Annotated in this window: 46 protein-coding genes (2 of these 46 cut by a window edge); 18 read left to right on the plus strand and 28 right to left on the minus strand. The window is 72.2% G+C overall.

From position 1 onward, the window contains the following. The 4 genes from AC5L38_RS11335 to AC5L38_RS11350 all read left to right on the plus strand — a co-directional run. Positions 1 to 58 carry the 3' portion of an acyl-CoA carboxylase subunit epsilon gene (locus AC5L38_RS11335; protein WP_495242702.1) on the plus strand. It extends 149 nt beyond the left edge of the window, so the window shows 58 of its 207 coding nt (coding positions 150-207); its start codon lies off the left edge, out of view; it ends in the stop codon at positions 56 to 58. A gap of 101 nt (positions 59 to 159) precedes the next feature. Then, positions 160 to 1,101, plus strand: coding sequence for an NYN domain-containing protein (locus AC5L38_RS11340; protein WP_495242703.1), 942 nt, complete (start codon positions 160 to 162; stop codon positions 1,099 to 1,101). Between the two features lie 179 nt (positions 1,102 to 1,280). After that, a complete protein-coding gene (locus AC5L38_RS11345) occupies positions 1,281 to 2,690 on the plus strand; it encodes an AlkA N-terminal domain-containing protein (protein ID WP_495242704.1) in 1,410 nt (469 codons plus the stop codon). Continuing rightward, complete coding sequence (locus AC5L38_RS11350) at positions 2,687 to 3,217, plus strand: methylated-DNA--[protein]-cysteine S-methyltransferase (protein ID WP_495242705.1); 531 nt, start codon at positions 2,687 to 2,689, stop codon at positions 3,215 to 3,217. Before AC5L38_RS11345 ends, AC5L38_RS11350 begins: the two co-directional genes overlap by 4 nt. 203 nt (positions 3,218 to 3,420) lie before the next feature. On the opposite strand, the gene AC5L38_RS11355 is transcribed toward AC5L38_RS11350, so the two are convergent. The 12 genes from AC5L38_RS11355 to AC5L38_RS11410 all read right to left on the minus strand — a co-directional run bounded on the left by AC5L38_RS11355 (position 3,421) and on the right by AC5L38_RS11410 (position 14,676). Next, the gene (locus AC5L38_RS11355) at positions 3,421 to 4,362 is read right to left on the minus strand and encodes a hypothetical protein (protein WP_495242706.1); all 942 of its coding nucleotides are present in this window, start codon (positions 4,360 to 4,362) and stop codon (positions 3,421 to 3,423) included. Then, on the minus strand, positions 4,359 to 4,994 hold the full coding sequence (locus AC5L38_RS11360; RefSeq protein ID WP_495242707.1) for a hypothetical protein: 636 nt from the start codon (positions 4,992 to 4,994) through the stop codon (positions 4,359 to 4,361). The genes AC5L38_RS11355 and AC5L38_RS11360 overlap by 4 nt, the downstream gene beginning before the upstream one ends. 179 nt (positions 4,995 to 5,173) lie before the next feature. Further along, positions 5,174 to 8,071: a hypothetical protein gene (locus AC5L38_RS11365; protein WP_495242708.1), complete on the minus strand. Its 2,898-nt coding sequence runs from the start codon at positions 8,069 to 8,071 to the stop codon at positions 5,174 to 5,176. 52 nt (positions 8,072 to 8,123) lie between these two features. After that, positions 8,124 to 8,531, minus strand: coding sequence for a pilus assembly protein TadG-related protein (locus tag AC5L38_RS11370; RefSeq protein ID WP_495242709.1), 408 nt, complete (start codon positions 8,529 to 8,531; stop codon positions 8,124 to 8,126). Between the two features lie 287 nt (positions 8,532 to 8,818). Continuing rightward, positions 8,819 to 9,229 carry a TadE/TadG family type IV pilus assembly protein gene (locus tag AC5L38_RS11375; RefSeq protein ID WP_495242710.1) on the minus strand — a complete coding sequence of 137 codons (411 nt, stop codon included), beginning with the start codon at positions 9,227 to 9,229 and terminating at the stop codon, positions 8,819 to 8,821. After that, entirely contained in the window at positions 9,226 to 9,795 is a 570-nt protein-coding gene (locus AC5L38_RS11380; RefSeq protein WP_495242711.1) for a TadE/TadG family type IV pilus assembly protein, read from the minus strand. Before AC5L38_RS11380 ends, AC5L38_RS11375 begins: the two co-directional genes overlap by 4 nt. Then, positions 9,782 to 10,018: a Flp family type IVb pilin gene (locus AC5L38_RS11385; protein ID WP_495242712.1), complete on the minus strand. Its 237-nt coding sequence runs from the start codon at positions 10,016 to 10,018 to the stop codon at positions 9,782 to 9,784. Before AC5L38_RS11385 ends, AC5L38_RS11380 begins: the two co-directional genes overlap by 14 nt. A 2-nt stretch (positions 10,019 to 10,020) precedes the next feature. Then, entirely contained in the window at positions 10,021 to 10,956 is a 936-nt protein-coding gene (locus AC5L38_RS11390; protein WP_495242713.1) for a type II secretion system F family protein, read from the minus strand. After that, positions 10,949 to 11,836: a type II secretion system F family protein gene (locus tag AC5L38_RS11395; RefSeq protein WP_495242714.1), complete on the minus strand. Its 888-nt coding sequence runs from the start codon at positions 11,834 to 11,836 to the stop codon at positions 10,949 to 10,951. The genes AC5L38_RS11390 and AC5L38_RS11395 overlap by 8 nt, the downstream gene beginning before the upstream one ends. Further along, complete coding sequence (locus tag AC5L38_RS11400) at positions 11,833 to 13,134, minus strand: TadA family conjugal transfer-associated ATPase (RefSeq protein WP_495242715.1); 1,302 nt, start codon at positions 13,132 to 13,134, stop codon at positions 11,833 to 11,835. Before AC5L38_RS11400 ends, AC5L38_RS11395 begins: the two co-directional genes overlap by 4 nt. Beyond that, positions 13,131 to 13,973 (minus strand): CpaE/TadZ family protein, encoded by an 843-nt coding sequence (locus tag AC5L38_RS11405; RefSeq protein WP_495242716.1) that lies wholly within the window; start codon positions 13,971 to 13,973, stop codon positions 13,131 to 13,133. The genes AC5L38_RS11400 and AC5L38_RS11405 overlap by 4 nt, the downstream gene beginning before the upstream one ends. A gap of 1 nt (position 13,974) precedes the next feature. Then, positions 13,975 to 14,676, minus strand: coding sequence for a CpaB family protein (locus tag AC5L38_RS11410; protein WP_495242717.1), 702 nt, complete (start codon positions 14,674 to 14,676; stop codon positions 13,975 to 13,977). 840 nt (positions 14,677 to 15,516) lie between these two features. Between AC5L38_RS11410 and AC5L38_RS11415 the strand changes: the two genes are divergently transcribed. Beyond that, positions 15,517 to 20,109, plus strand: coding sequence for a type VII secretion EssC family protein (locus AC5L38_RS11415; protein WP_495242718.1), 4,593 nt, complete (start codon positions 15,517 to 15,519; stop codon positions 20,107 to 20,109). 134 nt (positions 20,110 to 20,243) lie between these two features. On the opposite strand, the gene AC5L38_RS11420 is transcribed toward AC5L38_RS11415, so the two are convergent. Then, positions 20,244 to 20,516, minus strand: coding sequence for a WXG100 family type VII secretion target (locus AC5L38_RS11420; RefSeq protein WP_329090315.1), 273 nt, complete (start codon positions 20,514 to 20,516; stop codon positions 20,244 to 20,246). Between the two features lie 313 nt (positions 20,517 to 20,829). On the opposite strand from AC5L38_RS11420, the gene AC5L38_RS11425 reads away from it, so the two are divergent. Both AC5L38_RS11425 and AC5L38_RS11430 read left to right on the plus strand, forming a co-directional pair. Continuing rightward, a complete protein-coding gene (locus AC5L38_RS11425; protein ID WP_495242796.1) occupies positions 20,830 to 22,599 on the plus strand; it encodes an acetyl/propionyl/methylcrotonyl-CoA carboxylase subunit alpha in 1,770 nt (589 codons plus the stop codon). Positions 22,600 to 22,853: 254 nt separating this feature from the next. Continuing rightward, entirely contained in the window at positions 22,854 to 24,191 is a 1,338-nt protein-coding gene (locus AC5L38_RS11430) for a hypothetical protein (RefSeq protein ID WP_495242719.1), read from the plus strand. Positions 24,192 to 24,425: 234 nt separating this feature from the next. Here AC5L38_RS11430 and AC5L38_RS11435 read toward each other — a convergent pair whose 3' ends face one another. The 3 genes from AC5L38_RS11435 to AC5L38_RS11445 all read right to left on the minus strand — a co-directional run bounded on the left by AC5L38_RS11435 (position 24,426) and on the right by AC5L38_RS11445 (position 29,921). Then, on the minus strand, positions 24,426 to 25,415 hold the full coding sequence (locus AC5L38_RS11435; RefSeq protein ID WP_495242720.1) for a LacI family DNA-binding transcriptional regulator: 990 nt from the start codon (positions 25,413 to 25,415) through the stop codon (positions 24,426 to 24,428). 11 nt (positions 25,416 to 25,426) lie between these two features. Next, complete coding sequence (locus tag AC5L38_RS11440) at positions 25,427 to 28,240, minus strand: glycoside hydrolase family 3 C-terminal domain-containing protein (RefSeq protein WP_495242721.1); 2,814 nt, start codon at positions 28,238 to 28,240, stop codon at positions 25,427 to 25,429. A gap of 475 nt (positions 28,241 to 28,715) precedes the next feature. After that, on the minus strand, positions 28,716 to 29,921 hold the full coding sequence (locus AC5L38_RS11445; RefSeq protein ID WP_495242722.1) for an ROK family transcriptional regulator: 1,206 nt from the start codon (positions 29,919 to 29,921) through the stop codon (positions 28,716 to 28,718). 212 nt (positions 29,922 to 30,133) lie between these two features. Between AC5L38_RS11445 and AC5L38_RS11450 the strand changes: the two genes are divergently transcribed. Genes AC5L38_RS11450 through AC5L38_RS11460 form a run of 3 tightly spaced genes read left to right on the plus strand, consistent with a single transcriptional unit; the run spans position 30,134 to position 33,751 of the window. Continuing rightward, positions 30,134 to 31,828: an extracellular solute-binding protein gene (locus AC5L38_RS11450; RefSeq protein ID WP_495242723.1), complete on the plus strand. Its 1,695-nt coding sequence runs from the start codon at positions 30,134 to 30,136 to the stop codon at positions 31,826 to 31,828. 43 nt (positions 31,829 to 31,871) lie between these two features. Further along, a complete protein-coding gene (locus AC5L38_RS11455; RefSeq protein WP_495242797.1) occupies positions 31,872 to 32,855 on the plus strand; it encodes an ABC transporter permease in 984 nt (327 codons plus the stop codon). Beyond that, positions 32,852 to 33,751 carry a carbohydrate ABC transporter permease gene (locus AC5L38_RS11460; protein ID WP_495242724.1) on the plus strand — a complete coding sequence of 300 codons (900 nt, stop codon included), beginning with the start codon at positions 32,852 to 32,854 and terminating at the stop codon, positions 33,749 to 33,751. Before AC5L38_RS11455 ends, AC5L38_RS11460 begins: the two co-directional genes overlap by 4 nt. On the opposite strand, the gene AC5L38_RS11465 is transcribed toward AC5L38_RS11460, so the two are convergent. Together AC5L38_RS11465 and AC5L38_RS11470 are read right to left on the minus strand one after the other, a co-directional pair. Then, on the minus strand, positions 33,741 to 34,076 hold the full coding sequence (locus AC5L38_RS11465; protein ID WP_495242725.1) for a MerR family transcriptional regulator: 336 nt from the start codon (positions 34,074 to 34,076) through the stop codon (positions 33,741 to 33,743). The genes AC5L38_RS11460 and AC5L38_RS11465 overlap by 11 nt on opposite strands. A 147-nt stretch (positions 34,077 to 34,223) precedes the next feature. After that, a complete protein-coding gene (locus AC5L38_RS11470) occupies positions 34,224 to 34,679 on the minus strand; it encodes an Hsp20/alpha crystallin family protein (RefSeq protein WP_495242726.1) in 456 nt (151 codons plus the stop codon). A 210-nt stretch (positions 34,680 to 34,889) separates the two neighbouring features. Here AC5L38_RS11470 and AC5L38_RS11475 point away from each other — a divergent pair, with 210 nt between their 5' ends. Both AC5L38_RS11475 and AC5L38_RS11480 read left to right on the plus strand, forming a co-directional pair. Next, the gene (locus AC5L38_RS11475; RefSeq protein ID WP_495242727.1) at positions 34,890 to 35,474 is read left to right on the plus strand and encodes a CGNR zinc finger domain-containing protein; all 585 of its coding nucleotides are present in this window, start codon (positions 34,890 to 34,892) and stop codon (positions 35,472 to 35,474) included. A 113-nt stretch (positions 35,475 to 35,587) separates the two neighbouring features. After that, entirely contained in the window at positions 35,588 to 36,106 is a 519-nt protein-coding gene (locus AC5L38_RS11480) for a protein-tyrosine phosphatase family protein (RefSeq protein WP_495242798.1), read from the plus strand. An 87-nt stretch (positions 36,107 to 36,193) separates the two neighbouring features. Here AC5L38_RS11480 and AC5L38_RS11485 read toward each other — a convergent pair whose 3' ends face one another. Beyond that, a complete protein-coding gene (locus AC5L38_RS11485; protein WP_495242728.1) occupies positions 36,194 to 37,060 on the minus strand; it encodes an aldo/keto reductase in 867 nt (288 codons plus the stop codon). 434 nt (positions 37,061 to 37,494) lie between these two features. Beyond that, on the minus strand, positions 37,495 to 38,001 hold the full coding sequence (locus AC5L38_RS11490; protein WP_495242729.1) for a hypothetical protein: 507 nt from the start codon (positions 37,999 to 38,001) through the stop codon (positions 37,495 to 37,497). A 10-nt stretch (positions 38,002 to 38,011) separates the two neighbouring features. On the opposite strand from AC5L38_RS11490, the gene AC5L38_RS11495 reads away from it, so the two are divergent. Continuing rightward, a complete protein-coding gene (locus tag AC5L38_RS11495; protein WP_495242730.1) occupies positions 38,012 to 38,260 on the plus strand; it encodes a hypothetical protein in 249 nt (82 codons plus the stop codon). A 257-nt stretch (positions 38,261 to 38,517) separates the two neighbouring features. On the opposite strand, the gene AC5L38_RS11500 is transcribed toward AC5L38_RS11495, so the two are convergent. From AC5L38_RS11500 to AC5L38_RS11530, 7 genes are all read right to left on the minus strand, one after another. Next, entirely contained in the window at positions 38,518 to 41,487 is a 2,970-nt protein-coding gene (locus AC5L38_RS11500; RefSeq protein WP_495242731.1) for a glycoside hydrolase family 3 protein, read from the minus strand. A gap of 177 nt (positions 41,488 to 41,664) precedes the next feature. Next, on the minus strand, positions 41,665 to 42,480 hold the full coding sequence (locus tag AC5L38_RS11505; protein ID WP_495242732.1) for a carbohydrate ABC transporter permease: 816 nt from the start codon (positions 42,478 to 42,480) through the stop codon (positions 41,665 to 41,667). Next, complete coding sequence (locus AC5L38_RS11510; RefSeq protein ID WP_495242733.1) at positions 42,477 to 43,361, minus strand: carbohydrate ABC transporter permease; 885 nt, start codon at positions 43,359 to 43,361, stop codon at positions 42,477 to 42,479. Before AC5L38_RS11510 ends, AC5L38_RS11505 begins: the two co-directional genes overlap by 4 nt. Before the next feature lie 80 nt (positions 43,362 to 43,441). Beyond that, complete coding sequence (locus tag AC5L38_RS11515; protein WP_495242734.1) at positions 43,442 to 44,746, minus strand: ABC transporter substrate-binding protein; 1,305 nt, start codon at positions 44,744 to 44,746, stop codon at positions 43,442 to 43,444. Positions 44,747 to 44,807: 61 nt separating this feature from the next. Beyond that, complete coding sequence (locus tag AC5L38_RS11520) at positions 44,808 to 47,126, minus strand: TIM-barrel domain-containing protein (protein ID WP_495242735.1); 2,319 nt, start codon at positions 47,124 to 47,126, stop codon at positions 44,808 to 44,810. 150 nt (positions 47,127 to 47,276) lie between these two features. Continuing rightward, positions 47,277 to 48,134 (minus strand): permease-like cell division protein FtsX, encoded by an 858-nt coding sequence (locus tag AC5L38_RS11525; RefSeq protein ID WP_495242736.1) that lies wholly within the window; start codon positions 48,132 to 48,134, stop codon positions 47,277 to 47,279. Continuing rightward, complete coding sequence (locus AC5L38_RS11530) at positions 48,127 to 48,852, minus strand: RNA polymerase sigma factor (protein WP_495242737.1); 726 nt, start codon at positions 48,850 to 48,852, stop codon at positions 48,127 to 48,129. The genes AC5L38_RS11525 and AC5L38_RS11530 overlap by 8 nt, the downstream gene beginning before the upstream one ends. A 248-nt stretch (positions 48,853 to 49,100) precedes the next feature. Here AC5L38_RS11530 and AC5L38_RS11535 point away from each other — a divergent pair, with 248 nt between their 5' ends. The 3 genes from AC5L38_RS11535 (at position 49,101) to AC5L38_RS11545 (ending at position 53,384) form a co-directional block, all read left to right on the plus strand. Beyond that, the gene (locus tag AC5L38_RS11535; RefSeq protein ID WP_495242738.1) at positions 49,101 to 51,089 is read left to right on the plus strand and encodes a beta-galactosidase; all 1,989 of its coding nucleotides are present in this window, start codon (positions 49,101 to 49,103) and stop codon (positions 51,087 to 51,089) included. 499 nt (positions 51,090 to 51,588) lie between these two features. Next, positions 51,589 to 51,987, plus strand: a complete 399-nt coding sequence (locus AC5L38_RS11540; protein ID WP_495242739.1) for a VOC family protein — start codon at positions 51,589 to 51,591, stop codon at positions 51,985 to 51,987. Between the two features lie 197 nt (positions 51,988 to 52,184). Continuing rightward, positions 52,185 to 53,384: a pentapeptide repeat-containing protein gene (locus tag AC5L38_RS11545; RefSeq protein ID WP_495242740.1), complete on the plus strand. Its 1,200-nt coding sequence runs from the start codon at positions 52,185 to 52,187 to the stop codon at positions 53,382 to 53,384. Positions 53,385 to 53,427: 43 nt separating this feature from the next. On the opposite strand, the gene AC5L38_RS11550 is transcribed toward AC5L38_RS11545, so the two are convergent. Continuing rightward, positions 53,428 to 55,716 carry an AAA family ATPase gene (locus AC5L38_RS11550; protein WP_495242741.1) on the minus strand — a complete coding sequence of 763 codons (2,289 nt, stop codon included), beginning with the start codon at positions 55,714 to 55,716 and terminating at the stop codon, positions 53,428 to 53,430. A 164-nt stretch (positions 55,717 to 55,880) separates the two neighbouring features. Between AC5L38_RS11550 and AC5L38_RS11555 the strand changes: the two genes are divergently transcribed. Then, a complete protein-coding gene (locus AC5L38_RS11555; protein ID WP_495242742.1) occupies positions 55,881 to 56,672 on the plus strand; it encodes an alpha/beta fold hydrolase in 792 nt (263 codons plus the stop codon). A gap of 81 nt (positions 56,673 to 56,753) precedes the next feature. After that, positions 56,754 to 57,671: the 5' portion of a M20 metallopeptidase family protein gene (locus tag AC5L38_RS11560; RefSeq protein WP_495242743.1), read on the plus strand. Its footprint extends 366 nt past the window's final position; 918 of the gene's 1,284 nt are visible here — the first part of the coding sequence; it begins with the start codon at positions 56,754 to 56,756; its stop codon lies beyond the right edge, outside the window.

The following is a 57,671-nucleotide window of genomic DNA, read 5'->3' on the forward strand; positions in this document are numbered from 1 at the left end:
GCGAAAAGCACTTCCTACCGGACAAGGCGCATGGCGATCCAGCGCACTGCCGAGATAGATCCCGGGAACGGGGTGTCAACTTGCACGAGAGTTGGGACCATCTAAGAAATGGGCGCATATAGTCAGCCGATCAGCTAGTTCCGAGGCCTGGAGGACGACATGACCATCCTGGACCTCACGTCTCGTCCCATCGCCGCGAAGTACGCCGTCCTGGTCGACGTCGGCTATCTGTACGCGGCTGCCGGGGAGGTGCTCCTGAGTGCCAAGGAGCGCAAGGAGTACCGGGTGGCGGCCGACGAGCTGATCCAGGCGTTGCAGAAGCACGCGGAGGAGCGCATCCACGGCGAGCTGCTCCGGATCTACTGGTACGACGCCGCCCGCGACCGGGTGCCGACCGTGGACCAGCGGGTCATCGCCCAGCTGCCCTGGGTCAAGGTGCGCCTGGGCAACCTGAACGCGCGGGGCCAGCAGAAGGGCGTGGACGCGCAGATAAGGAGTGACCTGGAGGCGCTGGCCAGGCACCACGCGGTGAGCGACACGATACTGCTGGCCGGGGACGAGGACATGGTCCCCGCCGTGGAGGCCGCCCAGGCCTACGGGGTGCGGATCCACCTGTGGGGCGTGGAACCCCCCTACGGCACCAACCAGGCCGAGCGCCTGGTCTGGGAGTCCGACACCGTCGAGATCATCAGCGCCGACTTCCTGCGGTCCTTCTTCAGCCGCGCCCCCGCCCCGGTGCCGGTGCCGGTCCCCCCGATCGCCCCCTCCCCCGCCCAGGTCTTCGCCGGGCGCACCGCCGCCAAGCCCAAGGTTCCGGCGGGCCAGGTCACCAAGCTGGGCCCGAGCCGCCCGCGCGTCGAGGAGGTCGGCGAGCACGTGGCCCAGAAGTGGATCCTCACCCGCGGCCGCGACAACATCCGCGACCTGCTGCCGGGGCCGATCCTGCCCACGGTGATCGACACCGAGCTGCTCATCGAGGCGGAGAAGGAGCTGGGCCACTCCCTGCGCCCCTACCCCGAGGCACGCGTCTGGCTCCGCGACGGGTTCTGGGCCCGCGTCTACCGGGAGTTCGAGATCGGGGTCGGCGTCTCCTCCAAGTGAGGCCCGCCGCCGGAGGTGACGCCCTCCCCGCACGGGAAACCCCCGGGTGACGGCCTCACGACCTCACCCGCCTCACCCGCTCGCCCGCCGCCCCTCCCGTGACAGCCGTCCGACGGCCGTCACGGCCATGTCCGATTCCCGCCAGCCGTACCCCCCGCGCCGCGAGTAGCGTCGTCGGCGTGTCCGTCAAAGAGCTCGACTTCGACTCCTGCTACCGCGCGGTGGCCGCGAGGGACGCCCGGTTCGACGGGCGGTTCTACACGGCGGTCACCTCCACCCGCATCTACTGCCGGCCGATCTGCCCGGCACGCACCCCCGCCACCCGCAACGTGCGGTTCTACCGGCACGCGGCCTCCGCCGAGGCGGCCGGGTTCCGGCCGTGCAAGCGCTGCCGGCCGGAGCTGAGCCCCGGCGACCCCGGCTGGGACCACCGGGGCGACCTGGTCGGCCGGGCGCTCCGGCTGATCGACGAGGGCGTGGCGGACGACGGCGGGATGACCCGGCTGGCCGGGCGGCTGCACATCACCGGACGGCACCTGCACCGGCTGTTCACCGCGGAGATCGGCGTGGGCCCGCTGGCCGTGGCCAGGACCAAGCGCCTGCTGCTGGCCAAGCAGCTGCTCACCGAGACCGGGCTGCCGATCGTCGACGTGGCGTTCGCGTCGGGCTTCGGCAGCGTCCGGCAGTTCAACGCGACCATGAAGGACACCTACGGCTTCACCCCCGGCGAGCTGCGGGCGACGACGGGGGGCAGGCCCGGGATGTGCGGCGACGCCCTGACCCTGCGGCTGCACCGCAGGGAGCCGTACGACGCCGCGACCCTGATGCGGTTCCTGGCGGCGCGGGCGATCCCCGGGCTGGAGCGCGCGGACGACACCTCCTACAGCCGGGCCGTCCCCGGCGGCACGATCACCCTCACCCCCGGGCCGGACCACGTGCGGCTGGAGGTGAGCGTCGACGACACCCGCCACCTGGCCAGGATCGTCGCCCGCTGCCGCCGCCTCCTCGACCTCGACGCGGACCCCCAGGCCATCTCCGCGGCCCTCGGCGAGACCTCGCTGGGACCGCTCGTCGCCGCCCGCCCCGGACTGCGCGTGCCCGGCGCCTGGGACGGTTTCGAGGTGGCCGTACGCGCCGTGATCGGCCAGCAGATCTCCGTCGCGGGCGCCCGCACCGTCCTCGGCCGCGTCACGGCCAGGGCCGGGCGCCCCACCGGCGGGCAGGGGCTGACCCACCTGTTCCCGTCCGCGGAGGAGCTCGCCGAGGCCGATCTCGGCGGGCTGGGCCTGACCGGGCGGCGGGTGGCGACGCTGAGGGCGCTCGCCACGAGGGTGGCGGGCGGCGAGATCGACCTGGACGGCGCGCAGGAGCCCGCGGAGGCGGTGTCCCGGCTGCTGGAGGTTCCCGGCATCGGGCCGTGGACCTCCGGCTACATCGCGCTGCGGGCGCTGCGCGACCCGGACGCCTGGCCCGGCGGAGACCTCGGCCTGCGGCGGGCCATGGCCTGCCTGGGCATCCCCGAAGACCACATCGAGCGGTGGCGCCCCTGGCGGGCGTACGCCGCGCTGCACCTTTGGAGCTCGGAATGATAGAGGCACAGGTTATCGACACCCCGGTCGGCCCGCTGGCCCTGCTCGCCCGCGAGGGCGTGCTGCTGGCGGCGGGCTTCACCGGCACGGGCCCGGAGGAGATGTTCGCCCGGCTCTCCCCCGGGCTGCGCGCCGAGGGGCTCACCCTCACCGGCGACCTGGGCCGGCCCGCGCGGGCGGCACGCGACTACCTGGACGGCGACCTGACCGCCCTCGACGCGGTGCCGGTGGAACAGCCGGGCACGCCCACGCGGCAGCGGCTGCTCACCGCCCTGCGCCAGGTGCCCGCGGGCGTCACGATCAGCTACGCCGAGCTCGCCGAGCGGGCGGGGCTGCCCAGGACCGCGGCCAGGGCCGCCGGCTCGGCGTGCGCGCGGAACCTGATCGCGCCGTTCGTCCCCTGCCACCGTGTCCTGCCGTCCACCGGCGGGTTCGGCGGCTACTACTACGGCACCCCGGTCAAGCGGTGGCTCCTCACCCACGAGGGGGCCCCGGCCGCCGAACGGCTCAGGGTCCGGGAGTCCTGAGCCGGGAATCCCCGGCCAGAGTCCTGAACCGGAAGTCCTGAGCCGGGAGTCGCGGACCAGGAGCCCCGAGCCGGGAGGAGGGCCGCTGACCGCTCCTCCCGCTCCGGGAGACCGCCCCGGTCGCGGGCGCGGACGGCCGGCCCCGGGAGGCCGCCGACCGGTCCTCCCTGCCGTGCCCGGCCCGCCCGGACCCGAGGGGACCGCTAGCCGGTCTTCCTGACCGTGCTCTGCACCTCGCCCACCGGGACGTCACGGGTGCCCCCCACCTCGACCGGGTCGTAGGCGAAGGGCACCTCACCCCCGACACCCGCGGCCTCGATGTCCCAGACCGCGGTGACCTCCAGCACGTAGACGCCACGCGGCTGGTCGATCGAGGCCCGCAGGTAGGTCACCCCACAGGTGGGTTCGCCGGCGCCCTCCTTGTACGGTGTGCCGCCCGTTTCACACCCGCTGTCCTCGACCCTCGCCCGTTCCGCGGTGGTGCCCGGCTCGATCTCGATCTTCCCGCGGGTGGCGGTCACGGTGGCGCTCATGATCCCGGGCAGCGTCGCGGTCACGGACCGGGTGGTCTCGCCGACGTCGCCCAGCCAGACCCAGGTCGGCAGGTTGACGTAGCTCTTGGCGTCCGGGTTGAGCTCGACCTTCGGCTCGGGCACGGTCAGCGCGGCGCGGGCGATGTCGGCCAGCTGGGCCATGGTGATCCCGGCGGGCGGGGTCGTGCCGGGCGGCACGAACACGTAGGTGTCCAGCGCCATCTGGCAGCTCACCCCGTTGGGGTCGGACGCGTCGTGGGCGACCGTCCACCAGCGCCCCTCCTCGCCGAGCTTCTCCACGAACGGTTCGAGGGATTCGTGCCGGGTCTGTGGCGCCCCCGGGTCCACCCGGGTCGACCGCTGCTGGAAGTCCAGCATGTCCGAGGCGTTCTGAGCGGGTTCGTACCAGCAGGGACGCTTGAGCCGGTAGCCGTCGCTCCTCCCCCCGCGGCCGTTCCCGCTGATGATGATCTGGGAGTTCTTCAGGCTGATCCGTGCCGTGTTCCCGTCCTGGCCGCCTCGGACCTGAACATCGGGGACACCGCCGCCACCGCCGAGGTCGGGGTCCGGGGCGAGCAGGAGCAGCCCCGCGACCACCATATTCATGATCATCGAAGACATCCCTTCGAGGCTTCACTGAAAGGTTTGGCGTACCGGAGCAGCTTGATCCGCCAGATCCCGTCGTCACCCCGCCGGAGGCCGGCGACCTGGAGGAAGGGACGCCTGGCCCAGTCGGGCTGCCTGCGGACCGCCTTCCCGGTCTCCGCGTCCAGCAGTCGCATCCCGGTCTCGTCCACGCACACGTTCAACTCGGCTCCCCGGCCGGTCACCGAGACGACGTTCAGCGCGTACAGCCGGGAGGTCCCGCGCACCGAGCGGCGCTGGTCCAGGAACGCCTTCACCCACGCGTACGCGTCCATGCTCGCCCCCTCCTGGACCGCCTCGAGGTACGCGGTGTCCCGGCCCCCGGTGACGACCGCCCGGAAGGACCCGGCACGGTAGTCGCGGAAAGCGTCGATCATCGCGGTGGCGTCCCGGTCGGGCATGGCCGGCCACTCCACCACGACCTGGACGTCGGGAGAGACCTCGACCGTCTCCACCCTCGGCTCCGTCCGGGCGGGGTCCGGCGAGGAGCTCTCGGCGGAAAGGTCGGCGGGAAGGTCGGCGGGGGTGAACCGCTCGGCCTCCGACGGGGTACAGGCCGTCGCCGCCAGGAGCACGACCAGCACGATCGCGACACGCACACCGATCACGTTAGGAGCGCCCGACCGCCGAAACCACCGACATGCGCGATTCGGCATGGTTCTCTCCCCCGTCCCGGTACGGCGCCCCCTGTCCCCCGCCTCCGTTCGACGGTCGTCCGGCACGGCACCCGCCCGCCACCGCGTGACGTGCGGCGCGTGGGCCCGGTCAGCCGGGGCCGTCATGCCGTCGGGGCGGAGCGCATCCGCCACGAGGGCAGCAGCTCGTCGATGAGGGCCTCGGTCTCGGGTGCCATCCCGCCGCCGTAGGGGTGGGAGGCGGCCCGCCGGTGCAGGGCGTCGACCACGGCGCGCAGGCGGACCGGGTCGGCGGTGAGGTGGGTGGCCCGCAGCAGGTCGCGCCAGAGTCCCTCGTCGTCCGCGGCCAGCAGCAGCCCGGCGCGCACCGCCGCCACGGCCTGGTCGGTCTCGCCGCGCGCCAGCCGCACCTCGCAGAGCCGGTGCGCGGCGTCCGCGACGCTCGCGGTCACGTTGTACTCCAGGTCGTCGGCGGCGAGCCAGGCGTAGCGGCCACGCGGGCGGCCGTTCAGCAGCGGGCCCCGTACCAGGCTCAGCGCCCTGTCGAGAAGTTCGGGACGCGCGCCCGAGTTGGCGTGCGACCGGCGGACGAGGTCGCGGAAGAGCATCCAGTCGGTGCGCACCTCGGGGCCGAACCGGAGCCGCCCGGACTCGTCGGCGTAGAGGTTGGGCCGCCCCTGGCTGTCGGTGCCCAGCCAGGCGACGACCCTGGCGATCGTGGCGTCCCTGACCACCGGCTGCACGCCCCTCGGCCAGAGGATGCCGCCGAGCACCACGGGGTGGACGCCGCCGGGGTGTGTCGCCAGGTAGACGGCCATCTCCACGGCGATCACGGCGCGTCCCTCCTCCATGGGAGGGGGGCCGACGACCTCCGCGGGGCCGAGGACGCGCACCTCGACCGACGGCGTGCGCGTGACCGGCTCCGGCTCGTCGGGAAGCGCCTCGCCCTCCAGCCGCTCGGTCGCCAGGAACAGGTCGACCAGCGCCCGGTACTGGCGGCGGGGCAGCAACTGCGCGGCCACGTCGAAGCCGAGCGCGTCGACCTCGGCGCGGCCCTCCTCGGTGATCGTCCAGTTCCAGGTGGCGTGCGGTACGTCGCCCGCGACGACGTACCCGGCGGCCGTCCTGACGCCCTTCCTGGCGAGCAGCGCCAGGCGGCGGCCCTCCTCGGGGGTGGGGGCGATCGCGGACAGCAGGTAGTGCGGGGCGCAGACCGGGTCCTCGGCGCGCCCGTGGATCCGGCCGGTGAGCACCTCGCCGCCGTGAGCGCGCCCCTGGGCCGCGGCCTCCAGCTCGGGCAGGATCTCCGCCAGGCCGCCCACGTACCTGATCCGGTCGGGGGCGATCACGGTCAGCTCCTCGCCGAAGCCGACCAGGGTGACGCGCATCCGGTCCGACCAGCGGTTGGTGGCCAGCTCCACGGCGAGCGCGGCCAGGGCCGCGGTGGTCTGCGGGCCGCGGATGCTGATCGGCCCGTGCGCGGCCTCCAGGTCGACGAGCACCCGGCCCTCGCCGTTGGAGCCGAGCGAGACCAGCCCGGGGTACGGGGCGGGGGCGTCGGCGAGCGCCCGCTCGTCGAGCATCCGGCCCTCGTGCGCGGGAAGCCGCCAGACCTGGCCGCCGTCGTGGGCGGTCCAGGGCGCGGGCGCGTCGGGGTCGGGCGGGTGGATCCACAGGTCGAGGGTCTGCGGCGACAGGTGGGCGGCGTAGACCGTGGGCGGGACGCGGTTCTGGGCGGCGAGGGACTTGCCGAGGAGCCGGAGACCGACGTCGAGCATCCGGCTGCCGGGGGCGTCGGCGCCAAGCCTGAGCGCGAGCTCGGCCTGGGCCGCGTCGTCCCTGGGCCGGGTGATCCGGTGCCCGAACGCCCGGTGCCAGAGCTGCTGCCTGCGCCTGCGTCCCAGCGCCACCAGCAGTCCGGCCGCCGCGAGCGAGGCACCCGCCAGGTAGTCGAGCGTCCCCAGCCCGGCCTCCTGCCCGCTGTCGGGGGGTTCGGCCACCGCCGCCGGGTCGCGCCGCTCCACCTGGCCTGGGTCCTGGCGCCCGCTGTCGGGCACGGTGCGCGAGGGGCGTTCGGTCGCCTCGTGACGCGCCTGCCCGGGGCCGGTCTCCCGCGTCCCGTCGGCACCGGCCCTCTCCCCGGTCTTCTCCCCGGTTCTTTCGCGGGAGTCGTCGCGGGAGTCGGAGACCTCGGGCGCGGGCTCCGCGGGGAGGTCGGCCTGGCCGGGGGTGAAGGTCTGGGTGCGGCCGTCGAGCTCCACCGGCTTGTCCCGGTGCTCCTTGAGGGTGTCGTCGCGCGGCTGGGAGGCCGGGACGAGGTGGATGTTGCGCGCGTCGTCCGGCATGTCCAGGACCCAGCCGGGCCTGATCAGGTCGGCCATGTGGAGGCGGCTGCCGTCGGGCTGCTCCTTGTGCTGGTTGAGGCGGTAGATCTCCGGATACCGGCGCCCGTCGCCCAGGCACTTCTCGGCGATCTCCCACAGGCTCTCGTGGTGGCGCCCGTGCGGCGGCTGCACCACGTAGACCTTCTTGGCCTTCCGCACCGGCTCCAGCTCGGCCCGCTCGCCGGCGACCGGGCCCGACGTCGAGGAGAGCCCGGTGGAGACGACGCTGGGACCGGCGGGCGGCAGGCTGGTCAGCTTCGCGATCGGCAGCGCCACCGCCGAGACGGTGAACAGCAGCATGGCCGCCGAGACCAGCCGGTTGGCGAACATCTGCGTGCCGCCGGAGAACGGCACCCGGGCCGGCATGCCGACCCGGCGCAGCCCCGCGTAGATCTCGACCAGCACGCAGATCACCAGCTGCAGCCACGCGAGCCAGACCAGCAGCACGAGGATCGCGACGATCGTGCTCGTACCCACCTGGCTGGTCAGCAGGTCGAGGTTGAGCAGCTCGGGCGGGAGCGGCGGCCCGGCCAGCCGGAACAGGGCGTAGGGGACTCCCGCGATGAGCGCGACCAGGACGGCCAGCGCGCCGAGGCCCGCCAGCAGGTCCCCCGGTGTGCGCCTGGCCTTGATGCGCGCGGGCTGTCGCGTGGGCATTCGTCTCCCTCCCCGTCCAGATTCGTCCTCGGTCAACCGCTGGGCCAGCGATTCACGGCAATTGGTCTTCCCCGATGTCCGGCCCGGCCGTGGCCTGGGCCTCCATGTCCGCACCGGGGAAGCCGAAGGCGGCCAGGAAGAACGCCTTCCAGGTGACGGAGACGCTCACGCCGACCTCGGCCTGGCCGCCGCCGAGCGTGCACTCCGTGAGCTTTACGTCGCCGCCGCCGTGGGCGGAGACGATCTCCTCTGCCTTCCCGCAGCTCTCCCCCTCCCCCAGCAGCCGGGCCTGGCCGGTGGCGCGCAGGTGCTCGACGTCGATCTGGTCGGCGGCGGCCCTGGCGGCCTGCTCGGCGACGTCGGCCGCGCGCAGCCGGGCGTTGATCGCGGCCCCGCCGTCGACGAGCAGCCCGGCCAGCAGGAACACCACGACGGAGAAGATCACCGTGAAGATCGACATCGACCCCCGCTGCGCCCGGGTCGCAGAGGAGGGCGATGGCGGGGACGGGGGTGGGGACGGGTCCGCTGGGTTCGCTCCTCGCCCTTCCGGAACCGCTCCGGTGGAATCCACCGCCCGACCCTTCGGAACGACTCCGGCTGAACTCACAGCCCGGCCCCCTGGAACCACTCCGGCGAGACCCACCGCCCGGCCCCCCGGAACGACTTCGGCGGGACTCGCCACCTGACCCCCCGGAACGACTCCGGCTGAACTCACCGCCCGGCCCTGCGAGCGTGCTCCGGCGAAGCTCATTCCTCGACCCTCCGGAACTGCTCCAGCGGGACCACCGAGTCGCCCTTCATCTCCTTGGCCGCGCCGAAGCCCAGGAAGTCCAGGTCCAGGGAGCAGGTCACCTCGGCATGGACCTGGCCGCCCTCCTCCCAGGTCGTACCGGACAGGCTGACCTCCGGCTCGCACTCGCCCGACAGGGCGCCGCGGGCCGCCTCGTCCGCGGCGGCCTCGGCGTCGGACATGGTGCGCTCGACGGAGGCGGCCCTGGCGGCGTCCCTGGCGGCGCCGTTGACCTCGCCCTGGGCCTCGACCACCCTGCCCGCGCCCACCAGGAACAGCAGGAACAGCAGGAAGACCGGGGCCAGCAGCACCGTCTCGGTGCTGAGCGACCCGCGGTCGCCGCCGGCCTTGGGGATCAAGCGGATCACTCGCACCCTTCGCTCCCGTCGTCGGGCCGGAAGCACTCGATGGGACCGCCGAAGCGCGCGGTGACGGTGAACGTGGTGGACGGCAGCAGCGGGACGACCTGGACCGCCGAGGCGGTCACCTCGACGCCCCGCCGGTCGCCCTCCTCCCAGGCGGTGACCGTGGCGCCTTCGAGGAGTTTCGGCCCGACGGTCCGGATCAGCTCCTGGGCGCGGGACTCGGCGTCCTGCTGCCAGGACTCGGTGTCGGCCCGGGCGAGCCGCGCCCCCTCCCTGGCCGCGGCGTCGGCGATCTGGCGCCCGTGGAACCAGAGGGCGAACTGCACGATGAGCAGGACGACGACCAGCAGCACCGGCATGATGATCGCCAGCTCGACGACCGTGGCGCCGCGCTCGCCGCCGCGGTTCCCGCTGCTCGGGCGCCCACCGCGCCGCGGCCTCCTCGCCCGGTCGCGCTCGCCGTCCCTCTCACGGTCGCCCCGGCTTTCTCGATCGCTCCGGTTCTCCTGGTTCTCCCGATCGCCCCGGATCTCCCGGGCGCGGTGCCGCGAGCGATCACGGGTCTCCAAGTTCGCCGCCCCCGCCCCCGCCGAACTGGTTGGAGATCTCGGCCTGCTTCCCCTCGACGAGGGTCTTGATGAGGGTGGCGAGCCCGAGCGCCACCCCGGCGATGATGGCCGTGATGATGACCCACTCGACGGCGGAGGCTCCCCGGGTGGGGGCGCTGCGCGCCTTCTCGATCCGGACGCTCAGGACGGCGGTCGCGTAGACGACCCACGGATGACTCAGCATGGTCAGGACCCCAACATCTTCATAGCGGCCGGGAAACTCAGAAAGATCACGAAGCCCGCGCACAGCAGGAGCTGGGCGACGAGCATCGACTGGGAGCGCTCACCCGCCTGCCCCTCGATCTCGGCGAGCTCCCTGCGCCGCATGGTCGCGGCGCGGGCGGTGAGGGAGGAGCGGACCTTGGCGCCGTCGTCGGCGACGAGCCCCAGCGCGGCGGACAGGTCGCGCAGCTCGTCGACGTTGATCTCGTCACCCAGCTGGCCGAGGGCCTGCCAGGGGGTGATGCCGACGATCCTGGCGTTGCCGAGCGCCTCGCGGATGCGGGACATCGCCCAGTTGGCGCCCTCGTCGTCGGGGCCGGGGCTGCCCACGGAGACGGCCATCATCAGCGCCTCCGGCACCCCTCGCCCGCCCGCCAGGTTCATCGCGACGAGATCGAGGAAGGAGCCGACGACGTGCCGGAAGTCGCGGCGCATCCGCGAGGCGTCCCGCTTGACCTGCAGGTCGGGCAGGACGAAGAAGACCCCGGCGACCGCGAGCGCCGCCCACAGCGGGACGGTGAGGGAGATCCCCCAGTCCATCAGCACCAGCCAGCCGACCAGCAGCGGGAACGCCAGCAGCCCGGAGACCGCCAGCAGCACCTTGGTGGCGAGGAAACCCTCGAACGACCTGCCGAGCAGCGCGAGGTCGGCCCTGGCCGAGTGGGCCTCCCAGCCCCTGGCGGCGTAGAAGCGGGCCATCCGCTCGCCCAGGCCGCGCCGGAACGCGCTGACCTCCTCGTCGGGCAGGATGAGCCTGGCCCTGGGCGCGTCGGTGCCCTCCCTGGCGGCGTCGAGGGCCAGCAGTCGCGTCACCAGCCCGGGGCGGGCCGGGAACAGCGCCCGGAACAGCAGGAACAGGCCTATCCCGAGCACCGAGCCGGCGAGCAGCGCCTCAGTCATCGCGTACCTCACCTCCGGAGGGCAGGCCGAGCAGGCGGGCGGGCTTGTCGAAGCGGGCCAGGCGGCGCATCCAGGCGAACCCGGCGCCGAACAGCCCGGCGACCACCACGAGCACGGCCTGGCCGAGCGTGTTGTCGTACTCCTCGACGTAGGAGGGGTTGAACACGACGAGCATGACGGCGAAGGCGACGGCCGTGCCGACCACGATCTGCACGCTGCGGCGGGTGGAACGGCGCTCGGCCTCGACCCGGCGGCGCATGTCGAGCTCCTCGCGGGCCGACACCGCCAGCGCGCCGAGGACGTCGCGCAGGCCGGGGCCGCGCAGCTTGGAGTTGAGGATGAGGGCGGCCACGACCAGGTCGGCGGAGGGGTCGTCGAGCTCGTCGGCGAACAGCCTGAGCGCGTCGGGCAGCGCCATCCTGGTGTGCAGGCGGTCGACCATGGAGCGCAGGTGCGGGCGGAGCGTGGGGGCGGCCGCCCGGATCGAGGACGGGATCGCCTGCTCCAGCCCGGCCGCTCCGGCGATGGTGTCGCGGAGCGACTCGGTCCAGGCGGCCAGGGCCTCCAGCCGCCGCATCGCGGTGCGTTCCTCCGCGGCGCCGCCGGACAGGCCCCGCCAAGCCATGGCGAGGAGTACGGCGCCCACCGCCATGACGGGCCACCCCGTCACCACGAGCACGAGCACCCCGGCGATGGCCCCCACCGCGGTCCGGGTGGACAGGGCGCGCAGGAACTCGCGCCTGCCCGCGCTCCTGCCGGGGGTGGCCGGCTTGGGGCTCACCCCGTACAGGGAGAGGAAGAGCAGGAACAGCCCGGCGCCGACCGCGAGGCCGGAGAGCAGCACCAGCGGGTCGAACAGGCCCGGCGGGAGGGGGATCATGCCCAGCCTCCCGGGTCGTAGCCGAAGTGGGCCAGTTCCTCCCGGCACGACAGCGGCGCGTGCGGCAGGACCCTGCCGTCGGGCGCGGTCGCGAACACCTCCGAGGAGAGCACCCGGCCGTCCACGCCGGCCACCTCGCGCACGCTCGACACGAAGCGGCGCAGCCTGCCGCCCACCGCGTAGTCGTTGCGCTTCTCGATGAACACCACGAAGTCGATCGCGCCCGCGATGAGCATGTGGGTGGCCTCGATCGGCAGGCGCTCGGTGGCCTGGAGCGCGTAGGTGGCGATGCGGTTGAAGACCTCCATCGAGGAGTTGGCGTGGATGGTCGACAGCGAGCCGTCGTTGCCCTGGGTCATCGCGTTGAGCATGGTGACGATCTCGTCGCCGAGGACCTCGCCGACGATCACCCGGGACGGGTTCATGCGCAGGGAGCGGCGGACCAGCTCCGCCATGGTGATCTCGCCCTGGCCCTCGGAGTTGGGGAGCCGCTGCTCGAAGGCGACCACGTTGGGATGGAGCTCGGGAAATTGGTCGAGGCCGAGTTCCAGGGCGCGCTCGACGGTGATGAGCCTCTCGGACGCCGGGATCTCATTGGCCAGGGCGCGCAACAGGGTCGTTTTCCCGGCGTTGGTCGAACCGGAAATCATGATGTTCTTCCTGGCCGCCACCGCGGCCGAGAGAAAACGTCCCAATTCCGGGGTGAGGCTGCCGTTTCCCACGAGGTCGGTGAGAAAGACCTTGCCCAGCCGGGAACGACGGATGGAGATGGACGGGCGCACCGTCACGTCCATCACGGCCGAGAGGCGGGAGCCGTCGGGAAGGCGCAGGTCGAGCTGGGGGTTGGCGGTGTCGAACGGCCTGCTGGACAGGCCGCTGTAGGCGGCGAGGATCTGGATCAGCTCGACCAGCTCCTCGTCGGACTCGGCCACCGGCTCGCGCATGAGCTCCTGGCCGTCGGCGTAACCGACGAACACCCGGTCGCAGCCGTTGATATCGATGTTCTCGACCTCGGGGTCGTCGAGCAGCGGCTGGAGGCGGCCGACGCCGAACAGGGCCGCGTGGATGCCCGCGGCCAGCGCCTCCTCCTCCTCGGCGGTGGGCGGCGTCCTGCCGACGCCGATCTCGCCGCGGGCGAACTCCTCCAGGATCTGGGCGATCAGGGCGCGGGCGAACTGGCGCTCGTCCTCGCCGGTCATCGGCGGCAGGCCGCTGGCCTGGTCGAGGCGTCGCTGGTGGGCCAGCCGGTCGCCGACGTCCTGCCGGAAACGCTTCACCAGCGTGTGGTCGATGGTCACGGCCTCGCTCCGCCCGACGGCTCGACGGGCGAGCGGGACGGCTCGGCGGGCAGGCGGGCGGCCTGCTCGCGGGCGCGGAAGGCCGACTCCGCCGACTCCTGGGCGCGGACCTGGGCGTCGAGGCGTCCGCCCAGCTCCCTGGCGGTGCGGATCAGCAGGGAGCGGTCCAGGCGCCCGCCCCACTGGCCGCGCAGCAGCTCGGCGCCCTTGGGGTCGTGCGCGAGCCCGCTCACGAAGGCGACGTTCCTGCCGGTGCCCGCGACGATGCGGCGCACCTCTTCGATGGTCGTGCGGTACTGGCGGGGGTCGGCGATCACGACCACGCCCACCTGGGGCTCACGCGGCATGATCTGCAGGCGTTCGCGCAGGTGGGCGACGTGGTCGAGGCTGGCCCTGGTGAACAGCACCACCAGCGCGGCCTCGCTGGTCAGCTCGGCGAGCTGGGGGTGCCCGCCGAGGCGCCCGCAGTCGGCCAGCACGTCGGCGTCGGGCAGCGTGGCCAGCGCCCGGCCGAGCGGGCCCCAGAGCCAGGTCAGCCCGGCGGCCTGCTCGCCGTGGGTCAGCCCGGCCAGCACGTCCAGGCCACCGATGATCTTCTGGGTGTGCTCGTGGATCTGGTCGGGGTGCAGGCCCCGGCGGGCCATGGCCCCCAGGGTGAGCAGGCCCCTGGCGGGGTTGAGCACGCCGCCGTCGGCGGCGGGCAGGCGGTAGGCGAGGTCGCCGCCCGCCGGGTCGCACTCGGCGAGCAGCACCGGGCGCGGCCAGATCGCGCCGAGCGCGGTGGCCGCCGTGGTCACGCCGGGTGCGCCCTTGTCTGCGGCCAGCACGATGAGCGCCACGTCAGCGCGCTCCCGGCAGCTCGGCGAGGGCGATCTCGCCGGTGGAGGCGTACGCGACGATCTCCGGCGAGATGGAACTGTCGACGATGATGGTGACCAGGCCGTTCGCCCCGGTCCTGCCCGGGGTGCCGATCTGGTGGACCAGCGCGCTCTGCGCCAGCACCCGGCTCTCCCGGTCGGCCCCGGCCCCCCTGCTCGGCACGTGGACGACCTGGACCCGGTCTCCGCGCTCCAGGGTGCCCGGCGTCTGGCCGGGCTTGAGCGCGAGGCCCACCTGCGCCTTGCCGGGGCCGAGCTCCCTGCTGGCGGAGACCACCATGTCGCGGGTCAGGAGCGTGCCGGGGATGAGGGTGACGCGGGCGAAGTTCTCGGTGACGCGGGCGCGCTGTGACCAGGCCACGTAACCGATGCCGGTGTCGGCGATCTGGACCTCCTGCAGCATCGCCGCGGTGAAGGGCTGCCCGGCGCCGACCTGCTGGGAGATCGCGATCGCCGAGACGCGGTCGCCGCTGCGCATGACGAGCAGCGTGGTGGCCAGGGCGCCGCCCAGGATGAGGAGGACGGCGAGGGCGGCGAGGGCTGGTTTGCGCTCGCGTGGGGGCACGGGAAGTTTGCGCGACGCCGGACCCGACAGGGTGCCCGCCGAGGTCTGACGCTCGGCGTTGACCGGGACGCGGCCCGTTGGCTTCTCACTGGTCCTCATGGGTAGGGGGACTCCCAGAGTGATCATAAATATGGGGAACTACTGGTCGAATTTACGCCATTATGCGCACCATGCCGACGGGCTGTCGGACAAAAGCCAGGACCCATGCTCGTTTGATAGGAACACGTCTGTCAACGCCACTTCAGAAGAAAATGACCGTTTGGCTAGATGACGCGAGGCTTATCGGGGTGATATGGACGGTAATTAACTCTCGCACCAATCACCCCAGCTTTTTCAGGCCGCATTCACGCGCCCGACTTCAGCCGCCCGGCCCGTCTTCCGCGTTCGCCTCCCGCGCCCGACTTCAGCCGCCCGGCCCGTCTTCCGCGTTCCCCTCCCGCGCCCGCCATCGGTTGCCCCGCCCGTCTTCCGGGTTCCCCTCCCGTGCCCGCCATCGGTTGCCCCGCCCGTCTTCCGCGTTCCCCTCCCGCGCCCGCCATCGGTTGCCCCGCCCGTCTTCCGGGTTCCCCTCCCGTGCCCGCCATCGGTTGCCCCGCCCGTCTTCCGCGTTCGCCTCCCGCGCCCGCCACCGGTCGCCCCGGGCCGTCGCCGGAGGGGCGGGGTGAGGCCCGGATCCGGGCCGGAAGCCGTCGTTTCCCCCGGTTCTCCGAACAGGTTTTCCACAGCCCGGTCGCGCGGGTGGGTCGCCGCCCACAGGCCCCCGTACCACCGAATGCCCACCTGGGACGACATAACCGGTCAATGCCCCCGAATAGTTATCCACAGGTTTTGCCGTTTTCCACATACCGGTCGCGAGTCGTGACATTGCCGCCGACACTCTCTCGGGGACGGTTTTCACTCTGTACGGTGGATCCGGGGCCTGACCCGAGGAGAGCGTTGATGCGGATCATGCTCACCGTGCTCAACGAGCACGCCGACCGCGACGTCGTGGTCGAGGGCGACGAGACGACCACGGTGGCACGGCTCGCGGAGTCCCTGGCGGGCCAGGGAGGCGAGCGTCCGAGCAACGTGGTGCGGCTGACGCGCAGCAAGGCCCCGTACGGGCTGGACCGCGACTCCGCCGGGGCCGAACCCCCGACGCTCTGGAGGGACGGCCGCCCCCTCGACCCCGAGGCCCCCGCGCTCGGCCTGCTCCGCGACGGCGACCTCGTCACCCTCGACCGTTCCCTCGCGATGGCCACGCTCGCCGAGGAACCCGGCGGGATCGTGGAGATCCGGGTGGTCGGCGGGCCCGCCGCCGGGTCGGTGCACCGCCTCAGCCTGGGCGTGCACACCATCGGCTCCGACCCCGCCTGCTCGGTGGCCGTGACCGACCCCCGGCTGCCCGCGCGGGCCGCGGTGGTGCGGCTCACCCCGGACGCCATCACCGTCGAGCCCGGGGAGGGCACGGCCCCCCTGCTGGACCGCGACCCCCTGGAGGGGCCGCTGCCCTGGCCCGAGCACGCCCTGCTGAGCTGCGGCGGGACCGTGCTGACCCTCAAGGCGGTGGAGCCGCCCGACGCCCACCTGGACGCCCAGCCCGACGGCGGGCTGGCCTACAACCGGCCGCCCAGGTTCCGGCCGCCGGGCGGCGCGCGGCGCTTCGAGGTCCCGGCCGAGCCCAAGCGGGCCGAGACCATGCGGCTGCAGCTGCTCACCGCCTTCCTGCCCGCCGCGCTGGGCGTGGTCATGTGCCTCGCCCTCGGTTCGTGGTACTTCCTGCTGTTCGCGTTCATGACGCCACTGATCATGATCGGCCAGTGGTGGAGCGACAGGCGGCACGGCCGCAAGCAGTACCGCCAGCAGGTCAAGGAGTACAAGCAGCGGCTGAAACTCTTCGAGGCGGCCGTCGACCGCGCCCGCGCCGACGACGAGACCGCCCGCCGCGCCGCCGCCCCCGACCCCGCCGAGGTGCTGCTCACCGTGACCGGCCCCCGGCGGCGGCTCTGGGAACGGCGCGACCACGACCCCGACGCGCTGCGGCTGCGGGTCGGCCTCGCCGACCTGCCCGCCGACCTGGAGTTCGCCGCCGAGCGCTCCGCCGCGATCGACGCCCCGCTGCCCGCCCCGCCCACCTGCCAGGCGGTGCCGGTGGCGCTGGCCATGCGCCGCCTGGGCGTCGCCGGCCTGACCGGGCCCCGGCGGACCGCGGCCGGGGTGGCGCGCTGGCTGGTCGGCCAGGCCGCCGCCCTGCACAGCCCCCGCGACCTGGCGATCGTCGTCCTGTCCGCGCACGGCGACGGCGAGGAGCGCTGGAACTGGGTCCGCTGGCTGCCGCACTGCGCCCCGCGCGGCGGCGAGGACTGCGTGGCCCTGGTCGGCGCCGACCCCGAGGCCGCGGCCCGCCGGGTGAGCGAGCTGGCCGCGCTGATCGACGAGCGCCTCGGCGACGACGCCGCCGCGGGCCCCGCGGCCAAGCTGGGCCGCATCCCGTCCGGCTGGGGCGACCTGGGCGGGGCCACGGGTACGGGCGCCGAGCAGCCGTACGCCGCCCCCGTCTACGACGAGCGCCCCTACGACGTGCTGGTCGTGCTCGACGGCGCGCAGGTGCTGCGCGCCCTGCCCGGCATGCCCCAGGTGCTGCGCCAGGGCCCCAGGGCGGGCGTCTACACCCTGGCGATCGACGGCGACCAGCGGCTGCTGCCCGAGGAGTGCGCCACCGTCGCCGCCGTGGAGGCCGACGGCACGGTGCGGCTGCGCGGCGGCGGCCTGGACGACCTCGGGGAGATCCTGGCCGACCAGGTGACGGCCGCCTGGTGCGACCGGCTGGCCCGCTCGCTGGCGCCGATCCGCGACGTCAGCCGCGACGACGCCGGGCTCGCCCTGCCCGACTCCGCGCGGCTGCTGGACCTGCTGGAGCTCCCCTCGGTCTCCGGGGCGGCCCTGACCAAGCGCTGGGGCCGGGCCACCGAGGCCGTGGTGGGGGTGGGCCCCGAGGGGCCGTTCTCCATCGACCTGCGCAGGGACGGGCCGCACGCGCTCATCGCGGGCACCACGGGCGCGGGCAAGTCGGAGCTGCTGCAGACCCTGATCTGCTCGCTGGCGGTGGCCAACCGGCCGGACGAGATGACGTTCGTGCTGATCGACTACAAGGGCGGCGCCGCGTTCAAGGAGTGCGTGCGGCTGCCGCACACGGTGGGCATGGTCAGCGACCTCGACGGCCACCTGACCCAGCGGGCGCTGGCCTCGCTGGCCGCGGAGATCCGCCGCCGCGAGCGCCTGCTGCTGTCCGCCGGGGCGAAGGACATCGAGGACTACCACGAGCTGCGCGACGCCCGCACGGCGCGCGCCTCCCGCGACCTGCTCGTCGCCGGCAGCGGCCCGCAGGTCAGGCCGCTGCGCGGGCGCGCGGCTCCCTCCTCGTTGGAACCCCCGGCCCCGCTGCCCCGGCTGGTGCTCGTCATCGACGAGTTCGCGGCCATGGTCAGCGAGCTGCCCGACTTCATGACCGGGCTGGTCGACATCGCCAGGCGGGGACGCTCGCTCGGCATCCACCTCATCCTCGCCACCCAGCGGCCCGGCGGCGTGGTGACCGCCGACATCCAGGCCAACACCTCCCTGCGGATCGCCCTGCGGGTCACCGAGGCCTCGGAGTCGGCCGACGTGATCGGCCGCCCCGACGCCTCGTACATCCCCAAGTCCGCCCCCGGCCGCTGCTACGTGAAGTCGGGCGCGGGGGCGGCGACGTCCGTGCAGACCGCGCGGATCGGCGGCCGCAGCCCCGGCGCCTCGGGCGGCGAGGTGAGGGTACGGGTGACGGAGGTCGGCTGGCAGGCCCTGGGGCACCCCAGGCCGGTCCACGCCGGAGCCGAGAGCGGCCACGTCACCGACCTGTCCCTGCTCGCCGACGCCATGGTCGAGGCGGCCCGCCTCGCCGGGGTCGCCGAGCAGCCGAGCCCCTGGCTCGACCCGCTCCCCGACCTCGTCACCGTCCCCGTCGTCCCGGCGCCGCCGGTGCTGCCCGGCGACGCGCCCGGCGGGCTGCCGTACCGGGCGGGGGCCGAGGAGGTGCCGCCGCTGGCCTTCGGGATCACCGACCTGCCCTGGGCGCAGGACCGGCGGGCGCTGGCGCTCGACCTCGCCCACGGGGGGCACCTGCTCGTCGCGGGCGCCGCGCGCAGCGGGCGCTCCACCGCGCTGCGCACGCTGGCGGGGGCCATCGCCGCCGGGGCCTCCCCCGACGACGTGCACGTGCACGCGATCGACTGCGGCTCGGGCTCGCTGCTGCCGCTGATGGCGATGCCGCACTGCGGTGCGGTGGTGACCCGTGACCAGCTCGACCGGGTGGAGCGGCTGCTGACCCGGCTGCGCGAGGAGGTGGGGCGGCGCCAGCAGCTCCTCGCCGAGGCCGGGTACGCCTCGCTGGCCGAGCTGCGCGCCGCCGCGGACGGGCCGAGGCTGCCGTGGCTGGTCCTGATGCTCGACCGGTGGGAGGGGTTCGTCGCCGCGTTCGAGGCGTACGACTACGGGCGGCTGATCGATTCGCTGATGCAGCTGCTGCGCGAAGGACCCGCCGTCGGGCTGCGGGCCGTGGTGACCGGCGACAGGTCCGCGCTGATCGGGCAGATCTCCACGGTCTTCGACGACCGGCTGATCCTGCGGCTGGCCGACCCCTCCGACTACGGCCTGGCCGGGCTGCCGGTCAAGGACCTGCCCGCGACCCTCGCGCCGGGCCGCGCGCTGTCGACCGGCGAGCACGGCACGACCGAGAGCCAGATAGCGCTGCTCTGCGACGACCCCTCGGGCCCGGCGCAGGTCGCCGCGCTCCAGGCGCTGGCCCGCTCGGCGCCGGAGATCGCCGCCGGCCCGCCGCTGCGGGTGGACGCGCTGCCGATGCGCGTCACCGCGGCGCAGGTCCTGGACCTGGTGCCCTCCTTCCGGCCCCCGTCCCCGCTGTGGGCGCTGCTCGGCGCCGGGGGCGACTCGCTGGCGCCGCTCGGCGTCGACCTGCTCGCCCAAGGCCCCGCCGCGGTCGTCGCGGGCCCGCCCAGGTCGGGCAGGTCCACGGCGCTGCTGACCGCCACCCACTCGCTGCTCTCCCACGGCACCCCCACGGTCCTGGTGACCCCCCGGCGCAGCCCGCTGTGCACGCTGGTGGACACCCCGGGCGTGCTGGCCGTGCTGGACGCGGGCGGCGACCTGCACGAGGCCGTCGCGGGGCAGGACCGCTACGTCGTGATCGTCGACGACGCGGAGCTGATCTCCGCGGACTCCCCCCTGGGCACCGCGCTGGAGCAGGTGCTGCGGAGCGGCAGGGACGGCGAGCACGGGATGATCATCGGTGGCACCACCGGGGACCTGACCACCGCCTACCGGGGGTTCGCGGCCGAGGCCCGCAAGGGCCGCACGGGCCTGCTGCTGTCGGTCCAGAGCCCCGCCGACGGCGACCTGTTCACCGTCCGCCTGCCGCGCGGCGCGGTCGGCGGCCCGCCCGGCCGCGGTCTGCTGGTGACCCTGGGCTCGGTGGTCCCCGTCCAGGCCGCCGTCACCTGAGAGCTGTCGTCACCTGAGGGCCGTCGTTCACCCGTCCACAGGCCGCCCCGCGACCCCGGGCGGTCCGTCCCGTGCCGCCGATGAGAAAACGCCCCGGCCCTTCAGGGGGTCGGGGCGTTTCGGCGGACCGTTTCCTATCGCGTGGCGGACTCGATATTGCCGCGGTAGGTGTTGATGACCCGGGAGGCCTCGGCGAGCTCCTCGGACATGCGCTGGAAAGCGGCGCGGTAGTTCTGCCAGGCCTCGCTGAAACGCTGGGCGCCGGGGCCCGTCCAGGCGGTGCCGACTTTCGCGGCCTCCCGGTCGAGGGCGGCCACGGTGGCCCTGACCTGGTCGGCCTGCTGGGTGAACTGGGTGGCCATCTGCTGCATTTCCGCGGGATTGCCGCCGAGCAAGTTCTGGCTCATGCCAGTCTCCTTTGGATCGGTGTCGGGGGGAGTCGCCAAACGAAATCACGATAGGCGTAAGGATCACGGAGGTATCCGGGTTATACCGAGCGGCTATGGACGTTCCCTCAGCCGCCAAGCGGCTAAACGTTCTCCATTGTCTTGATTTCTCGTAATTCAAGAGAGAGGGGCGGCCGGGCGGTATCCCGCTCTCCCGTGATCAACAGGTCAGGACCCGCCACCCTCCTCGCGATCAGAGGGCGCTTACACTCCCTTGAAGGCCCGCCAGTCCTTCGTCCGCACGTACTGGCACGTACTGAAGGGAACGACGTCGGTGCACAAGGTCCTGATCGCCAATCGTGGTGAGATCGCGGTGCGGATCGCCCGCGCCTGCAAGGACGCCGGGCTGGCCAGCGTCGCCGTCTACGCCGACCAGGACCTGGACGCCCTCCATGTCCGGGTCGCCGACGAGGCCCGCGCGCTCGGCGGCCAGACCCCCGCGGAGACCTACCTCGACGTCGACAAGCTGCTGGGCGTCGCCGCCGAGGCCGGGGCCGACGCCGTACACCCCGGCTACGGCTTCCTGGCCGAGAACGCCGGGTTCGCCCAGGCCGTGATCGACGCGGGACTGACCTGGATCGGCCCGCCACCGGCCGCGATCACCGCGCTCGGCGACAAGGTGCAGGCCCGCCACATCGCCCAGAAGGTCGGCGCGCCGCTCGTGGCCGGCACCAAGGATCCGGTCTCCGGGAGCGAGGAGGTTGTCGCCTTCGCCACCGAGCACGGCCTGCCGATCGCGATCAAGGCCGCGTACGGCGGCGGCGGGCGCGGGCTGAAGGTCGCGCGCACCCTGGAGGAGATCCCCGAGCTGTACGACAGCGCGGTCCGCGAGGCCGTCACCGCGTTCGGCAGGGGCGAGTGCTTCGTCGAGCGCTACCTCGACCGGCCCCGGCACGTGGAGACCCAGTGCCTGGCCGACGCCCACGGCACCGTGGTCGTGGTGTCCACCCGCGACTGCTCGCTGCAGCGGCGCCACCAGAAGCTGGTCGAGGAGGCCCCTGCCCCGTTCCTGTCGCCCGAGCAGCTCGACCTGCTCTACACGAGCTCCAAGGCGATCCTTCGCGAGGCGGGCTACGTCGGCGCCGGCACGTGCGAGTTCCTGGTGGGCCAGGACGGCACGATCTCCTTCCTGGAGGTCAACACCCGCCTTCAGGTCGAGCACCCGGTGACCGAGGAGGTCGCGGGCGTCGATCTCGTACGGGAGATGTTCCGCGTCGCCGACGGCGAGGAGCTCGGCTACGGCGACCCCGTGCTGCGCGGCCACTCGATCGAGTTCCGGATCAACGCCGAGGACGCCGGGCGCGGCTTCCTGCCCGCCCCCGGCACGATCACGAGCATGAGCGCCCCCTCGGGGCCCGGGGTGCGCCTGGACGCCGGGTACGAGGCGGGCATGACCGTCCCGCAGTCCTTCGACTCCCTGATCGCCAAGCTGGTGGTGACCGGGGCCACCCGGGCGCAGGCCCTGGAGCGCTCGCGCAGGGCCCTGGCCGAGTTCGAGATCGGCGGCATGCCGACCGTGCTGCCCTTCCACCGGACCGTGGTGGCCGACCCCGCGTTCACCGGCGAGCCGTTCTCGGTGCACACCCGGTGGATCGAGACCGAGTTCGACAACACGATCCCGCCGTACGAGGGAGAGCCGGGCACGGCCGAGGAGCCGGGCGAGCGGGAGCGGATCACCGTCGAGGTGGGCGGCAAGCGGCTGGAGGTGGTGCTTCCCCCGGGATTCGCCGCCGGGAACGCCGCGGGCGGCGGGAGCGCCGGGAACGCGGGCCGCGCCTCGAAGGCGCCGCGCCGGGGCGCCGGGGTGGCCAGGAAGGCCGTGAGCGGTGACTCGCTGGTCAGCCCGATGCAGGGCACGATCGTCAAGGTCGTCGCCGCCGACGGCGACATCGTCGCGGCCGGCGACACGATCGTCGTGCTGGAGGCGATGAAGATGGAGCAGCCGCTCGCCGCCCACAAGGCGGGCACCGTCACGGGGCTGGCCGCGTCGGCCGGCCAGAGCATCACCTCGGGCGCCACGATCTGCGAGATCAAGGACACCTGAGCGCGCCCGCGGGCCTGGGCCGTCGCGGGGGGCGTTCATGGCCTCCGCGCGGGCCGGGGCGGGCACGAGGATCGAGCACTTCGGAGCCCTGGTCCGGGGACGTTCCCGGTCTCCGCGCGGGCCTGGGCCGGTACGACGATCGGATACCGGCTGCCGGAGAGACGCCTGACGCGGGCCGTGAGGGGATACGGTCGAGGGGTAGGGAACTCTGCCGTCCACTCATTCGTCTTTTAGGACGAAGGAGGCTTTCTGCCGTGACCATCACAAAAGCCGCGCCAGGTCGTTTCGGTGCCACGATCATGGCATTGTTCGCCGGGCTACTGGCCATGTTCATGATCGCCCCGGCGGCCCACGCCGCGGCACCAGACCCCAGCGCGATCGTCTCGGAGCTGAAGGACGGGGACAACTTCTACGTCGACCCCGCGGCGGGACTGCCTGCCGACGCCGTCGACGCCATGCGCGGCGCGACCGACCAGACTTCCTCCGTCTACGTGGCGCTGCTGCCCCAGGGCTCGATCAGCAGCCAGTCCCAGGCGAGGACCCTGCTCAGCTCGCTCCTCAAGGGCGTCGGCTCCAAGTCCACCGTCCTGGTGATGAGCGGCACCACGCCGTTCGGCGTCAGCAACATCAGGGGCGTCGACGTCGACGAGCTGCTCGGGCGGGCCAAGACGGCCAGCAGCCCGACCGACAACGTGATCAACTTCGTCAAGCTGGCCGACGAAGCGGCCGTCGGAGCCGGTGCCCCGTCCGGGTCCTCCAGCTCCTCCGGCGGTTCCAGCGGGGGCGTGCTGATCGGCATCCTGGTGCTGGCCCTGGCCGGCGGCGCGGGCATCTTCCTCTACTCGCGCAAGAAGAAGAAGCAGCGCGAGGAGCGCGAGGCCGCCGAGCTGGCCGCGGTCAAGCAGACCGTGGACGAGGACGTCACCAAGTTCGGTGAGGAGATCACCGACCTCGACACCGACGTCAAGCTGCTCAACGACGGCGCCGACCACCAGCAGGACTGGCAGCGCGCCCTCGACTCCTACGAGCGGGCCAAGGTGGAGCTCGCGGCGGTCAAGCGCCCCGATGAGTTCCGCGGCGTGACCACCGCGCTGGAGGAGGGCCGCTACGCCCTCGCCTGCGTGAAGGCGCGCGTCAACCACCAGCCGCTGCCCGAGCGGCGCTCCCCGTGCTTCTTCAACCCGCAGCACGGCCCCTCCGCCCGCGACGTGCGCTGGGCCCCGCCCGGTGGCGCGCTGCGCGACGTGCCCGCCTGCGCGGCCGACGCCGAGGCCGTCGAGCGCGGCTTCGAGCCGCAGACGCGCGAGGTCATGGTCAACGGCCAGCGCCGCCCGTACTACGACGCGGGACCGGCCTACCAGCCCTACGCCTACGGCTACTACGGCGGCTTCGGCGACGTCATGACCGGCATGCTCGTCGGCACGATGATGGGCAGCATGATGACCGGCGGCTTCGGTTACGGCGGCTACGGCGGCGGCGCCGAGAGCTCCGGCGACTTCGGCGGCGGCGGTGACTTCGGTGGTGGAGGCTGGGGTGACTTCGGCGGCGGAGGCGACTTCGGCGGCGGTGACTTCGGCGGCGGCGACTGGTAACCGTCCACGACGGGACAACCGGCAGGACAGGCAAGACAGCGAGCCAGGTAAGCCAGCACGAGCGTGACGTCGGCGGGCGCGCCTCCCACAAGGGGGGCGCGCCCGTCCGCGTCACGGAAGCCCTCGGGAACCCGTCCCGGAGACCCGTGCGAGATTTTCCCCGGACAACCTCTTAGAAGCCCTTCCGGGAGAACACTCACGGAGCCCTTCGGGAACCCCGGCGAAGGCTCCCCCTCAGGTGCTGTCGCGGATGGTGAGCCTCGGCTGGAGCAGGGTGCCGTCGGGGACGGCGCGGCCTTCGAGTTTCTCCATGAGCAGCCGGACCGCCTGGCGGCCCACCTCCTCGGCCGGGATCAGCACCGAGGTGAGCGGCGGGCTGGCGCGTTCCGCGATGTCGTCGGGACAGATCGCCACCACGGCGATGTCGCCGGGCACCCGCCTGCCGTACTGGCGCAGCGCGCCCAGCACGTGGCCGACCGCGGCCTCGTTGTGCACGACGAGGCCGGACAGGCCCGGCCTGGCGTCGAGGAGCCCGGCGATCGTGGCGGAGACCTGGTCGAAGTTCTCCTCGCACGGCAGGGCCACCCCGGTCAGGCCGGTCTCGACCACGGCCGTGGCGAAGCCCTCCCGGGTGCGGCGGGCGAAGCCGGTGCCCCGGTCGTAGACGACGGAGGGGGCGCCGAGCAGCGCGACCTCCCGGTGCCCGCGCTCGGCCAGGTGCTCCACGCAGAGCGCGCCCGCCCGCGCGAAGTCGAGGTCGACGCAGGTCAGACCGTCCGATTCGGCGGGGAACCCGATCAGCACGCTGGGCTCGGCGAGCTCCCGCAGCAGCGGTACCCGGCTGTCGTGAAGCTCCACGTCCATCAGCACCAGCCCGTCGACCAGCGCGCTCGCCGCCGCCCTGCGAAGCCCGTCCGAGCCCTCGTCGGCGGTGAGCAGCAGCACGTCGTGGTCGTAGCGCCGCGCGGCGGTGACCACCGAGGTGGCGAACTGCATCAGCACCGGGACGTGCACCCCCGCCCGCAGGGGCAGCACCAGCGCGATCACGTTGGCGCGCTTGCTGGCCAGGGCCCTGGCCCCGGCGTTGGGGTGGTAGCCCAGGACCCGCACGCTGTCGAGCACCCGGCGCCGGGTGTCGGCCGAGATCGCGCGCTTCCCGCTGAGCACGTACGACACCGTGCTCACCGCGACCCCCGCGTGCCTGGCGACCTCGCTGATGGTCACCGCCCGCCCGCTCACCCGGCCTCGCCGAAGCTCGGTGAAGCGCCGAAGCTCAGGGAGGCCACGGTGATCCCCACGTTCTCGAACACCACATAAAGATCGTGGACTCCCCGCGCCTCCGCAAGCCCGGTACGCACCTCCGTGAGGTCGTAACGGCCCGCGCGGGGGACGGGGAGGTCGCCGACGACGGGCCCGTAGAGGGGGTCGTCCAGGCGCAGGGTGATCACCCCGCCCTCCTCCCCGGCGGCGACGGCGGCGCAGGAGGCGGCCCCGTCGCCCAGGTCGACCGAGCGGAACACGATCCAGGCCCCCTCGGCGGTGGAGCGCACGGCGTCGCCGGAGACCCTGTCCGCGTCCACGAACGTCACCGAGTCGTACTCGTCGTGGTCCACGGCGGCGATCGGGCCCGCGAGGGCGTCGCGCGGCGGGATCCGCTCGCCGTCGACGTGGAAGGAGGCGCACAGCCGGATGTCCCGCGAGGAGCCGCCGACCATGATCTTGTGGGGGGCGTCCTCGACGACGAACCGGCTCCTGGTGACGTCCCAGAAGGCCAGTTCCGCGACGTCGAGGCCCCAGTCGACGCGGGTGCTCTCGCCGGGGGCGAGGCGCACCTTGACGAAGCCGCGCAGGCGGCGCAGCGCCTGCTTGACCCGGGAGCGCCGCTGGCGGGTGTAGATCTGGACGACCTCCACCCCCTCGCGGGAGCCGGTGTTGGTGACGGTGACCGAGGCGGAGAGCCTGCCGTCCTCCACCGAGACGGCCAGGTCGGCGTAGTCGAAGGTGGTGTAGCCGAGGCCGTGGCCGAAGGGGTAGAGCGGGGTTCCCCTGAAGTACTGGTAGGTCGCGTCCGAGGCGATGATGTCGTAGTCGAACAGGTCGGGCAGCTCGCACGCCGAGCGGTACCAGGTCTGGGTGAGCCTTCCCTCGGGGTCGGCGTCGCCGAACAGCACCTCGGCCAGCGCGTGGCCGTACTCCTGGCCCCCGTGCGAGGACCACAGCACCGCGGGCGGGTCGTCGCCGTCCCAGGTCACCGGGTAGCCGCTGCTGATGACCATGACGGTTCTCGGGTTGGCCTCGCGTACCGCGCGGACCACGGCCTGCTGCGCGGCGGGCAGCGCGAGGTCGATGCGGTCCTCGGTCTCCCTGCCGTTGACCAGCGGGTGGTCGCCGACGACGACCACGGCCACGTCCACGGTCGCGGCGAGCGCGGCGGCGGCCTCGGCGCCGCTCACGACCCGCTCCACGCTGAGCCAGGCGGCGGCGTCGGCGTCGTCGGCCAGGCGGAAGACCTCGCCGTCCAGGGCGAGGTAGCGGCCGGTGGAGATGTGCCGGAGCGCGAGCGCGCCGCGGGGGCGGTCCTCGGTACGGAAGGTCTGGCGCACCTCCCAGCCGTTGGGGCCCGGCTGGTCGTTGACCAGGACCCCGTCGTCGTCGACGGACAGGTGGCGCCCGGTCGCCACGGCCCGCAGGGCGTAGCAGCCGCCGCCCCAGTCGAACAGGTCGAACAGGTCAGGCGTGTCGCCGACCCCGAGCGGGCCGCCGTCGGGGTCGGCGACGACGTGACGGCCGCCCACCCCCTCGGCCGGGAGTCCTTCGACCGTGAGGGTGATCCGGTCCACGGCTTCGCAGAAGACGGTCTCGCACCGCTCGGCGAGCCCGGCGCGGGCGGTGACGGCGTACGGGAGGGTCCCGGAGTACCAGTCCTCCATGAGCGTGTCGCCGAGCTGGCCGATGACCGCGATCCTGCGCACCGAGGCGTCCAGCGGCAGGACGCCGTCGTTGCGCAGCAGCACGATCGAGCGCCGGGCGGCCTCGCGGGCCAGGCTCTGGTGCTCGGGGCAGTTGACGACCGCCTCGGTGATGTCGTCGTAGGGGGTGGCGGGGTCGAACTCGCCCAGCCGGAAGCGGACGGACAGCGTGTGCCGTACGGCGGCGTCGACGTCCGCCTCGGTGAGCAGGCCGCGCTCCAGCGCGGCGCGGAGGTGCCCGAGGGTGGCCTCGGGACGGTCGTCGTCCTGGGTGAAGCTGTCGAGCCCCGCCCTGACCGCGTGGGCGTACGCCTCGGGGAGGTCGTCGTGGTAGCCCTGCAGGCCGGTGAGGTTGGCGGGCGCGTACGCGTCGCTGACCACGAGGAGGTCGGGCGCCCAGGCCCGCAGCACCTCGCCGATGAGCGGGCTGAGGTGGGCCGGGCGGCCGTTGACCAGGTTGTAGGAGGGCATCACGGCGACCGCTGCGCCGCTCTCCAGGGCGGGCCGGTAGGCCGGGAGCTCGTACTCGCGCAGCACCCGGGGCGGCAGGTCGCTGGAGGTGACGCAGCGGTCGGTCTCGTTGTTGTAGCCGAGGAAGTGCTTGAGGGTGGGCGCGGTCCTCAACACCGTGGGATGGCTCCCACGAAGGCCGGAGGCGTACGCCTTCGCCATCAGGCCGGTCAGCCACGGGTCCTCGGAGTAGCCCTCCTCGTTGCGGCCCCAGCGGGGGTCGCGCAGCGGGTTGACGACCGGCGCCCACACGTTGAGACCCGCCCCCGCGGGGTCCTTGTGGTGGAAGGCCACGACCTCGTCGCCCGTGGCCTCGCCGACCCGCCGGACAAGGTCGGGGTCCCAGGTGCTGGCCAGCCCGACCGCCTGCGGGAACACCGTCGCCGGGCCGAGCCAGGCGAGGCCGTGCAGCGCCTCGGTGCCGGTGCGGAACGGGCCGAGCCCGAGGCGCTCCACCGGACGCTGGTACTGGTGCAGCAACCCGATCTTCTCCTCCAGGGTCAGCCGGTCCCGCAGGTCCGCGATCCGCTGCGCGAGGGGGAGTTCGGGGTCACGGAACGGTTCGTTCATCGGGGACCATCCCTTTGGGAGCGTCGAAGCGCTTCGATTCCGACGTGCTTTCGACCCGGTTCCGACCTGGAAGGGCGCCCCGGTCGAAGCGCTTCGACGATCGGTCCGGGAAAACTCCGTCGCCACCCGCGCGCCCCGGCGATCGTTACGCGCGTGTTTCGAACGGAGCTTCCATGAAGGGTGCACCCCCGTGCGGTCAAGGTCAAGAGGCGGCGGTGAACCACCTCGGTCCCCCCGGGGCCCGGAGCGGAAGACCGCCTGCGAGCACCCCGGATCCCTCCGGATCCGGGCCGGGAGATCCGCCGGGAACATCATGAATCTAACTGAAAACAGCGTGAACCCAGGGCGATGCCCGGCCCGGCGTCCTCACCGGACGCGGACCGGCACCCGGCGCTCAGCACCACCCGGCGCTCAGCACCCAGCGGCCAGCGGCCAGCGGCCAGCACCCAGCGGTCGGCGGTCAGCAGTCGGCCGATCACGAGACCCGCGGCAGACGCCCGGAGTCGACGGAGTCGAGCACCCGGGCGGCGCCCCCCAGCGCGGCCGCCCCGTATCCGAGCGTGGAGGCCACGATCTCGCAGCCCCCGGCCTCCGGGGCGATCGTGCGCCCCCGGGTCTCGGCCTCCACCGCGGGCAGCAGCCACGGCGCGAGAGGCACGTAGTAGCCGCCCAGGATGACCACCTCGGGGTTGAGCAGGTTGGTCATCAGGGCCACGCCCTTGCCGAGGTTGTGTCCCACCGAGCTGAGGACCGCGAGCGTGCGCGCGTCGCCCGCGCGGGCCAGCCGCACCACCTCGTCGAGCTCGACCTCGACCTCGGCGGGCGAGATCGCGGCGTGTTCCAGCACGGCGCCGATCCCGGCGACGGCCTCCAGGCAGCCCAGGCGCCCGCAGCGGCACTCGGCGCCGAAGGGGTCGAGCTGGATGTGCCCGATCTCGCCGCCGTACCCCTGGCCGCCCCGGCGCAGCCGCCCGTCGAGGATGATCCCGGCCCCGACCCCGATCTCGCCGGTGAGGTAGACCAGGTTGGCCGTCCCGGCGTGCGGGCCGAAGCGGTGCTCGGCCAGGGCCGCCAGGTTGGCGTCGTTGTCGACCTGGACAGGGAAGCCCGGGTCGCGCAGGGCCTTGGTGAGGTCGCCGCACAGGTCGGCGTCGCGCCAGCCGAGGTTGGGCGCGATGCGCACGGTGCCGTCGGTGCCGATCAGCCCCGGCACGCCCACGGTGAGCCCCAGGACCTGGCGTTCCTCCTTGGCCATCCGGGTCACCACCCGGCGGACGATCCCCGCGACGGTGGCCATGGCCTGGCCCGCCGTGCCGGCCGCGCCGGGGAAGGACCTGCGCCAGGACAGCAGCTTCTCCCCCGACAGGTCCACCGCGACCGCGGTGACGTAGTCGACGTTGACCTCGATGCCGATCGCCGCGTACGGCGAGCCGTCGAGCACGAGCATCGTGGCGGGGCGGCCGACGCGGTTCTCCGTCAGGCCGGTCTCCCTGACCAGGCGGCGGTCGATCAGATCGGCGACCAGGCTCGACACGGTCGCCTTGTTGAGACCGGTCGACGCCGCGATGTCGGCCCGCGAGCACGGCGCGTGCGCGCGTACGAACCTCAGCACGACGGCGAGGTTGGTGGCCCGCACGTCGGCGAAGTCGGCCGGCCGCGGGTCAGTCGTAGATGTGATCAAGGTGAGTCCCGCTCCCGCTCGGCCAGGCTGGCCCCATCATGCCCCATCGTTCACCAATCCGTGACCGCTCCCCGGCTCCCCGCGATCGGCGGTCCCTTGTGGCGGCGGCCACCCTCGACTAATTTGTTTGGTCGAAAGACTAACTAATTCTACCCCGGAGCCGTCCCCCACGACACCCCGGATCCGTCTCGAAACAACGAAGGGAGCGCCCCGTGAAGGATCTTCCCCCGGGCGCGATGACCAGCCGCCGTGGATTCCTCGGGCTGGTGGGACTGAGCGCCGCGATGGTCGCGGGCGGCGGGCTGCTGGGCGCGTGCTCCGCGCCGACCGGCCCCCGGCCCGGCAGCGGGGGCGCCACGGCCGCCGCGGCGGACAAGCTGACGTCCCTCACCCCCACCTACACCGCCTTCCCCGGCATCAAGCCTGACATCCCCGGCACGGTCTCCACCCTGCCGGGGGTCCCCGACGTCAGCGGCGGCTTCACCTCCTACCCGGCCACCCCCACCGCCGCGCTCACCCAGAAGGCGGGCAAGGGGGGCACCTACAAGGCCATGACCCCGCTGTGGGGCCCGCCGCCGCCCGGCCTGGCGAGCAACTCCTACTTCCAGGCCGTCAACGCCGACATCGGCGCGACCGTGGAGTTCCAGATCACCGACGGCAACGTCTACGCCGACAAGGCCATCGCCAGGCTCGCCTCCGGGGACATCCCGGAGATCATGGTCATCCCGAGCTGGGAGATCGACAAGATGGCGGACTTCAACACCGCCGTCGACAAGACCTTCGAGGACCTCACCCCCTACCTCCAGGGCGACAAGGTCAAGCCCTACCCGCTGCTGGCCGCCCTGCCGACGGCCGCGTGGCAGTGGTCGGTCTGGAACGACAGGCTCATGGCGGTGCCCTTCCCGACCGAGCCCTACCCCTTCGCGCTGCTCTACCGCAAGGACCTGTTCGACAAGAACGGCTGGAACGCCAACCCCAAGAGCGCCGACGAGCTGTTCGAGCTGGGCAAGGAGATCACCGACGCCAAGGCCAAGCGCTGGGCGTTCGGCAGCATCCACGAGATGATGTGGCCGACCTTCCGCATCCCGCGGGACTGGCGCTACGAGGGCGGCAAGCTCGTCCACAAGTACGAGACCCCCGAGTTCGAGCTGATGCTGGAGTTCATGCGGAAGGTCTTCAAGGAGGGGCTGGTCCACCCGAGCGTCGCCGGCAGCAAGGGCGCCAACGAGAAGGAGCTGATCGGGGCCGGTCAGATCCTCGTCTACCGCGACGGGCTGGGCGGCTGGAAGGAGCTCCTGCAGCAGCACCGCGGCAAGAACCCCGACTTCAGCCTGGGCGCCTTCCCGGTCTTCGCCCACGACGGCGGCACGCCGCTGATGTACCACGGCGAGGCGGCGGGCATCTTCACCTTCGTCAGGAAGGGCCTGCCGAAGGAGAAGGTGGAGGAGATCCTCTCCATCCTCAACTGGTGCGCGGCGCCGTACGGGACCAAGGAGTACGAGCTCGCCAACTTCGGCGTGGAGGGCAAGCACTTCACCCGGGGCGAGGGCAACGTCCCGCAGACCAACGACCTCGGCCGCAAGGAGGTCGCCTACACCTACGGCTTCCTGGGCGGGCGCCCGCTGTACGTGGACTGGCCCTGGTCCGACGCGGTGAAGCTCAACATGGAGTGGCAGAACGCGAGCTTCCAGTACCTGGAGAAGGGCCCGTTCGACGGGATCAGGATCCAGCGGCCGTCGAAGTACTCCGGGCTGCAGGTCCCCACCGAGGACAAGTTCACCGACATCATGCGCGGCCGGCGGCCGGTGAGCGACGCCAAGCAGATCGCCACGGAGTGGCGGCGGGACGGCGGGGACGAGGCCCGCGAGTTCTACATGAAGGTCCTGCGGGACAACGGCCGTGCTTAGGACGCCGTCGGGCAGGCGTGGAAGGACCGGGCCGGCGGGTGACCTGACCTCACCCGCCGGCGCCGGCACCTCCAAGGATGTCCGTAAAAGGGGTCCCAGGACAAGACGGACGCGCCCGCGACCCTTCGGAACGCGCCTGAGACGTGACTGGCAGCTGCTGCTCATGGCCCTTCCCGCGATCGGTCTGCTGGTCCTGTTCCACTACGTCCCGCTGCTCGGCAACGTGATCGCGTTCCAGGACTACTCGCCGTACGTGGGCATCGGGGACAGCCCGTGGGTGGGGTTCGCCAACTTCCACTGGCTGGTGTTCGACGCGAGCTTCTGGGACGCGACGATCAACACCCTGACGATCACCGCGTTCCAGCTGGTCTTCTACTTCCCCATACCGATCATGCTGGCCGTGCTCCTGGACAGCGTGGTGCGGCCCCGGCTGCGCCTGTTCATCCAGGGCATCGTCTACATGCCGCACTTCTTCTCGTGGGTGCTGGTGGTCACGCTGTTCCAGCAGATGTTCGGGGGCGCGGGCCTGCTCTCGCAGGTGCTGCGGGACCACGGGTACGACGGCATCGACATCATGACAAATCCGGATACGTTCATCGCGCTGGTGACGGCGGAGACGGTCTGGAAGGACGCCGGCTGGGGAACGATCATCTTCCTGGCCGCGCTGGCGGCCATCAACCAGAACCTCTACGAGGCCGCCGCCGTCGACGGCGCGAGCCGCTGGCGGCGGCTGTGGCACATCACCCTGCCCGGCCTGCGCCCGGTCATCGTGCTGCTGCTGATCCTGCGCCTCGGCGAGGCGCTGAACGTCGGCTTCGAGCAGTTCTTCCTGCAGCGCGACGCGGTCGGCAGGGACGCCGCCGAGGTGCTGGACACGTTCGTGTACTGGCGCACGCTGCTGACCGGCGAGTGGAGCTACGGCGCGGCGGCCGGCCTGGTGAAGGGCCTGGTGGGACTGGCGCTGATCCTGGTGGCCAACAAGGTCGCCCACCGATTCGGCGAGCAGGGGATCTACAAACGATCATGACGACTCTTCCCCCCTGGGCCGAGCGGCCCAGCCGCGCCGGCGCGCTCCTCAAGGGGCTCGTCCTCGCGCTCATCGTCACGTGCGTGCTCTTCCCGATCTACATGGTCGTGCTGACCAGCCTGTCCACCCAGGAGGCGGTGACGGAGGCCGGCGGCCTGGTCACCGTGCCGGGCGGGCTGTCCCTCGCCGCGTACGAGGAACTGTTCTCCGGCGGCGTGGTGACCCGGGCGGTCGGGGTCAGCCTCGGCGTGACCCTCGTCGGCACGGCGATCAGCCTGACCGTCACCGTGCTGGCCGCCTACGGGCTGTCGCGGCCGGGCTCGCTGCTGCACCGGCCGATGCTGTTCCTGATCCTGCTGACGTTCCTGTTCGGCCCGGGGTTGATCCCCAACTACCTGCTGGTCAGCTCGCTGGGGCTGATCGACACGTACTGGTCGCTGATCCTGCCCGGCGCGGTCACCGCGTTCAACCTCGTGGTGATGCGGGCGTTCTTCATGAACATCCCCGAGGAGGTGACCGACAGCGCCCGCATCGACGGCGCGAGCGAGTTCCGCATCCTGCGCACCATCGTGCTGCCCATGTCGAAGGGCGTCACGGCCGTCATCGGCATGTTCTACGCGGTCGGCTACTGGAACTCGTTCTTCAACGCCGTCCTCTATCTGAACGACAACGCCAAGTGGCCGCTGCAGGTGGTGCTGCGGCAGTACGTGCTCCAGGGCCAGTCGCTGGTCGCCGGCCAGAGCGGCGTCAGCACCGTCGCCGGGCAGGCGCCGCCGCCGAGCCTGGCCATCCAGATGGCCATCATCGTCGTCGCGCTGCTCCCGGTGCTGTTCCTCTACCCGTTCGTCCAGCGGCACTTCACCAAGGGAGTGATCATCGGCGCCGTCAAGGGCTGAGCGGCCCCTCGGAGGGCGGGTCCTCCCGCCGGAGGGCACGCTCGCCGGCCAGCTCCTCCCGAAGGTCGCGGACCTGCTGCTGCAGGGCGAAGATCCGGCGTACGGCGGCGAGGCTCATGCCCTCGCCCACGAGCCGGATGGCGTCCTGGAGGTCGCCGATCTCGTGGCGGGTGTAGCGCCGCTGGCCGCCGGCGGAGCGGGCGGGGCTGACCACGTCGTGCTCGTCGAGCCGGCGCAGGAACGCCTGCTCGACGTCGAGCATGTCGGCGACCTGGCCGACGGAGTACAGCGGGGCGTGCTCGTCGTCGAAGGGCAACCGGGCCATCACCGCTCCTTTCCCGTGTGGGGGTTCGCTGGATTTCTTACGGGAGGTCGGTGACCGGGAGGTCCGTGGCGGGCGCGGGAAACGCGCGGGGTGGGCGCCGGAACCCGGCGCCCACCCCGAGAAGGTTCTGCGGTCAGCTCCTGGACCTCACGCCTTGATCGACCTCTGGTCGGACACGTCCTCGGCCTTCTGGATCGCGACCTTGCGGGGCTTGGCCCGCTCGATGACCGGGATGCGCACCGCCAGGACGCCGTTGGAGTAGGCGGCGTCGACCTTCTCGCTGTCGAGGTGCTCGGACAGGTAGACGCGGCGGGTGAAGGTGCCCATCGGGCGCTCGCGGACGAACAGGCGGTCGTCCTCGCCGTACTCCTCCTCGCGACCGGCGCTCACCGAGAGCACCCCGCGGTCGACGGTCACCTCGATGGTGTCGGGGTCGATGCCCGGGAGATCGAACCTCAGGAGGACGTCGTCCTTGCGCCGGACACCGTCCAGCGGCATGGCCCCGCGCGCGGCGCTCTCGCCCGATCCGAGGGCCTGGCGCGCGAACCGGTCGAACTGGCGGTCGAACTCCTGGATGAACGGGTCGATCGACGTCAGCAGCATCGGTAACCACCTCCGTGTGAACTGGCAGGTATCCTCAAGCCTGCCTCCTCGAAAACCTCTTAGTTCAGTTATAGGTTAGCGGCAGATCAGTTCGCAAGTAGTCTCACGAAAAATTTTCCGGGCTCCTCGCCGACGAGACGCGGCCCGTGACTTCGCCGGGATGTAAGGGGTATATTTTCGTTTTATCGGTTACCGAGGAGGCGGTGAGACATGCGCATCTCCATCGCCGACTACGTGGTGGGGGCGGCCGTGGCCGGCGACCTGGCCAACACCTCGCCCACCGTGCGGGCGGCCGGGGACGCCCTGCCGACCCCGGAGGCGTTGACACGCTTCCTCGCGGAGCACGGGCTGCGACTCGACGCCCTGGCGGACGGACGGTCACCGACCGGCGACGAGGTCCGCGAGGTTCACCTGCTGCGCCGGGAGGCGCGTGGCGTCGTGGAGACCGAGACGGAGGAGCAGGCCGTCGCGGGCGCCGCCGTGCTGGCCGGGCGGGCCGGTCTCAGCCCGGTGCTGGACCGCGATCCCGGTGGGCGGTGGCAGTGGCACGTCCCGACCGCGCCGGGCGCGTCGCCCGCCGAGGAACTGGCCGCGCTCATCGGTGTCGGGCTGCTCGGCGCCGTCCGCGCCCTCGGCCACGGCCGGTTCCGCGCCTGTGTCGCCCCGGGCTGCCGCGGCGTGTTCGTCGACACCAGCCGCGGAGGACGCCGCGTCTACTGCATGCCCGACCTGTGCGGCAACCGGCTCAATGTCGCCAATCACCGCGCACGACATCGACTGGGCAGCGCCCAGTGAGAGAGCCCAGCGAGAGACACGAGGAGGACGCGATGCGGGACACCGGGGACGACGCGGCGACCGGCCCGGCCGGCGGGCCGGTCGACAGGCCGGCGAGCGGGATGGCGAGCGGGATGGCGAGCGGGCCGGTGAGCGGGCCGGTGAGCGGGGCGCCGCTCGTGGGCGCCATCCGACTGCCGGACGGCTCCTGGATCCGCGGCCGCGGCCTGCGCCATCCCCTGCCGGAGGGGCCGGTGCCCGGCTTCGGCCTGTACCTCGGCTCCGACCGGCTCCGCCGTCGCCATGAGAGCGAGCCGCGGTGGCCGCACGAGTGGATCCGGTGGCCCGACTTCCTGCTGCCCCGCGACCACGACCTGGCCGTACGGCGAATCCGCGCGCTGCACGAGCGGGCTCGGGCGGGCACCGCGGTGGAGGTCGCCTGCGGGGGCGGCGTCGGGCGCACCGGCACGGTCGTCGCCTGCCTCGCCGTCCTGGCCGGCCTGGCCCCGGCCGACGCCGTCGCCTGGGCGCGCGAGCATCACCACCCCAGGGCCGTCGAGACCCCGTGGCAGCGCCGCTGGGTGCTCCGCTTCCCACCGTCCCCCCGCTCGGATCCGCACGAGCCCGGTGCCGATCCCGGGACATCACGCTGAGCCGCGTCGCGGCCGGTGCGGAACCGAGCGTCCTCGACGGGACGCTTCCCCGGATCGCCGCGAGGCCCCCGCAACGGGCCGTCTCCCTCAGGCTCCCCTGCTCAGGGCGTCGAACTCGGCGTCGGTGAGCTGCACGGTCGCGGCGGCGACGTTGTCCTCCAGGTGGGCGACCGTCGAGGTGCCGGGGATGGGCAGCATCACCGGGGAGCGGCGCAGCAGCCAGGCCAGGGCGAGCTGCGACGGGGTGGCGCCGTGCTCCTTGGCCGCCGCGGCGAGCGGTCCGCCCTCCGCCGCGAGCTTGCCGGTGGCGAGCGGGAACCAGGGGATGAAGGCGATGCCGTTGGCCTCGGAGTACTCGAGCAGCGGCTCGGCGTCGCGGTGCGCGAGGTTGTAGAGGTTCTGCACCGAGACGATCGTCGCGGACTTGCCCGCCTCCTCGACGTCCTCGACGCTGACCTCGCTGAGGCCGATGTGCCGGATCTTGCCCTCCCGCTGCATCAGCGCGAGCTCCCCGACCTGGTCGGCGACAGGGACGGCCGGGTCGATGCGGTGCAGCTGCAGCAGGTCGATCCGCTCGACGCCGAGGTGGCGCAGGCTCAGCTCGACCTGCTGGCGCAGGTACTCGGGACGGCCGACCGGCGTCCAGATCCCGGGCCCCTGCCGGGTGAATCCCGCCTTGGTCGCGATGACCAGGTCGTCGGCGTAGGGGTGCAGCGCCTTCTTGATGAGCAGCTCGGCGACGAACGGGCCGTAGGAGTCGGCGGTGTCGATGAGGTTCACGCCGAGCTCGACGGCCCTGCGCAGGACGCGGACGGCCTCCTCGGGGTCGCGCGGGTCCCCCCACACGCCCTCGCCGGTGAGCTGCATCGACCCGTAGCCGAGACGGTTGACGGTGAGGTCGCCCCCGATGGCGAACTGTCCCGAAGCCTCGGCGGGACGAGTCGTGGTCGTCATGATGCCTCCTGGAACTCGGTCTGGCGTTCATGATTCAAACAGCACGACGACGAGGCCGATTCCCCCCTTATGTGCCCGTACTAGCAAACCTTCTGGCACATAGTCGCAAAGCACCATAAAGCCTGATGGACCAGGGGAAATCACCTGGCGCCGCCGATCGGTACGCGGGCCGATCGTCTTTTACGGGATCCCGGCCGTTCCATGCCACCAGAGGTGGGGAGGGCTCCCGCGAACCGGCCTGGCGGCCATCCCGTGGCCGGCGTTGACGGCCCGCAGAGCGCCCTGGCGCGGCGGGTTGGGGTGTACGGGTCCAGGCACGCCGTAGGTGCAGGTCAGCGACGAGCTCGGCCGCTCCGTGGAGCACCGAACCGCCCCGCCGACTCCTCCGGCGCGCCTGGATGATCGCCACTTCGGCCGGCGCGGACCAGGCGGCCCTACAGCCCGTACTTGCTCCAGAGGAACAGTGCCGCGCCATGAGTTCTCACGGACTGCCACTCCTTCGACGTCAGACTGCTCTTGATCTCGGTCAGAACCGGCGTGACATTGGCCTTGGTGAGATACGCGGCCACCATCACGTTGACCTGATCGAAGCAGTCTCCTTTTGTATTCCCGCTTTTCATTGCGGAAATTTTCTTGCTTATATTGTTGTAATATGGTTCGAACCTGCGAGAAAGGACCGCGACAGCCTTTGTCGACGAAATCCCGGAGGCCAATAAGACCTTTATCTGACTTGAAGTGAGAATGCTCGGGGTGATGAGAGTGGCGAAGGATTCCTTGAAAGGTTTGTTGGTGTAGATGTCCTGTGCCATCCTGTCCAGGATCATGGACAGCTGCTGATCGGTGAAGAAAGTCGTCAGCAGGGATTTGATCTTGGTGATGGCCGTCTGCTTGGACGTGACCAGGGTTTGCGGCCCCTGTAGCAGGCCCAGTTCGGCTGACATCGACGCGTGAGTGGCACCCATCGACGCCTGGGTCGGCGACGATGAAGCCGCGCTTGCCGCTGAGGCATTCGCAAGGCAGACCGACACCGTGAGGGCGGCGGCCAGAAGAGAGGTTCGGGGCACGGGCGTCACGTTACTCATTTCTTCGGTGCCCGTCCACGTCGACGTTTCGGCGCGGGACTTGGACGAGCAGGGTGAACGGCCCGCCGATGCCGTGGGCGATGCCGAGGGCGGCGTCCCCGCCGGGAAAATCGAATGACATTGTGACCCGGGAGTCGTAAAAGACCCACCGGCCGGGCGGATCCTCACCCTCGATGCGCAGCGGCCGGGTGAGCGCGACCGGGTAGGCCGGGATCCGCCCCAGGGCGTCGCCGCCGGGGGCGTGCTGGAGGAGGTGGGTGCCGGCCCTGGGCCGACCGGCGACGACCTCGCCGCACGGCCCGCCCCCCGTGAAAGGAGGCGGGCCGCGGGAGGAGGCGCTCAGCGGAAGGGGGGCGGTCAGCGGGAGGGGGGCGGTCAGCGGGTGAAGGTCACGTCCTTGATCCGCAGGGAGCCCCGGAAGACCAGGTAGACGTCCTGCCCGCCGCGTACGCCCGAGACGGGGGCGGTGGCCGTGGCCCACGAGTAGGTCCCGCCGGTGGCCGCCACCGGCACGGTCCCGGCGAGCCTGCCGGTCGGGGAGCCGAGGCGGATCTCGACGGAGGAGGCGGCGGTGGCCGCGACCCCGAGCCGCACGCCGGTGACCCCGGCGCGGAGGTCGGCGCCCTCGAAGGAGATCCACTCGCCCGCCGAGGCCCCGACCGCGTCACCGCGGACCTTGGTCTCGTCGACCAGCTCGACGCCCGCGTAGTCGTCGAAGTCGGCGGCGCGGGTGGTCCGGGTGAGGTCGCGGGCCGGGACGCGCTCGCCGTCCGCCCGCACGGTCGCCCGCTGCCGGATCCGGTCGGAGGACGAGCCGACCATGACGTCGTGGGTGGACGGCTCCACCGCGAAGCGGCCCCTGGTCACGTCCCACAGCGCCAGGTCGGCGGTCCTGAGCGTGAACCTCACGACCTTCGACTCCCCGGGGGCCAGGCTCACCCGCTGGAAGCCGCGCAGCTGTTTGACCGGCTGCTCCACCCGGGAGGTGTGCTGGTGGGTGTAGAGCTGGACGACCTCGTCGCCCGCCCGGGAGCCGGTGTTGGTGACGCGGACGCTCACCTCGTGCCCGTCCCCCTTCTTCACGGCCTTGAGGCCCTGGTAGCCGAAGGTGGTGTAGCTCAGCCCGTGGCCGAAGGCGTAGAGCGGGCTGCGCTTCGAGTACAGGTAGGTCGAGCCGGTCTTGACGATGTCGTAGTCGAGGATGTCCGGCAGGGGCGTGCCGGCCCGGGGCCAGGTCTGGGTGAGGCGCCCGGCCGGGTTGGCGTCGCCGTACAGCAGGTCGGCCAGGGCGTGGCCGGTCTCGGCGCCGGCGTGGGTGGTCCACAGGATCGCCGGGACGGTGTCCTGGAGGCCGTCGATCGTGGTCGGGTAGCTGTTCTCCAGCACCACGACCGTGTTCGGGTTGGCCGCGCGCACCGCCTCCACGAGCGCCCGCTGCCCCTCGGCGAGGCCGAGGTCCGTCCGGTCGTGGTCCTCGCGGCCGTTGATGAACGGCATGCTGCCGACCACGACCACCGCCACGTCGGCGTCCTTCGCCGCCGCGGCGGCCTCGCCGACGCCGCTGCGCACGACCTCCTTCTCGAAGCGGGTGGCGTTCTCGGCGACGGTGAGGCCGAGCGTGCCGTCGGGGGCGGCCCTGACGTACCTGTCGGGGCCGAACCAGTCGTAGGCGGTCTCGTAGCCCGCGTAGCGCAGCAGTGTCGTGCCGTCGGCCTGCGCCTCCAGCGTGAACTGCTCCTGCACGAACCAGCCGGTGGGCTGTTCCTGGTTGTTGACCAGCGTGGACCAGTTGGCGCGGCTGACGTATCTGCCGTTGGCGACGCTGCGCAGGGTGACGATCCCCTGGCCCCAGTCGAAGACGTCGAACTGCTCGGTCGGGCCCGCCGAGGTCCCCGAGAGCCTCAGGTCCGCGCCCGCCCCGGTGCCCGCGGTGAGGTATCTGCCGCCGGACTTGAGCGCGATCCTGTCGACGCCCTCGGAGGTGACCGTGGCGGCCCGCTCCCCGATCCCGTCGAGCGGGGTGACCCGGTACGGGAGCCTGCCCGAGTACCAGTCGGTGTAGAGGGTGTCGGCCAGCGGGCCGACCACCGCGACCTTCTGCGAAGGACGCAGCGGCAGGGTGTTCCCGGAGTTCTTCAGCAGCACCGCCGCCTCGGCCGCGGTCCGCCGGGCCAGCCTCCGGTGCGCGGGGCTGTCGACCACGTCCTTGGTGATCCTCCCGTACGGGCCGCCGTCCGGGTCGAACTCGCCGAGCCGGAACCGGACGCCGAGGATGCGGCGGACGGCGGTGTCGAGGTCGGCCTGGGTGAGCAGCCCCCGCGCCAGCGCCTCGTTCACCGCGGCCACCGTCGGGGCGCCGTCGGTGTTGTCCACCGTGAAGCTCTCGACGCCCGCCTTGAGCATGGCGGCGGCGGCCTCGGCCTTGGTGGCGAAGTAGTCCTGGGAGCCGGTCAGGTTGTTGGGCCCCCCGGCGTCGGAGACGTTGAACACCGGCCGGTCCGACCAGGCCCTGACGGTGGAGTTCAGGTCGGTGACCGTGGCGGGCCGCCCGTTGACCAGGTTGTACGACGTCATCACGCCGGTGGCCGCGCCCGCCTCCAGCGCCGTCCGGTACGCCGGGTACTCGTACTCGTGCAGGACGCGCGGGCGCAGGCTGGAGGAGGTCGTGTCGCGGCGGACCTCGTTGTTGTTGCCCAGGAAGTGCTTGAGCACCGGCGCCGCCCGCAGGTGGTCCGGGTCGTCGCCCTGGATGCCCGAGCCGTACGCGGTGGAGATCGCGCCGGTGAGCAGCGGGTCCTCGGAGTAGCCCTCCTCGTTGCGGCCCCAGCGGGGGTCGCGGAGCGGGTTGACCACCGGTGTCCACAGCTGCAGGCCCCACAGGCGGGGGTTCTCCGCGTGGTAGCCCCTGGCCTCCTCCCCGACGGCCGTGCCGACCTTCTCGACCAGGTCGGGGTTCCAGGTGCTGGCCAGGCCGACGGCCTGCGGGAACACGGTGCCCTCCGCCGTCACGACGTTCCCGCCGTTGTCGACGTCGGTGGACCAGGCGACGCCGTGCAGCGCCTCGGTGCCGGTCTTGAACAGCCCGATGCCGAGCCGCTCCACCGCGGGCTGGTACTGGTGGAGCCAGGACACCTTCTCCGCCGTGGTGAGGCGTCCGAGCAGGTCTTCCATGCGCCGCTCCAGCGGGAGCGAGGGGTCGCGGAAGGGAAACTCGGGGGCCGCTTCCACGGAACCGGGGAGTGGTCGTTCGTGGGCCGCGCGGGCGGGGGCCGCGCACAGTCCCAGGGTGAGGGCCGTCGCGGCGACCGCCGCGACGGACTTGACGGACTTGGCGGGTAACGACATTTCGCCTCCAGGTCAGGGGGAGTCGAAGGTCAGGGAGTCGAAGGCAGAGAAGGCGCGAAGGTCGAGAAGGGTCGTAGGTCAGGGGAGTCGAGGAGACGCCGCTCCCGGGACGCCGTCCGCCCCCGAGCGGCGTACGGCGTCGCAGGAGGTCTGAAGGGTCACCTGACGGCGCCACCGTCACTTGACGGCGCCGACGGTCACGCCGCGGGTCAGCGTGCGCTGGAAGATGAGGAAGAAGACGACGGCCGGGAGGATGCCGAGCAGCGCCGAGGCGCTGGACATCGTCGCGTCCATCATCTTGTCGCCCTGCAGCACCCCCAGCGCGACCGGGACGGTCTGGTTCTCGTTGGAGACGAGGAAGACCAGCGGCAGGAAGAACTCGTTCCAGGTCCAGATGAAGAAGAAGACGAGCAGCACGCTCAGCGTCGGCCTGCTGATCGGCACGACGACCTGCCACAGGGCCCGCCACCTGCCCGCCCCGTCGAGGGCCGCGGCCTCCAGGATCTCGCGCGGGAAGCGGCCGAGCACCGAGGCGAGCAGGTACGTCCCGAAGGCGCTCTGGATGACCGTGAAGACGATGATCACCCCGAGCCGGGTGTCGTAGAGGCCGGTCTGCTTGGCCAGGTAGTACAGCGGGTAGACCAGCGCCTCCTGCGGCAGCGTGTTGGCCACCAGGAAGAGGACGAGGATCCACATCCGGCCGCGCACCCTGCCGATGCCGAGCGCGTAGGCGTTGAGCACCGACAGCACCGTGGCGAGCACCGCGACCGAGCCGCTGATCAGCAGGCTGTTCCAGAGCTTGCCGCCGAAGTCGACCCGGTTCCAGAACTCGACGATCCCGTCGAGGTAGAGCTCCGAGGGCAGGCCGAGGGGCCCGCCCGAGGAGTAGTCGGCCGGGGACTTCAGCGCGTTGAGCGTGACGACGGCGAACGGCACCAGCATCACGACGGCCAGCACGACCAGCGAGACCAGGACCGAGTATTTCCGGATCATGATTCCCCGTCCCGGTCCTGAACCCGCAGGAAGAACACCGTCACCGCGATGATCACGAGGGTGAGCACGGTGGCGATCGCCGCGCCGTACCCGACGTTGGCCTTCTCGAAGAAGTTCTGGTAGCTGAAGTAGGACGGCACGAGCGTGGCCCCGCCCGGACCGCCCCTGGTCAGCACGAAGATCGGCCCGAAGACCTTGAGCGCGGCGATCGTGCAGGTCAGCAGGACCACGTAGATCTCCGGCCGGATCTGCGGGATCGTGATGTGCCAGAACCTGCGCCACCACGACGCGCCGTCCATCTCGGCGGCCTCGTACAGGGTGGGGTCGACCCGCTGCAGCCCGGCCATGAAGATGACGACCGGGTAGCCGATCTGGAACCACACCATGATCGCCATCACGCTCGGCAGCGCCCAGGCCGGGTCGCCGAGCCAGTTCCTCGGCTCCATCCCCAGCGCCCCGAGCAGCTCGTTGAGCGCCCCGAAGCGCGGGTGCATGATCCAGCCCCAGACGATCCCGGCGACCGCGACCGGCAGCACCTGCGGCAGGTAGTACGCGGCCCGCAGCGCCCCGGCGGCGCGGGGACCGAACCTCCTGCCCACGTGGTCGAACAGGGTCGCCGCGAGGACCAGGCCGACGATCGTCGGGACGACCGCCATCGCGACGATCAGCGCGACATTGTTGCGGAAGGAGGTCCAGAACCGCGCGTCGGCCGCGAGCCTCACGTAGTTGTCCAGCCCGATCCACCGCGGGTCGCCGATCCCCTGCCACCGGGTGAACCCGATCCCGACGTTCATCAGGAACGGCACCGCGACGACCGCGGTGAACAGCACGGCGCCCGGCAGCAGGAACACCCAGTACCCGCGGTCGCGAGACCTCTGCATCGGAGGTCTCCTCTCTGTTTCTTCGTACGTACGACCCGTGCCGTGCCGTATCAGGTCGAGAAAAAGTCGCGGGAAAGGAATCAGTTGCCGATGTCGGCGAGGTTCTCCTCGTACGGCGCGGCGATCTCGTCCAGGACCTGGTCGGAGGTCTTGGTGCCGTTGATGATGTTCTGCACGCCCGACACGAGCACGTCGTAGTAGCCGGGCGCCGGCCAGTCGGGGTAGAAGGCGAGCCCGTCGGAGGTCGAGAGCGTGTTGAAGTTCTCGATCAGCTCCTTGCTCTTCCCGTCGGTGATCGCGGCGGTGTCCGCGGCCACCGGGACGCCGCCGGAGTTGCCGAGCAGGTTCTGGATGTCCTTCTGCATCGTGATGTCGATGAAGTCGTAGGCGAGGTCCTTGTTCTTCGCGCTCTCGGGGACGACCCAGATGTTGCCGCTGGACCCGGCGCTCATCGTGTTGCCCGGCCACAGGAACGAGCCCCACTCGAAGTCCTTGATCTCACTGGCGAAGCGGCCGTACCACCAGCTGCCGGAGACCAGGATCGGATACTCGCCGCCGATGAAGGAGACCCCCATGTCCTCGGCCTTGATCCCGGCGGAGTCCTTGCCGATGTAGCCCTTCTTCACCCAGTCGGCGAGGGTGTCGGCCGCGTACCTGAACTCCGGGCCCTTGAAGTCGACCTTGCCCTTGTAGAGCTGGAAGGCGTCCACCCACGGCCGCTGCGCCTTGCTCAGCGCGAGCTGGTAGAAGATCTGCTGCGCGGGGTACTCGGCGCCGCCGACGGCGAGGGGGGTGGTCCCGGCCTTGGCGAACGTGTCGAGCGCGGCGGTGAACTCCTCGAAGGTCGTGGGCACCTTCACGCCCGCCTTCTCGAACGCGTCCTTGTTGTAGTAGACCATCACGTACTCGGCGTAGTTGGGGACGCCGTACCACTTGCCCGCGCCCATGACGCCGCGCTCGTCGTAGCGCGCGGTCGTCTGGATCGAGGGGCTGAGCAGCTTGTCCCAGCCCCGCCTGGTCACCTCCGGGGTGAGGTCGGTGAGCAGGCCCTGCTTCGACAGCAGGCCGGCGGAGGCGTTGCCCTTGTTGTACTCCATCACGTCGGGGGCCTCGTCCGAGTTGAGGATCATCCCCGCCGACTGGCGGATCTGCTCGAACGCCTTCTCCTCGAACTTCACCGTCACGCCGGGGTGCGTGGCCTGGAACCGCTTGACGGCCTCGGCCCAGGCCTTGCCCATCGCGCTGTCGGCGCTCTCGTAGTGCCAGAGCTTCAGGACCCGGGGAGCGCCCGCGGCGGGCGTCTCCGCCGCCTTCTCGGTGCCGCCGCAGGCGACGAGCGCCGCGAGCGCGGCCACCAGGGCGACACCCGCCTTGAGGTTGAGCATGGTTCTTCTCCTAGGTGGTGGTTCTTCTCCTAGACGGCGGCTCTCCTAGACGGTGGTTCTCCTAGACGGTGGTGACGACGATCGGGACGTCCGAGCCCACCAGTTCGACGCCCGCGATCCGCGCGCTCCCCGAGACGGTCACCCGCAGCCCCTCCCCGTCGGGGACCGCGGTGATCGTGGTGTCCCCGTCGAGGTCGGAGACGGTGGTACCGGCCTCACGGGTCTCGGCGCCGGTACCGGTGCCGGCCCCGACGCCGTACGCGACCAGGGTGATCTCCCCGAACGGCCCGTCCCCCACGGTCCCGCCCGGGTCGGCGAGGACGGGGACGATCGCGCCGCGCCGGGCGAAGAGCGGGACGCGGTCCAGCGGCGTGGCGACCGTGACGTACCGGCCGCCGGGCAGGATCTCGCCCGTCCAGTGGTCCACCCACTCCCCTCGCGGCAGGTAGACCCTCCTGACCTGCTCCGGCGAGGTCATCGGCGCCACCAGCAGGTCGCGGCCGAGGAGATACTGCAGGTCGGCCTGCCAGGCCACCGGGTCGTCCGGGTAGTCCACGCACAATGCCCGCATCATCGGCGCCCCGGTCCTGGCCGCCTCGACGGCCGCCGTGTAGATGTACGGCATGAGCCGGTAGCGCAGCCGCAGCGCCTCGACCGCCTCCGTCTCGACCTCGGGGAACTCCCACGGCTCCCGGCTGGTGGTGCCGTGCAGGCGCAGCAGCGGGGAGAGCGCGCCGAACTGGGTCCACCTGACGTACAGGTCGTCGGTGGGCCTGCCGGTGAACCCGCCCGCGTCGTGGCTCCAGAACGGGACGCCGGACAGGCCGTGCGCCAGCCCGCCGCGCAGCGTGCTGCCCATCGCGGCGTAGCTGGTGTAGGTGTCGCCGCTCCACTGCGCCGAGTGCCGCTGCCCGCCGAGGAACGACGAGCGCGCCCACACCATGCCGTGCCCGGTGACCTCCCGGGTCACATCGGAGACGGCGTCGTTGAACAGCAGCGTGTAGACGTTGTGCAGGTCGGTGCCCGACATGCCGTTGGCCGCGACCGCGTCGTGCGGGACGCCCTCGGCGAAGTCGGTCTTGAAGACCTGGACCCCCTGCTCCAGCAGCGGGCGGAGCAGTCCCTTGAACCACTCCACGGCGGCGGGGTTGGTGAGGTCGACGATGCCGCAGGCCGGGTAGGAGCCGTGCCAGCAGTCGGCCACGTAGACCTCGCCATCAGGATTTTTAAGGAAATATCCGCTTTCGGCGGCGGGGAGGAAGGCCGGGCTGAGATGGGAGATGTACGGGTTCATCCACAGGCAGACCTTGAAGCCCATCGCGTCCAGCTCGGCCAGCATCCCGGTGGGGTCGGGGAAACCCTCCGCGTCCCAGCGCATGTCCGACCAGTGCCCGTCCGTCTGCCAGTACGTGTCCAGGTGGAGCACGTCGCACGGGATCCCCCGCTCGCGGATCCGCCGCGCCCTGGCCATCACCCGCTCCTGGGTGTCGACGAAGAACCCCGAGGAGATCCATGTGCCGAACGCCCACTTCGGCGGGAGCAGCGGGCGGCAGGTCAGCAGGTCGTAGCGGCCGAGCACCTCCGACGGGGTGGGCCCGGCGATCACGTAGTAGTCGATCAGGTCGTCCGGGACCACGATCTGCACGCAGCTGTGCGTCGACTGGCACACGTCGAACTCCACCGGCGTCCCGCTGTCCACCAGCACGCCGTAACCCCTGCTGGACAGGTAGAACGGGATGTTCTTGTACGCCCGCTGCGACTCCGCGCCGAAGGCGTCGAAGTTCCACATCACCGGCCGCTGGCCGCGCTTGTCGAGCCGGGTGAACGACTCGCCGAACCCGCCGAACGCCTCGTCGGCGGGGGCGGCGAAGCTCTCGTGGTAGCCGGCCACCGCGCCGTCCGCGCTGGAGCGGCCGAACGGCAGCGTGCGCAACCGGCCGCTGATGTCGGTGTGCCCCCGGTCCTGCTCCAGCAGCGGCGCCCCGCTCGCGTCGGTGAACCTCAGGTGCCAGGGCGACAGGGTGATCTCCGCGCGGAGCGAGCCCGCGTCGAGCAGGACCCTCCCGTCGCGGCTCTCCACCCGCGCCCCGGCGAACGTGCCCGGCGTGACCATGGAGATCGCGGCGGCCGACCGGGTCCGCGCGTCCGCGTCCTCCCCGAGCCTGACCCGGATCACGCCCTCGCCCGCCACGCCCACCTGGACCAGGAGCGTCTCCTCCGCCGAGGTCACCGCCTTCAGGATCACCCCGGTCTCGTCGGAGGCCACCGGCTCCGCCGAGATCAGCGCCGACAGGCCCTCCTCGCCGTGCGAGCGGACGGGCAGCTCCGGCGGATCGGCGACGAAGTACTCGTGCGCGACCAGCGGGGGGCGGTAGGGCATGGGAACTCCAGCGCTCGGGCTTCCGTTTGCTGAATTAGTTTTACGTCCAAACCAACAAACGTCAATGCCCCCCACCTGCCGCCGCGTCCACCGGCACCGCGAAGTCATCGCGCCCGGCGTCCGCCGCGCCCCCGGCCGGCACGGGTTCGGTCAGTCTTCGTAACCGCCGGGAGCGCACAGGGTCCTGTGCCTCTCGATGAGCTCCCGGGCGTTCTCGATGAGGCACTTGCGGTTGAGCACGTTGGCCACCCCCCGCAACGCCTCGACCGTCTCGATCACCGCGTTCCAGTCGGTGCCGGGTCTCATCTTCAGCGTGTACGACTCGTTCATGTCCTCCACGTCGAGGATTTCGGACAGCTTCCGTTGCGTGGAGCCCAGGGCGGACTGCTCCCGTTCCCGGCGGAGCAGGTCGGCGTAGGCCTCCTGCCTGCTCACGAAGGAGATCGTCTCCACCTGCGGCATGGCCCCGAGCGTCCGCTCGATCACCGCCTTGTCCCGCGGCGTGGTGGCCCTGCCGCCCAGGATGGGGTCCGGCGGGGCACCCAGGCCACCGTCCTCCACGGCGAAGCCGCCGCCGCCACACCCCACGAACGGCGAGTCGTCCTTGCAGAGGAACACCACGAGCTCGGGATCCCCTTCGCGCCACTTCTCCCAGCCGTCCACGGCCGAGAGCGTGGGCGGCCTCTCCTCGGCGGGCCCCCGCGCGATCACCGTCGTCGTCGTCACCACCCCGGCGACGCCGGCCGCGACGAGGACCGCGGCCACGAGGCGCGGGACCGGGCCGGACCATCGCCCCGGCGCGGACGGCGGGCCCGTCGCGGCGCGCCTCCGTCGCGAGCCGGGCAGCCGGAGCGGGCGCCAGGCCGCCCGCCCGGGCTTGCCGACGGCGCCGTGCCCGGACTCCTCCCGGACGGCGCCGTGCAGGCGGTCGAGCGCGGAGGCGACGGCCTCGGGCCGCGGGGCGGGCTGGGCCTCGGCCCGGTCACGCAGCAGGTCCATCTCATCCATCGCGTCGATCCCCCTTGCCGGCGGCGTCCGTGTTCATGACTTCCCTGACCCGCCTGCGGGCCCGGTTGAGGCGGGACCCGACGGTCCCCGGGGGAATGCCCAGGGCGTCGGACACCTCCGCGTAGCTGAGCTCGCCGTACGCGACCAGCAGGAGCGCCTCCCGGTCACCGGCCTTCAGCACGGCGAGGGCGCCCGCGAGGCGGCGCCGCGCGTCGACGACGAGGTAGGCGTCGGCGGAGTCCGCCGACGACGCGCCCGGGTCGGTGGCGTCCCGGGCCCGCTCCAGGGCGCGGTACAGGCGCACCTCGTCCCTGCGGTGCCGTCTGATCAGGTTGGTCGCGATGCCGAACAGCCAGGCGCGCGCGTCACGACGGGACAGGTCGTAGCGCTCCCGCTGCCGGAAGGCCGCGAGGAACGTGTCCGCCGCGACGTCGTCCGCGGCGTCGGCGCCCAGCCTGGCCGAGGCGTACCGATGGATCGCGGCGAAGTACCTGTGGAAGATCTCCGCGAACCGTTCCTGATCGCGCAGCGACAGCCGGATCACCTCGGCGTCGCTCGCGACGGCGGACTCCCCCGACACGGCACCCCAGGCCAGGCCACCCGCGTCGCCCACGTCGCCCGCGTCGTCCGCGTCGTCCGCGAGGAACGAGGCGGGAAGAACATCGGGAAGGGCGTCGGGCAGGGCGCGATCGGGGGGACGACCGCTGTTGACTCTCATACGGAGGATGCCTTTCGTGGGGCAACGGACGCTGTTATTGCCCGCACCCCGCCGCCTTCTTCACGAGAAGGCTCGCACGCCGCCGCCGCCGAGCCGCGACCGAGGCCCGGCCCCTCGCGCGAGCCCTTTCGTAAGCCCCTTCGTAAGCCCTTCCGGGAGTCGGGGGCGCGGGCCGGAGTCCCCGCCCTTGAACGGGACCGGCGACCCGTGATAATTAGTTTAGTCTCCATCCAAATAAGGGAGTGGCCGTGGACTGGCCTGGGCGGTTCGGCGGGCTGTGTTACGGCGGGGACTACAACCCCGAGCAGTGGCCGGAGGAGGTCTGGAAGGAGGACGTCGCGCTGATGCGGCGGGCCGGCGTCAACCTGGTCAGCCTCGGGGTGTTCTCCTGGGCCCGGCTGGAGCCGTCACCGGGCGTCCACGACTTCGGGTGGCTCGACCGCGTCCTCGACCTGCTGCACGACGGCGGGATCGGGGTGAACCTCGCCACCCCGACCGCCTCCCCGCCGCCCTGGTTCGGCCTGGCCCACCCCGACGCCCTCACCGTCACCCCCGGCGGCACCCGGCTCACCCACGGCAGCCGCGACACCTACTGCGTGCACGCCCCCGCCTACCGCGCCGCCTCCGTCCGCGTCGCCGGCACCCTTGCCGAGCGCTACCGCGACCACCCCGCGCTCGCCATGTGGCACGTCCACAACGAGTACGGCACCGCCTGCCACTGCGAGCACGCCGCCTCGGCCTTCAGGACCTGGCTGCGCGCGCGGCACGGCACGCTGGACGCGCTGAACGACGCGTGGACCACCTCGTTCTGGAGCCAGCACTACTCCGCCTGGGAGCAGGTCACCCCGCCCCGCGCCACCCAGTACCTGCCCAACCCCTCCCAGGTTCTCGACTTCCGCCGGTTCGTCTCCGACGCGATGCTCGACCACTTCCGCGAGCAGAGGGCCGTGCTGCGCGAGCTCACCCCGGACGTCCCGGTCACCACGAACTTCGTCCTCGGCGACTGGGTGCCGGTGAACCACCGCCGCTGGGCGGCCGAGGTCGACCTCGTCGCGATCGACCACTACCCGTCGTCCGACCCGCCCGCGGAGACCGCCTTCGCCGCCGACCTCGCCCGAGGCTGGGCCTCGAACCCGGAGCAGGCCCCGGCCACCGACCCTGCGCACGGTTCAACCGACCCGGCGCACGGCTCGGCCGCCGGGAAGCCCTGGCTGCTGATGGAGCAGGCGGTGGTCACCTACACCGGCCCCCGGATGCTCGCCAAACGCCCCGGTGAGATCACCAGGCTGAGCCTGTCGCACATCGCGCGGGGCTCGCGAGGGGCCATGTTCTTCCAGTGGCGGGCCTCCCGGGGCGGCGCCGAGCTCTGGCACGGCGGCATGGTCCCGCACGCCGGACCCGACTCGCGGATCTTCCGCGAGATCTGCGAGCTGGGCGCGCTCCTGCCCTCCCTCACGGACGCCTGCGCGGCCCCCGTCGAGGCCGGGGCCGCGATCCTCTGGGACGCCGAGGCGGGCTGGGCGCTCCAGTCCCCCGGCCTGCCCTCCGCCGAGCTGAACTACGCCGAGACCGTACGCCAGGCCCACCGGGTGCTCTACCGGCACGGCGTCACCGCCGACCTCGTCCCCCCCTCGGCCGACCTGTCGTCGTACCCGCTCGTGCTCGTCCCCGCCCTGTACCTCATCTCGGACGCCGACGCCGCCAACCTGCGCCGCTACGTCTCCGGCGGCGGCACCCTCGTGGTCTCCTACCTCAGCGGCGTCGCCGACGAACACGCCCGCGTCCGCCTCGGCGGCCACCCCGGCGCTCTCCGCGACCTCCTCGGCGTCAGGGTAGAGGAGTTCCACCCCCTCCCACCCGACGTCACCCTCACCCTGTCCGCTCCCGGCGACGACCATCCGGAGAGCGGAACGTTCTGGAGCGAACACCTCCACCTCGAAGGCGCAGAGCCCCTCGCCGTCTACACCGGCCCGCACACCTCCGGCACCCCCCTCGCCGGACAACCCGCCGTCACCCGCCACCCCTACGGCTCCGGCACCGCCCTCTACGTCTCCACCCGCCTCTCCGACGACGCCTACGCCCGCCTGCTGGGCCTGACCCCGTCCCCCGTGGAACTCGTCCGGCGCGGCGACTGGCTCTTCGCCGTCAACCACACCGACGAGGCGCAGGAGGCGGCGGGCCTGCACCTGCCGCCGGGCGGTTTCTCCGTACGAGTACACGACGACCCGAAGCCTTGAGTGTCGCGATCCCCACCGTCCCTGGAGGGACAGTGCTGGCCAGAGGGCGTACGGGAGGTGACGGCGAACTCCAGCGGGTTGCGATCCTCACCGACCCCGGAGGGACGGTGCTGGGTTCTTGAGCTGGGATTTTAGTCTTTTTCGAGGGAGAAACGTCCCGACAGACAGAGGAAATGTCTGATTTATGGCGAAATTCGGTTCGGAACAGGTGGCGTGTCGCACGCATACCGGGGGTTCCTAGATCATTGAGGGGCTATGAGGAACGATAGGCCACGGCCTCTATCACGCCCGGCATCGTCCAGCACTTGAGCTTGACACAGAGAGAGGCTTTTCGCCCTCCGGCAACCCCCTCCCGGCCAGCTCACGGTCACCCGCACCGCGTGGCCGAGCTTCCGCCGTTTCACACCACTACAAGCTCATCAACCGAGCCCAGCATCGCCTTATTGACCGCGATGTACGCGTCCCGGTTCGCGTGTCGAAATCCATAAGATTTGCGATCATGAAGATGTGGATCGAGCTGGTGGCGGTCGTCGTGGAGGACTACGACAGGGCCATCGAGTTCTTCACCGAGGCCCTGGGCTTCGAGCTGGTCGAGGACTCCCTGTCGTCGACGAACGACGGCCGCCCGAAGCGGTGGGTCGTCGTCCGGCCGCCGAGAGGTGAGACCGGCCTCCTCCTCGCCCGTGCGGACGGCGAGCGCCAGACCGCCGTCGTCGGGGAGCAGTTCGCCGGGCGGGTGGGGTTCTTCCTGCGGGTGGACGACTTCGACGCCGCGCACGCGCGGATGGTGGCGGCCGGGGTCGAGTTCGTGACCGCGCCGCGCGCCGAGCCGTACGGGCGGATCGCCGTCTTCCTGGACATCGCCGGCAACCGATGGGACCTGCTCGGCCCAGCCTGAACGCGAACGGCAACGCGAACGGCAATGTGGGCACCAACACGGACGGCGCCCATCGCGCGGCGAAAGCGGATCCCGATGGAAAGCGGATCCCGGCGGAAGGTATGCCCGCGAGTACGTAGCAGAAAAGGTGCAAGCGAGTATCTAGCGTGATGCAATGGGCCGCTGACACGATCGGGGCTGCTTTGAAGGAGGCTCCCGTGCGTCGTTCCATCCCCCTGGCTCTCATCGCCGCGATCTTCGCGCTGTCGGGGACAGTGGTCTCTCCCGCCCAGGCCGAGAGCGGGCCGTGCAGGCCCGGTCAGGGCGTCAACCTGCGCGGCAAGGACTTCACGCGGGGTGCCCAGCTCCCCGCGAACCTGCGCTGCGCCGACCTGACCAAGGCCAAGCTGGACGGCGTGGAGCTGCTCCAGAAGGACCTCACCGGAGCGATCCTGCGCGGTGCCTCGCTCAAGCAGGCCAACCTCACCCAGGCCACGCTGAAGTACGCCGACCTGCGCAGTGCCGACCTCACCGAGGCCGACCTGGGACAGATGCACGCCGACCACGCCGACCTGCGGGGCGCGGTCCTGATCGACGCCGAGGCGGGGCAGGCGGAGTTCCCGCACGCGGACCTGACCGGGGCGACCCTGACCAGGGCCGAGCTGACCCAGGTCGACTTCACCAACGCCAAGCTGATCGACGCCGACCTGGAGGAGAGCACCCCCGGCCAGCTCAAGGCGCGCAAGGCCGACTTCACCCGGGCCAAGCTCCGCGAGGCCAAGATGAGCCAGGCGAACCTGCGCAACGCGACGTTCAAGGACGCCGACGTGAGCGAGGCAGAGTTCACCCAGGCCGAGCTGGACGGCGCCGACTTCACCGGCGCGCTGGTCGAGGGCGCGTCCTTCGTCCAGGCCGACGACGTCGACCTCACCGGTTCCAAGGGCAAGCCCACGGGCATCACCGTCGCGGTGCCGACCTCGCTGCCCGACCTCGACATCTTCAAGACCGAGGAGAGAGAGGCCCCGGGTGAGAAGTCCGACGCGGAGAGCGGCGGCCCGTCCGTGGGACTGGTCATGGTCGTGCTCAGCGCGGTGGGCCTGGCGCTGACCGTGGTGGCCTGGGGCGTCAGCGCCCAGCGGCGGACCCGGCGCAACGCACAGTTCGTCCTGATGCGGCGCGGCGCCGAGGAGGACATCACCCGGCTGGGCGAGGGGATCGACCAGCTCGACTACGAGTTCCAGGTGAGCGGGCGCGGCGGCATGACCGCCGACCGCGACTGGCGTCTCGCCCTTGACGCCTACGAGGCGGCCAAGCAGGCCCTGCTGGTCGCCCGCCGCCCGGAGGAACTGCACTTCGTGGCCCGCGCCGTCCGGGACGGCGGAGCCGCCCTGGACCGCCTCCGCTCCCGCGTGCACTAGAGCCTGTACGGACCTCGGGGTGCGCGATTCGTATGTGGTGTGGTCACAGCGCCCAGCGAGTGGGGCCGCCCGGCGCGGGCTGGTACCGGAAGAGATGGCCGGTGCGCAGTGAGGCCCGCAGGTGGGCCCCGGCCAGGGGCGCCGCCGCCTCCACTCGTTTGACCGCCGCCCACAACGCCCGGGTCGCGTTGACCCGGGCCCGCTCGGCCTCGCCGGACTGGCCGCGGTCCCGCCCGCCCAGCCCGGTGGCCTTGCGCAGCTCGGTCAGCAGGGCGGTCCGCTCCTCCTGGACCGCCCTTGCCCGTTCGGCGTCGCCGGCCCGGTCGGCCGCGTCGAGTTCCCCGGCGAGCGCCTCCAGCCGGCGCCGGTAGGCCTCGCGGGCGACGGCGTCGAGAATCGGGGCCCCGTGGGGGACGGTGAGGCCGGCTCCTCCCGCGACGAGGTCCAGCGCGGCGATCTCTCGCCTGGGCGCGGCCAGCAGGATCCGCAGGTACTCCATGCCGCGTCCGTCACGCAACCGGGCCGCCTCGGTGCCGGCGTCCAGTCGCCAGCCCTCGCCGTCGCGGCGCAGAGACCACTCGTTCGCCGGTGGGGTCAGGGTGTCCAGGAACGCTCCCATGCCGAGGCGCTGCGCGATCGAGCGGGCCTGGTCCAGGTCTTCCTCCGCCCGGAGCGGATCGCCCGCACCGTCGCGGGCGGCCAGCGCCCGTGCACGGGCGGCCAGCGTGCCGGCGAGCCAGGGCAGCGCTCCGAGCCGTCGCTCCAGCGTCACCGCGACGTCCAGGTGGGTTATCGCGAGGTCGAGCCGGCCGAGTCGCATGGCGAGCCGGCCCAGGTAGTCGTCGACCGGGCCGCTGATCATGTTGGCGCCGCCCGAAACGACCAGACGCCTGTGGTAGGGGGCGAGCGCGTCGTACAGGGCCTGGGCCGCCGCCGGTTCCCCGGCCAGCGCCGCCACGATCGCCAGGTCGGCGCACACCCCGAGCCAGCGCGGCCCGGATCCGGCGAGAACGGCCGGCAGCAGTCGTTCGAGCTCAAGACTCGCCTCGTCGCCCCGCCCGGACTCGGCCAGTGCCCGGGCGGCGGCGGCCTCGAAGAAGTGACCGGGCAGCCGTCGGGCAAGGTCGTGCCAGGGGGCCACGAGCGAGCCGTACTCGCCGCGCGTCATGGCCAGGGCGGCGCGCAGCGTCCCGACCAGGCGTTCCGCGTCCGCGAGCCCCGCACGCCCGCCCAGTACGCCCACCTCGGCGGCGAGCGTGACCGCCGTGTCGAACCGTCCCCGGATCGTCGCCAGCATCGCCTGACGCGCCAGCACCACCACCGCCGCCTCGGAGTCGCCGGCCAGTGAGCTGGCACGCGCGTAGGCCGTCAGCGCGGACTCGGCCGCCTCCAGTTCCCCCAGTTCCGCCAGGGCGACGAAACGCCAGAACAGTCCGCGCCGCTCGGCCTCGGCGTCCCCGGCCCGCCGGGCCTGCGTCACGATCTCCGACGCGGTGGCCAGCCGTTCGTGGGCGGCCGCGGGATCCCACAGCGCGTGCAGCCCGGAGTCGAGGACCTCGGCGATCGCGCCGGGAGCGCCGGCCTCCCGGGCCAGCGTCACCGCCTCGTCGATCAGCGTACGCCGGCGCCGTCCGGCCGACGGGTCGCCCAGCAGTTCACGCGCGAGCCTGGCCAGCACGCGGGCCCGGGAGCCAGGGGCCGACGTGCGTTCGGCCGCGGCCTCCAGCAGACGGATGAGACCGGAGTCGAGATCGAGGAACTCCGTCCGCGACGGCGCGGTCAGCGCCAGGTGGAGGACCGGGTCGCGGGTGACGTCGAGCCGGGCCAGCTCATCGGCGAGGCCGAGTGCGGCTCCGGGCAGCCCGCCCGAGGCCAGCCACACCGCGTGGACCGCGTCGGCGGACAGGCCCGGGCTCAGCTCGGCGAGCTGCGGTTCCGTCAGGCCACGCAACCGCAGCTCAGGCTTCAGTCCGGTGGGTTCCGCGGCGGTCGCGACCAGGATCGTCGCGCCGGACACGAGCCGAGCCAGCAAGGCTGGTAGATCGACGGCGAACGTGTCGGCGTGGTCGACGTCGTCGATGAGCAGCAGGCGCGGGCCGTGAGCCGCCTGGGCGAGGCGATCCGGCGACCGAAGCCAGGACGCGGTGGGCGCGGTCTCACGGAAAACCGGGATCTTCCGTTCGCGGGCCAGGTCCGCGGCGGCGTCGATCAGCGCTGACTTGCCCGAGCCGGGCGGACCGGTGACGACAAGATGGCCGCTGTCCCCTGCCGAGGCCCGGTCGAGCAGCCGTACCAATGCGGCGAGCTCCCTTTGGCGTCCAATCAAGGCCATCTGTGCAGCGTAACGGCTTGCCGCGACCGCCCCTCAATGGTTCTGAGGCTCTGCCCTCCGGTGCGCCTGACCGGTCCCGGATGGCTGTGGCCTGCGTCACGTACAAATCGTGCACTCCTCGGTTACGCCCTCTGGGTGAGGTTCCTTTGCGAAAAGAGGGCGACATGAAGGACATACGTGACATCCGGTATTTCGGTGACCTGGCCGGTGAGATCCGGGGCACGGACGACGACCGCCCGCCGCTGGTCTTCCTGCACGGTCTCACGTACGACCGCCGCCAGTGGGGACCGCTGCTGGACGAACTGGCGGCCGTCGATCCGGGCCGGCGGGTGCTCACACTCGACCTGCCCGGGCACGGGGAGTCGGCGCGATGGGACGGCTACGACCTCGACAAGGTCGTGGCCGCCCTCCACGCGGCGGTGACCGAGGCCGGACTCACCGCGCCGATCGTCGTGGGGCACTCCCTCGGGGGCGTGCTGGTGACCAGGTACGCCGCGGCCCACGCGACCCGTGGCGTGGTCAACGTCGACCAGCCGTTGCTCGTGGGCAGGTTCGGCGATGTCCTGCGGCAGGCCGAACCGGTGCTGCGCAGCCCGTCCTGGGGTGAGGTCTGGGACCGGATGCTCGGCAACATGCAGGTCGACCGGTTGCCGCCGGCTGCGCGGGACCTGGTCTCCACGGCCACCGATCCGCGGCAGGACCTGCTCCTCGGCTACTGGGACGAGATCCTGGTCACCTCCGCCGAGGAGCTCGGCCGCCGCCAGACCCACGCGCTGGGCGTGATCCGGTCCAACGGGGTGCCGTACCGCTACGTGACCGGCCATTCGCCGGATCCGGCGTACGAGGGATGGCTGAGGTCCGCCCTGCCGGACGTCACCGTCACCGTGCTGCCCGGCAGCGGCCACTTCCCGCACCTGGTGCACCCGCGCGAGATGGCCGGGATGCTGGCCGGCTGAGCCGGCCGCTCCAAGACGTCCTTCCCCACCACATCCCCGCCGGCCGGGCCCGCCCGGCCGGCCTGACGATCGGAATTTTCGATGACGCTACCGGACCGGCTGCGCGACGACGCCGCAGCCCTGCAGGACGACCTGGTACGGCTGCGGCGTGACCTCCATCGGTACCCGGAGCTCGGCCTCCACCTGCCGCGCACCCAGCTGGCGGTGCTGGACGAGCTGTCGGGGCTGGGGTTGGAGATCACCCTGGGCCGGTCGCTGAGCTCGGTGACCGCGGTGCTGCGCGGCGGGCGACCGGGCGAGGCGGATCCCGGCGGCGAACCCGCCCCCGCGGTGCTGCTGCGCGCCGACATGGACGCCCTGCCGATCACCGAGCTGACCGGGCTGGACCACGCGAGCCAGGCGGACGGCGCCATGCACGCCTGCGGGCACGACCTGCACACGGCGATGCTGGTCGGCGCGGCCCGGCTGCTCGGCGCGCACCGCGACGCGCTGGCCGGCGACGTGGTGTTCATGTTCCAGCCGGGCGAGGAGGGCTGGAACGGCGCCGCCCGCATGATCGAGGAAGGGGTGCTGGACGCGGCGGGACCACGGGTCTCCTCGGCGTACGGCATGCACGTGCGCTCGTACGGGACCCCCGCCGGCCAGTTCCGCAGCAGGCCCGGCCCGTTGATGGCGTCGACGGCGGGGCTCAGGGTGACCGTGCGCGGAGTCGGCGGGCACGCCTCCATGCCGCACCTGAGCCGCGACCCGGTCACGGTGGCGGCGGAGATCGTGACCTCGTTGCAGACCCTGGTCACCCGGCGCTTCGACATCTTCGACCCGGTGGTCGTCACGGTCGGCTCCATCCATGCCGGGACCACGTCCAACACCATTCCCGACACGGCCACGATCGACGCCACGGTACGCACCTTCTCGCCGGCGAACCAGACGCGGCTGCCCGGCGAGGTCACCCGGTTGTGCCTGCACATCGCCGAGGCGTACGGGCTGACCGCCGAGGTC

It is taken from the genome of Streptosporangium nanhuense (genome assembly GCF_059358815.1).

Coding starts and splice junctions, on each gene's coding strand:
- AC5L38_RS11530 (WP_495242737.1), bottom strand. CDS start 48,852: ATGAGAGTCAACAGCGGTCGTCCCCCCGATCGCGCCCTGCCCGACGCC.
- AC5L38_RS11555 (WP_495242742.1), top strand. CDS start 55,881: ATGAAGGACATACGTGACATCCGGTATTTCGGTGACCTGGCCGGTGAG.
- AC5L38_RS11505 (WP_495242732.1), bottom strand. CDS start 42,480: ATGATCCGGAAATACTCGGTCCTGGTCTCGCTGGTCGTGCTGGCCGTC.
- AC5L38_RS11470 (WP_495242726.1), bottom strand. CDS start 34,679: ATGCTGCTGACGTCGATCGACCCGTTCATCCAGGAGTTCGACCGCCAG.
- AC5L38_RS11550 (WP_495242741.1), bottom strand. CDS start 55,716: ATGGCCTTGATTGGACGCCAAAGGGAGCTCGCCGCATTGGTACGGCTG.
- AC5L38_RS11500 (WP_495242731.1), bottom strand. CDS start 41,487: ATGTCGTTACCCGCCAAGTCCGTCAAGTCCGTCGCGGCGGTCGCCGCG.
- AC5L38_RS11540 (WP_495242739.1), top strand. CDS start 51,589: ATGAAGATGTGGATCGAGCTGGTGGCGGTCGTCGTGGAGGACTACGAC.
- AC5L38_RS11525 (WP_495242736.1), bottom strand. CDS start 48,134: ATGGATGAGATGGACCTGCTGCGTGACCGGGCCGAGGCCCAGCCCGCC.
- AC5L38_RS11475 (WP_495242727.1), top strand. CDS start 34,890: ATGCGCATCTCCATCGCCGACTACGTGGTGGGGGCGGCCGTGGCCGGC.
- AC5L38_RS11490 (WP_495242729.1), bottom strand. CDS start 38,001: ATGTCAGCCGAACTGGGCCTGCTACAGGGGCCGCAAACCCTGGTCACG.
- AC5L38_RS11410 (WP_495242717.1), bottom strand. CDS start 14,676: ATGAGGACCAGTGAGAAGCCAACGGGCCGCGTCCCGGTCAACGCCGAG.
- AC5L38_RS11390 (WP_495242713.1), bottom strand. CDS start 10,956: ATGACTGAGGCGCTGCTCGCCGGCTCGGTGCTCGGGATAGGCCTGTTC.
- AC5L38_RS11465 (WP_495242725.1), bottom strand. CDS start 34,076: ATGGCCCGGTTGCCCTTCGACGACGAGCACGCCCCGCTGTACTCCGTC.
- AC5L38_RS11420 (WP_329090315.1), bottom strand. CDS start 20,516: ATGAGCCAGAACTTGCTCGGCGGCAATCCCGCGGAAATGCAGCAGATG.
- AC5L38_RS11370 (WP_495242709.1), bottom strand. CDS start 8,531: ATGTCGATCTTCACGGTGATCTTCTCCGTCGTGGTGTTCCTGCTGGCC.
- AC5L38_RS11365 (WP_495242708.1), bottom strand. CDS start 8,071: ATGCCCACGCGACAGCCCGCGCGCATCAAGGCCAGGCGCACACCGGGG.
- AC5L38_RS11485 (WP_495242728.1), bottom strand. CDS start 37,060: ATGACGACCACGACTCGTCCCGCCGAGGCTTCGGGACAGTTCGCCATC.
- AC5L38_RS11350 (WP_495242705.1), top strand. CDS start 2,687: ATGATAGAGGCACAGGTTATCGACACCCCGGTCGGCCCGCTGGCCCTG.
- AC5L38_RS11415 (WP_495242718.1), top strand. CDS start 15,517: ATGCGGATCATGCTCACCGTGCTCAACGAGCACGCCGACCGCGACGTC.
- AC5L38_RS11520 (WP_495242735.1), bottom strand. CDS start 47,126: ATGCCCTACCGCCCCCCGCTGGTCGCGCACGAGTACTTCGTCGCCGAT.
- AC5L38_RS11340 (WP_495242703.1), top strand. CDS start 160: ATGACCATCCTGGACCTCACGTCTCGTCCCATCGCCGCGAAGTACGCC.
- AC5L38_RS11510 (WP_495242733.1), bottom strand. CDS start 43,361: ATGCAGAGGTCTCGCGACCGCGGGTACTGGGTGTTCCTGCTGCCGGGC.
- AC5L38_RS11355 (WP_495242706.1), bottom strand. CDS start 4,362: ATGATCATGAATATGGTGGTCGCGGGGCTGCTCCTGCTCGCCCCGGAC.
- AC5L38_RS11395 (WP_495242714.1), bottom strand. CDS start 11,836: ATGATCCCCCTCCCGCCGGGCCTGTTCGACCCGCTGGTGCTGCTCTCC.
- AC5L38_RS11515 (WP_495242734.1), bottom strand. CDS start 44,746: ATGCTCAACCTCAAGGCGGGTGTCGCCCTGGTGGCCGCGCTCGCGGCG.
- AC5L38_RS11460 (WP_495242724.1), top strand. CDS start 32,852: ATGACGACTCTTCCCCCCTGGGCCGAGCGGCCCAGCCGCGCCGGCGCG.
- AC5L38_RS11440 (WP_495242721.1), bottom strand. CDS start 28,240: ATGAACGAACCGTTCCGTGACCCCGAACTCCCCCTCGCGCAGCGGATC.
- AC5L38_RS11385 (WP_495242712.1), bottom strand. CDS start 10,018: ATGCTGAGTCATCCGTGGGTCGTCTACGCGACCGCCGTCCTGAGCGTC.
- AC5L38_RS11480 (WP_495242798.1), top strand. CDS start 35,588: ATGGCGAGCGGGCCGGTGAGCGGGCCGGTGAGCGGGGCGCCGCTCGTG.